The following is a 46,512-nucleotide window of genomic DNA, read 5'->3' as shown; positions in this document are numbered from 1 at the left end:
TTTTCATGGCTTACAGTTTAATATCATTTACGTAAGAACACAAGACGTCCTCTCGGACGCCGCGCTTGTATCCCCTCCCTTCGCGCTACGCGACTCAGGAAGAGGTATTACGCGCTTCTAGGTAATAATTCCTATCGGTATATTCAGGTGATGTGGTTTTTTTTAACTAAATAAAGTAACGGTATAAAAAACGACATCCATATCACTGTAGCCAGAAGTTGGGATGTAGTTCATAACACTTAGTGCTAAGTTTAAACATGCTGGGAAAATTAATTCCTATGCATGGTTTTTCCATCATACTTTCATGCAAGGCAATTTCATCAGGAAGCCCTGACTGTATGCAGCTTTCAAAAAATGCATCGAAGCCACCTTCGGGGTTGCTCAAGCCGAAAATTGCCGACAAGCCTTGTTTCGGTCTGATGGCAAGAACAGCTGTTCTCAGCACAGTCATGGCGGTGGTCATCTTCGCCGCTGTACTGCTGGCGCTAAGTGCTTTCGCACAATACCGTAATACGGTATCTCACCTTGCCAATCAGCAAACTCAGGGACTGATGACGGCAAGCCTGCTGTTGCAACAAAGCGAGAGCCTGGTTTCCAGTAGCGCCATGCTGCTGCTTGCCGATGATCACTTCAGCCGTCGTCAAGCCATGTTCGAGATAGCCGATCGCGAGGAGTGGATTGGTCGACTGGTAGCTGAACTTGCAGCATTGCGCACCGAGAGCGGTCAGTTCGAGGAAATCTACCGTACCCGAGACTCCTTGGTCGATAATCTGAAAACCCTGGATAACCTGATGCGCTGGCGCATCGACCTTCGGGCCCAGTTCTCCCCCAGCCCAGCGGGCATTGCCCTGCTCAAAAGCGTCGAGGCACAGCTGGCCGAAGTAATTCAAGATAATCGCAAGCTTTCACGCGATTTAGGGGTGGCTGTGGGTTATCACGTCGCTGCTATTCGCCAGGAAATCCAACAAAGTGTTAGCAACCTGGATTCGGATATCTCACAGCATGAGACCTTGCTCAAGGTACTGGTGCTAAGCGTGGTAATCGTGGTGGCCTTCACCCTGTTATTTATCCAACGCTCGGTAATTGGGCGTGTAAAGCGGCTTCAAAAGGCCATGAACAGCACGCGCCCCTCTCCTGAAGATATCGTGGTGCAAGGCAAGGATGAGATCGCCCGCATGGCCAATAGTATTCGCTCCTATGTGGAGAGAATAAATCTCAACGAACACCACATTCTCTCGATGAATCGTAAGCTGGACTTTCTTGCCCACCATGATGCCTTGACTCACCTGCATAATCGGCATTATTTCGAGCGTGCGTTGCATGAACAAAAGGCGTCATTAGAAGCGCACGGGTACTGCACTGCCATGGTGGATATCGATCACTTCAAAGAGGTCAACGACGCACATGGACATGATGTGGGAGATAAAGTGATCCAGCATATTGCGCGAATGATGCAGCAGCAGTTACCCAAAACTGCCTTGATGGCACGTTATGGTGGGGAGGAATTTGTGGTTATTTTTCCAAACATGGCGTTAGAAGAGGCGCGTTGTTGCCTGGAGGCATTTCGTCAATGCGTGGCCGATACGCCCGTAAAGGTCAATCACAGCAATATAAACGTCACGCTCAGCATCGGCCTTTCACCTCAACTCCCTGACGGCTCTATCGAAAAGACGATCAGAGTGGCCGATGAATTGCTCTACAAGGCGAAACGCTCAGGTCGCAATCGCCTGGAGATTCGCGATCTAAGACATCGTGACAAAATTTCCAGTGAGGGAGCCTCATGAGTTCTATGTCGTCTTCACTGACACTTTGGTTGCTGAGTGCCTTTTTAATGATGATGGGCACCACGGAGCTTGTGGTTGCAAATGACCAAGAAAAGGTGACCATCGACCGCCAGCTTAAACCACCCCACCTGGACCCGACCTTGACGGCTTCGGCGAGTACGGCGGAAGTTACCCATATGAATGTATTTCAAGGGCTGACACGGATCGACGAACAAGGCCGAGTCCAGCCGGCGTTGGCAAGGCTATGGGAAGTCAGTGCTGACGGACTGAAGATCATCTTTGAACTGCAACCAGGCGTCAGTTTTCATGATGGCCGCGTATTAGATGCTGAAACCGTGGTATATAGCTTGAAGCGATTGCTGGCCCCTGACTCGGGCAATCCTCAGCAACCGCTTTATCACGCCATCGAGAATGTCGAGTCCGTCAATAGCCATCAGGTGGCCCTCACACTCTCTCACCCGGATTCATTGCTGCCTTTTCGACTGGGTTTATCAGCGGCGGTTATCGTGCATCCCGCTTCAGCATCCTCCAACCGATTGCACCCAGTAGGAACAGGCCCTTATGCGTTTGGCAACTGGGAAAACGAACACCTCATATTGCAGCGCTTTGATAAGTACTGGGGCCCAATACCCGCTATCAAAAAAGCGGTGTTTACCTTTACCGCCAATCGCCTTGAACTCGAGAATAGCTTGAGCGAAGGGCGTGTTGACCTGCATTCCGATGCCAGCCCCTTGACCACCAACCTGCAGTTAACGCTTCGCGGCGACTACATCATGGAAGGCGGCCACAGTGAAGGTGAGGTTATTGTCGCCATCAACCATGCCCACGAAGCATTGGCCGATAAGCGTGTCAGACAGGCGCTGGCCCATGCTATCGACAGGCAGCGGCTGCTAACGATTTACCCGGACACTTCCCCACCTCTGATCGGTAGCCACTTTTCTCCCAATCACCCTGCCTATGTGGATCTTGCCGATTATTACCCGTATGACCCGGTTCAGGCGCGCGCCTTGCTAGAAAAGGCAGGCTATGGCGACGGCCTCGCCTTGACACTGAGTCTGCCACCACCCATCTATGCCGAGCGTGGCGGCCTGTATGTCGTGGATGATTTGGAAGCCGTAGGAATCGATATACAGATAGAGCGACTCGAGTGGGGTGAGTGGCTTTCCCGGGTTTTCACGGACAAGCAATATGACCTCACTCTAGTCTCGCACGTAGAACCCATGGATATAGGTATCTATGCCCGAGAAGATTACTACTTCAACTACGATAGCCCTGAGTTCAGCCAACTCTGGCAACGCATCAAGATGACCCAGAAAGATGAGAGGCGTCACGCTCTGCTCGGCGAAGCCCAGCGCCACCTGGCCGAGGATGCCGTGAATGTCTTCCTTTATATGAAACCTCAACACTCGATACGCCGTACGGGCCTGCAAGGTGTTTGGCTTGACGCCCCCATTCCGGCTGTGGTGCTGGAAGAGCTTTACTGGGAATAGGGTTATTCACGTTTCAGAGGCATGATTACAGAAGCTAGGCTTAGGTTGTTTTGCGTGAAACAAACGGCCCTGCCAAGTCTATCCGACAAAGTCATTTTCTTAAGCCTGTGAGGCGTCATAACGGCCTTCGACCGTAATTATAAAATCATGGTCATCCACATTTTCCGCAGGACGCACAGCCAGAACCGTCATGTTTTCACCAAGTATATCGATTGTGTCTCCGACTTCGAGATGTTCGTCGTACTCCAGGCTGCGCGGAAAGTCCAAATAAGATTTGCTGGAAACCACTAATGCTTTATACATAACCTGCTCTCTTTGTCACGTGAATAGAATAAGGCTGGCACAGGCTCAGCGATGTGTCAGGTGCCTTGTCAACGTCACTCCACCGCCTATAAGATTATTCTATTAATTCAGGCCTTTCATGATCATTCAGCAGTGTCTCACCTTCCCTTTCCAGCCAGCGTGCCCAGACAAGTCCGTAATGAGAAGCCCTTTTTTCCCGCAACCAGTCCGGCCACCAATTACGTCTAGGAAGAATGTCGACATTTTCGCTATCACATCTTAACCAATGTAACGCACATGCCAACGGATCTGCCCTGACACCAGCAAGCAATAACTGAGGATCACTTTCGCCAAGGGCAATCATGCTGCGCTGGTAGCGTGGTTTTTTGGAAAAGATCGAATCCTGAAAAACGTGGTAAAGGACGTCCGACCGAGCATTGGTGGGTGTCCCATCCGTATAGCCCTCCTCTCCCATCCAATAGAAAGAGACAGCGACGCCCGTGGCATGCCGAAAAGCGCCTGGTTCAGAGGTAGTAGGAGGACCAGCGAGATCTGTGCATTGAAACGCAAGCCAGTCGCCCTCCCCTTTCCACAGGTCAACCGCTGCCATTCTAGACAGGCCCATGCGCCTCATTCGGGCATAGCGCATCAATATTCGCGAAGCCTGAGATGGCGTGACGCGCAGAAAAATTTGAGTGTTGGTCATCATTTTGTCGCGTGCCCAAGCTTCCAGAATTTCGCTTGAAATACATTACCTAGGCGTTCTTCAGCCCAGCACCAATACCGCTCAGTTCGAGGCGACATGCTTTTGGAAGGTAGTCTTGCATGCAGGATTCGTCCATCAGGCTTTTTCATGACAACGAATGAGCCTGTGGTTAAGCCGTTCATTTTGGTGAAGAGTTTAGATTCAGTTGAGAGCCGCCGCAGGAATCCAGCTAATGATTCGGTTCATCTACCCTTTCGCTCTGCGCTTTGAGAAGATCAAACGAAGGATCCTGGTTGGAGGAAGCACAACCATGTTCAAGGAATTCAAGGAATTTGCCATTCGAGGCAATGTGGTAGGCATGGCGGTGGGAATCATCATTGGTGGCGCTTTTGGCACCATCGTACAGAGCCTGATGAAGGACATGTTGATGCCGCCTATCGGGCTCCTGCTCGGCGGGGTTGATTTCTCCGACCTTTTCCTGGTGTTAAAAGGCGATGAGCTCTATGCCACCGTGGCCGACGCCTCCGCCGATGGCGCAGTGACAATCAACTATGGCCTCTTCGCCAATAACGTCATTAGCTTTGTGGTTGTGGCTTTTGCTGTGTTCTTGTTGGTCAAAGCCATTAACCGCCTGCTTCGCCAACAGGCGGAAGCACCTACACCCCCCAGCGCGCCGCCGGAGGATACCTTGTTGCTACGCGAGATTCGTGATGCATTGGAAAAGGACAGGCGCTAGAGACCTACTACCATGGTCCCGACGATCTGTGCCTTGCGACCTATTGCCTGACCAAAAAAAGTAAAACCAGGAGCCTCACTATGAATGACGATATCCACTTTTATGAACCGGCAAACAGCCATGGTTTGGCCCACGACCCATTCAATGCACTCGTAGCACCACGACCCATTGGCTGGATTTCATCGCAGGACAACAACGGCGTCTTGAATCTCGCCCCCTATAGCTTCTTTAACGCCTTTAATTACCGGCCTCCTATCGTGGGTTTTTCCAGTATCGGGTATAAGGACTCCGTCAGAAACATTGAAGCTAACGGTGAATTCTGCTGGAGTTTGGTCACACGCCCCTTGGCCGAACGCATGAATGAAACCAGTGCGGCCGTGGGACCCGACGTTGATGAGTTTGCATACGCGGGACTAACTGCAAAACAGTCTCGAATAGTTGCTGTACCGCATGTTGCAGAAAGCCCGGTGTCGTTTGAGTGCAAAGTGACGAAAGTACTGCAACTCGCTGGTGCGGATGGTAAGGAGATTGAAACCTGGATGGTCCTCGGTGAGGTAGTCGGCGTTCATATTGACCGGCACCTGTTGCGGGACGGCATTTACGATACAGCAGCGGCCCATCCCGTCATGCGTGGCGGTGGAGCAGCCGACTATTTCACTGTCGACTCCAGACAACAATTTCGGATGTATCGCCCCAAATAGCTGTGTGCCCAGTCCCAAGCGATTAATTACCCGCCAAGCGCCGGCAGATCTCGCTGCTTGACGATGGCGGGCACGAAGGTGCCAAACAGGGGCTCATGACGGCTGCGGTCGTGGCAATCTTTGCCCACTTGAATCGCTTGGCATGACACGTACATTCACGGTCTTGGCATTAGCTGTCTAAAGGCCCCACCACATGTTTCACCTCCAGGTAAGCGCCTAACCCCCAAGGGCCAAGTTCGCGACCAATACCGCTACGCTTGAAGCCACCCCAGGCGGTTTCGGGTAGCACCAACTGCTCACTGTTGTACCAGATGCTACCGGCCTTGAGCTGGCGGCCAATACGGCGTGCCCGTTCGGGGTCGCCACTAATGACCGTTGCTGCCAGGCCATAGATACTATCGTTCGCCAGCCGTATCGCTTCTTCTTCGCTTGTCACGCTGCGCGCGCACAGCACTGGTCCAAAAATTTCCTCCTGCCATAAGCGGCTTTCCACCGGTACGTCGCGGTAGAGAATGGGCGCCAGGAAGTAGCCTTGGGAGGGCAGCGTGCGGTGTTTCCCATCGCGCACCGCTGTTAACCCTTCCTGTTCGGCAATGTCTAAATAGAGCTGTACCGCATCGCGCTGCTTGGCGCTGGTTAGTGGCCCTAAGTCGGTACCTTCCGCGAGCGGGTCACCCAGCGTTAAGGCATCCATACGCTCGGCAAGGGCGGCGTAGAGTGCCTCGGCTACGCTTTCGTGCACCAATAATCGTGAAGTTGCGGAACAAATTTGCCCGGCATTGAAGTAGATGCCGGCCATTACCCAGTCGGCGGCTTGGGCGGGGTCAGCATCTTCCATCACTAAAATCGGCGATTTCCCCCCTAGCTCTAGCGATACGCGGGCAGTACGGGCTGCGGCTGCCTGCATTACCGCTTCACCTATTCGGTTACTGCCCGTAAAAGAGATTTTATCCACGCCCGGGTGGTTGGTCAGTGGCGCACCGATGCCCTCACCGTCGCCGTTGAGCAGGTTCAGCACGCCAGCGGGTAGACCGATTTCAATGGCAATCTCCGCCAACACTTGCTCGGGCAGTGGTGTGACCTCCGAAGGTTTTAGCACTACCGTACAACCGGCCGCCAAAGCGGGCGCCAGCTTCCAAGCGCTGGTCACCAGCGGGAAATTCCAAGGTGTAATCAACCCTACCACACCGACGGGATCGTGATAGATACGCGCTTCAACGCCCTCCATTGCCACACTGACCAATTCGCCTTGGAGGGTATCCAGCGCCTTGGCCTGCCCGGCGTAGTAGCGGTAGCAGGCAATCGCGTCGTCGAGATCAATCCCGGCTTCCACCAATGGTTTACCGTTGTTGGTCGCCGAAAGTGTCATAAGGGCATCCCGGCGGGCTTCCAGCGCATCGGCAAACCCATCGAGATACGCTGCACGTGCGGTACCGCCCAGTACTTGCCAGGCGGGCTGCGCCTGCTTTGCAGCTTGCACGGCAGCCTCCACATCCTGCGCACCCCCCGCGGTGACTTGGGCAATACGCTCTTCGCGGTAGGGGTTCATCACATCGAGTTGGCGGGTGCCCGCCGAAGGCACCCACTGGTTGTTGATAAATTGGTGATCAACAACCGAAGGGTAATCTGCCTGGGAAGTCATGGACATTATCGTGGCTCCTTTAAAGGTTGTGTTGGCGAAGCCAATCATCGATAAGTTGGGTTAAATGCTGGCCGCTAAAGCTGGAAAAGTGTCCGCCATGCACAGTACGAACGGGCAGTTTACGCAGCCGGCGCATGCTGGCGGCGTAGTCGGTAAGATCGCTGTGCCAAAGATCTTCAATTAACGGGCCATCGTAAATCAGGTCGCCCGAGATCAGCGTCTGGGTTGCCGTTTCCCACAGGGCGATGCCGCCGGGGGAGTGCCCCGGGGTATGAATCACCTCCCACTGGCGATTACCCAAATCCAGTATTTCGCCATCCGCTAACGGGCACACCTGCTGCGGCGCCGTGATGCGGTAGCGTGCATGCGAGTACGGCTTGGCAGGGAGTGCCTCGAACATATCGTCGCTCAGGAACTGGTCTGCCAAAGTGCGCGTGTTGTCGGGAGAGGCAAGAATCTCTGCCTCGGCGGCATGCACATGACAGCAGCCAAACTCGTGGGCAGCGCCGATATGATCGAAGTGCGTGTGGCTGGCCACTGCCAGCAGGTCGCGCTCGCTAAGCAGCGCCACCTGCTGGCGTAGCGGCACCGCGCCCAGGCCAAAATCCACTATCATGCCCCGCTTGCTGCCCTGAACATGCCAGATATTGCAGCGATAGAATGGCTTAATCCATGGTTCATCGATCAGGGTGATACCGTCCGACTTGGCGGCAGTACGGTACCATTGCTGTTCGCCGATACGCTTAAGGCTCATACGGTTACCCGCTTCACGAACACGGCCTTACTGACCACAAAATAGAGCGCGCCGGTGATAACGAAAACCGGCAGCGACGCACCAAATTCCAACGGAGCAACCCAATTCCAGTAATAGGCTAAAAGCGCGCCTACCGCATAGCTGCCCAATGCGACCCAATTGAACGCAGGCAACAAATTGGCATCACGCATTAGCTGCGCTGATGTATAGCGGCTGCGATCCAAAAGGTAGTAATCCACTATCATTAACGAGAAGGCAGGAATAAATACACTGCCAATAATCAATAAGAAGGTTTGGAACTGGTCAAGAATACCTGGAATTAGCGCACCAATAACGGATACCACCCCAATGAGCAGTGCGGGCTTCCAGAAAGGTACCGTCGGCCGCACACTCATAAACGAAAGCGTCGCGCTGTAGACGCACATCACGTTGGTGGTCAGCACCGAAAAGAAAATCACCAAGGCCGCGGGTAGGCCGAAACCGAAACCACTGAGCAGAGCTGTCGGATCATAGGTAGGTTCCATACCCACGCTGATCGACAACGCCGACACCGTGGCACCCAAGCCCATAGCAACCAGCGTGGCAACCACGTAGCCGCCCCATGTACCTACAATGGCGGCTTTTAGGGAGCGGCAGTGGCGGTTGTAATCCGCGGCTAGAGGTATCCAGGAAAACGCGGTCGCCACGACGATGTCAAACACCACGCCGCCGCCCAAAACACCCTCGGGTTCCAACTGGGTAATACTGGGCAAATCGTAGTGGCGATTCAGCGCAAAAAGCACCACTGCCGACAATCCCAACATCAGTAACGCCGCAATTTTTTCAACTTTTTCAATACCTAAATGGCCGCGCAACGCAATAAGCACGACCAACGATTCACATAACACCGTGAATAACGCTACATTCGAATAACCGGTCAGGCTTTCAACTGCATAATCAAGGCTCATTCCCGCTAATAAAGCTTGAATCCAACTCCAAGCAACCAGTGCGAACAAATTAACGCAGGCGGGGAAATTAGCGCCTTTTCTACCGAAGGTGCCACGTGCTAGCACCATCGTAGTCATGCCAGTTTGCTGGCCCATTACCCCGATCAAAACCAGTGGAATGATCCCTACCGCCGAACCCAGAAAAATCAACAGCATCGCATGTTGAAAGGTTAAATCAGGCACCAAAAACATGCCGGTTAGAATGGTTGTGACGACGACATTAGCGCCTATCCACAAGGCGAACGTTCCGGGCAACCCAAGGCTGCGTTCGACGCCTTCTGCCGACAGCGTATCTTGACCTAAAACACGATTAGTTTTCATTATTGTTTCCCTGTTTGTATCAGGTTTTTTTGCCAGGCAGCGGCGTTTATTTCGATCAGCATCGGCCCGTCCAACGGTCGGCTGGCCAGTGCGTCGCTGAGACTTGCGGGGCTGTCGACGCAAGTTGCCAGACAGCCGAAGCCGCGGGCGAGCGTCAGGAAGTCGGGAGCCTTGAGATCCACGCCGAGGCGTTCGACACCGTGGGCGTCCATGAAGCGGCGTATCTCTTCATAGCCTGCGTTGTGCCACAGCAGAATGACCACCGGTAAGCGCTCTTCCACGGCGGTGGCAAGCTCCGACAGGGTGAACATCACGCCGCCGTCACCGACCAGCGCGACCACCGGCAGTGCCGGCTGGCCGAGCTGCGCGCCTAGCGCCGCTGGCAGGCCGTAGCCCAGGGTGCCGTAGCCCGTAGAGGCGTTGAAGTAACGACGTGGTGCCGGTTGCGAGACCAAATGGTTACCGGCATACACCGGAGCCGTCGAGTCGCCGACCAGGATGGCCTCCGGCAGTACTGCCTCGAGGACCGCATAGAGGGGAACAAAGGGCATGAAGGCCGGATCGTTGACCAGGTCCAGCGTGGCAAGGGCCAGCGCGGTGCGTCCCCGGCCTCCCTTGTGCATCGGGTGCGGCAGACGCTCGACCAGTAGCTCGAGGCTACGGCCGGCGTCGCCCACCAAGCCAAGCGCCGGTGGCTGGTTGCGCACGAGTTGCTGGGCATCCAGGTCGATACGGATCAACCGGCCGGTCAAGGCGAAGCCGTCGTCGAACACCACGTCGTAATCGGTCTCGCCCAGCTCGGTACCCACAGCCAGAATTACGTCGGCGTTAGCCGCCAGCTCGCGTACCGCAGGCAGCGCGGCGTTAGCGCCCAGGTCAAGCGGGTGGCGGCGGCCCAGCAGCCCCTTGGCATTGATCGTGGTCACCGTCGGCGCATCGAGGCGTTCGACCAGCTGTCGCGCCGCGCCGGGGGCATCCACGCAGCCGCCGCCGAGCAGCACCAGGGGGCGCTCGGCCGCCGTGAGCCAGTCGACTGCCTGGGCGAGACCTCGAGGGTCCGGCGCCGGGCGATACAGCATCGGCGGTTGCCACTGGCTCGGTATCGCGACCGGTGCATCGAACAGGTCGATGGGAATCTCGATATGTACGGGCCCGGGGCGCTCGCTGCGAAACACCGTGAAGGCCCGCGCCAGCACTTCAGGCAATTGGCAGGGATCGAGCAGAGTGTGGCTGAAGCACGAGACCCCGGCGATCAGCTGTTGCTGACTGGGCAGTTCATGCAGGCGTCCCTGACCCAGCCCCAAGGTATCACGGCGGTTGACGCTCGAGATCACCAGCATGGGAATGGAATCGGCAAGGGCCTGCCCCATTGCCGTGGCGATATTGGTCATCCCGGGCCCTGTGATGATAAAGCACACCCCGGGGTGCCCGGTGGCGCGTGCATAGCCGTCGGCCATGAAACCGGCGCCCTGCTCGTGGCGGGGGGTGACGTGGCGGATGCCAGCGGCCTCGCCCCCTTCCAGGCCACGATAGAGCTCGACGGTGTGCACCCCGGGGATGCCGAAGACGGTGTCCACCCCGTAGGTGTCCCGTAGCAGTCGAATGAGCAGTTCTGCACAGGTCATTTGGAGGTCCCTCATCCCACTAGCCAGTGGGCCATGACGACAATGATCGGCAAGGTGATGGCGGTGCGGATCAGAAAGATCGCCGCCAGCTCCCACAGCTTCAGCGGGATCTTGGACTTCAGCAGAAGAGCGCCGATTTCCGACATGTAGACCAGCTGGGTTAGCGACAGGCAGGCAATCACGAAGCGCGTCAGCTCGCTCTCGATGTTGCTACCCAGTACCGCCGGCAGGAACATGTCGGCGAAGCCCACCAGTGTAGCGGGGGCCGCAGCCTCGGCTTCGGGCACGCCCATCCACTCCAGCACCGGCACCATGGGCATCGACAGCCAGGTGAAAATCGGTGTGAACTCGGCCAGGATCAGCGCCACGGTGCCGATGGCGATGACCAGCGGCAGCAGGCCGAAGAAGATATCGGCGACGTTGAACAGAGCGATGCGCACCAGCTGCCGCGGACCGGGAGCCTTCTCCGCGCGGGCCACGGCCATGCCCAGACTATAGCGAAACAGCCCCTGGTCACCGGTACGCTCTTCCTGCAGGCGACAGCCCACCGGCTCATAGTAAGTATTCGGCTTGAGCGACAACGGTGGTAACCGCGGCACGATCACGGCCGCCACCAGGCCGGCGACCACCACCGTCAGGTAGAAGGGCACGAAGAGGTGGTTGATGCCGATGAAGGTGGTCACCAGGATCGCGAAGGCAATGGAAACGATGGAGAAGTTGGTGGCGATGGCCGCCGCCTCTCGACAATTATAGAAGCCTTTCTCGTACTGTTGGGTGGTGATCAGTACCCCTACGGTGCCCGACCCCATCCAGGAGGCCGTGGCATCGATCGCGCTTCGGCCCGGCAGCCCGAAGATCCACCGGAAGGGTTTGCGAAGCAGGCTACCGATGAACTCCATGAAGCCGAAGTCGACCAGGAAAGGCAGCAGTATGGCGGCGAAGAAGAAGAAGGTCAGGAGCACTGGTGCCAGGTCGTTAAGCATCACGCCACCCGTAAAGGGAGCAATGACGAACTCGGGACCCACCTGAAAGTAGGTCATCAAGGCGAAGAGCGCACCAAGGGCTCGCATGACGACCCACACAGGCGCCACGTCGAACAGATCCTTCAGCATACCCTCGCTCGCCCAGCCAGGATGGGTGGACTTGACCACCAGGGTCAGGACCACTGACAGGCAGAGGACGACCGTCGCGATAGCCGGCAGGGTATCGCCCAGCAGGGCCTTGAGCCCATCGGCGGCGAACCCCATGCCGATGTTGATGGTATCGCCCATCGAGAACGGCACCAGGAACAGCAGAACACCGAGTATCGATGGCACCAGGAACTTGATCAGTCCATGCCGAGAGAGCGGTGCGCCCTCAAGCGCTATGTCGTCGGATGTATCAAGGGAGGATGGCATAAGGCACCTCAGGTTGAATTATCGTTGTAGTGTCGGTCTGACCGCGAATCTTAATCGCGCTTGACGCCTGGCAGTACACAAAGCATTTCATACAGCAGCGTGGCGCCCATAAGCGCAGTGTTGCCGCTGGGGTCATAGGGCGGTGACACTTCCACCAGGTCTCCCCCCACGATGTTCAGGCCGGCAGCACCACGCACAATTTCCAATCCTTGAGTGGACGTCAGCCCGCCCATTTCCACCGTGCCGGTGCCGGGGGCAACCGAGGGATCCAAGCCATCGATATCGAAACTGATATACACCGGGATATCGCCCATCTGCTCGCGCACCTCCGCCATCAGCGGCGCTAGCGAGCGGTACCAGCATTCCTCGGCGGGCACGACGCGAAAGCCCTGCTCGCGACACCAATCGAAATCTTCAGCCGCGTAACCAGTCCCGCGCAGACCGATTTGCACCACCTTTCCATGGGCCAACAAGCCTTCTTCCTGTGCCCGGCGAAAAGGCGTGCCATGCGCAATCGGTTCGCCGAACATATGCTCGTTCACATCGGCATGGGCATCGATATGAATCAATCCCACCGGGCCATGCTTTTTAGCCATGGCCCGCAGAATCGGCAGCGTCAGAGTGTGTTCGCCGCCGAGTGTCAGCGGAATGCAGTCATGTTGGAGTACCTCGTCGTAAAACGCGGTGATGATGTCGACACTTTTCGGCAGATGAAAAGTATTGATCGGCACGTCACCGATGTCGGCCACCTGCAGGCTTTCAAAGGGTGCTGCGCGGGTCGCCATGTTATAGGGGCGTAGCATGCGTGACTCGTCGCGGATCTGGCGCGGCCCAAGACGGGTACCCGGACGATTGGAAGTACCAATATCCATCGGGACGCCGATGAAAGCGGCATCCAGCCCGGCAGCACTCTCTTGGGTGGGCAGTCGCATCATGGTGGCGGGGCCGGCAAAGCGCGGCATGCTATTACCACCCAGCGGCTGATTGAATTCCGACATACATATCTCCTTGGCCTTGTTTTGAAATGATCGAGTCGCTCTGCAAGCGCTTTTAAGCGCTTCCTGACTTTTTCAATGCACAGATCATGCCAAGTCGTCGGCACCACTAAATAGGTAGGATTACTCACCATTTGATGCAAAAATGCATCAAATTAACGGCTTATTAATTCAAAAACGCATCGACGATTCATAATTGAATCGCTTAAGGAGCGTGTTGCCATGAGTGAAATCGACAGATGCGTGTTGCAGACGATCGTGGCGACAGCCAACGATCACTTCTTCATTGTCAGTGGTGATGGACGGATATTGGATATTAGCCCTGGGGCCGAAGCGGTCTACGGGGTATCCCGAGAAGAGCTGCTTTCCAGCAGCGTTCAGCAGTTGCAAACCACGGGAGTGCTCAAGCCGTCAATTACCATGGAAGTGTTACGCACACGGAGGCCCGCTCAACTTATGCAAGTGACCGGGACTGGCCGCCGCGTCATCGCCGAAGCATACCCGGTGTTCGTGAATGATAAGCTTGAGCGCATCATCAGCCGTTCGCGGGATTTAACCGACTTGCAGCTACTACAGGACGAATACGCCCTGTTGCAGAAGCGCTTCAGCGAACATTTGAAGCGCAGCCACGCAACCCCCGATGCGGAAGAACAGGCACTGGACGACGCGCTCGACAACCTGCAGGTGAGAAGTCACGTCATGCGTGAAATTGCACTACTGCTTAAGCGGGTCGCGCCTTCGGATGCCAACGTGCTGATGCTCGGCGAATCCGGCGTCGGCAAGACTGCCTTTGCCAAGCAGCTACACCGCTGGAGTCAGCGTTGTGACGGCCCTTTTATTGAGGTCAACTGCGCAGCGATTCCCGAGAACCTATTCGAATCCGAGATGTTCGGCTATCAGCCAGGCGCTTTCAGTGGCGCGGCGCGACAGGGCAAAGCGGGGCTATTGGAGCAAGCCGAGGGCGGCACGCTATTTCTCGATGAGATAGGCGAGTTGCCACTACTGATGCAGACTAAACTCCTCAAAGTCATTCAGGATGGCAGTTTGACCCGCTTAGGCGATACGCGCCCACGTCGGGTCGATTTTCGCTTGGTGGTGGCCACCAATCAAAATCTAGGCAAGCAGGTAGAAGCCGGGCTGTTTCGTCTGGATCTTTACTACCGCCTCAACGTTATTCCCGTCACCCTGCCACCACTGCGCGACCGCCGCGAAGATATTCCCGATCTTGTCGAAGCCTGCCTGAAACGACTTAATCAGCGCTATGGACGTCAAAAAATTCTCGATACCCGCGTTTGGTCGACGCTAATGGGTAGCGACTGGCCCGGCAACGTGCGCGAACTTGAAAACTGGTTAGAGAGAGCCTGGCTTTCAAGCCCCACTGATCAAATTGAAGTGCCCGCCTTCCACCCCCAAGCGGAGAACCACTCGGCAAGCTTCCCGAGCGCCTCCCCCTTACCCAGCGCCGCCTCACTAGAAACCCACGAAACACTCAAAGAGTATCTCGCCCGCCTGGAGCGTGAAACCCTTGAGGAGCTCAGCAGAACCTTGCCGAGCACCTATGCCATCGCCGAACGGCTCGGCATCAGTCAATCCAGCGTGGTCCGTAGGCTGCAGCGCTACTGCCTAAAGGTCGCCAAATAAGAACCGACAGTTGGTGATGTGTAGGATACAGCCTAGGATTAGCTGAGGGCTTCCAGCGACTGCTCGATAATGCTCAAGCCTTCTTCCAGTACAGCGGAAGACACCGTGAGCGGTACCAGTATCCGAATGCTGTTGCCGTAGAAACCGCAGGAAAGCAGGATCAGGCCTTTCTCACGTGCTTTGGCACACACTTGCTGGGCCAGTTCTGGGGAAGGTTTGCCTTCGCTATCGAGCAATTCAAAGGCGGCCATGGCGCCTAGCTGGCGGCCGTGGGCCACGGCAGGGAAACGCTCTTCCCAAACCGAAAAACGCTCGGCCAGCATCTTGCCCATCTGCTCGCTACGCGCCAGGATATTCTCTTCTTCGATCACCTCGATCACTGCAAGCGCCGCCGCGCAGGAGAGCGGGTTGCCGCTATAGGTGCCGCCCAGGGAGTTGGGGCCGGAGGCATCCATGAGCTTTGCCGTCCCTACCACCGCCGACAGCGGCATGCCGTTGGCCAGGCTCTTGGCGGTGGTGAGAAGATCTGCCTCGATGCCGCTGTGCTCCAAGGCAAACAGCTTGCCGGTGCGGGCAAAACCCGACTGCACTTCATCGGCGATCAGCAGAATGCCATGCTCGTCACACAGCGCCCGCAGGGCTTTCAGGTAATCCGGTGAGGCAATGTAGAACCCGCCCTCGCCCTGTACCGGCTCGATCACAATGGCCGCCGTGCGGTGCGGGGCAATGTCGGTCTTGAACAGCGTACGAATGGCATTTAGCGACGCCTCTTCGCTGATGCCGTGCAAGGGGTTCGGGAACGGCGCGCGGAACACATCGCCCGGCATCGGGCCGAAATCGTTCTTGTAGGGCAGCACTTTGCCGGTCATCGCCAGGGTCATCATGGTGCGGCCATGGAAGGCACCGTCGAAGGTGATAATACCCGTGCGGCCGGTGGCGGCGCGGGCAATCTTCACGGCATTTTCCAGCGCCTCGGCACCGGTATTCACCAGCATCGCCTTGCGTTCAGGGCCACGCACCGGGGTTAGTTCGCAAAGCTTTTGGCAGAGCTGCACGTAAGGAGCGTAGGAAATCACCGCCGCGCTGGTGTGCATAACTTTCTTGAGCTGCGCTTCCACCGCCGCGACGATCTTCGGGTGGCGATGGCCCAGGTTCAACACGCCAATACCACCGGCGAAGTCGATCCAGCGGTTGCCGTCGGCGTCCCACAGTTCGGCGTTTTCGGCGTACTCGGCAAATTGGGTGGTCGGCGTCGCGGCACCGTTGGCCACGAAGCGGTTTTTCAGTTCGTTCAATTCTTGGTTTGTCATTTCTCGTTACCTTTTTATTTAAAGACCACCGACACAGACATACTTCAGTTCGGTAAATTCATCCAGGCCATGGTGGGAGCCTTCACGGCCCAGCCCTGACTCCTTCACGCCGCCAAACGGCGCCAGCTCGGTGGAGATCAGCCCTTCGTTGACACCGACCATGCCGTACTCCAACTGCTCCATGGTGTGCCAGATCCGGCGGTAGTCGGTGGCATAGAAGTAGGCCGCCAGGCCAAAGGGCGTATCGTTGGCCATCTGGATGGCTTCCTCATCGCGCTGGAAGCGGAACACCGGCGCTACCGGGCCGAAGGTCTCCTCATCGGCCACGGCCATCATGGTTGTCACGTCGGCCAGCACCGTGGGGGTAAAGAAGCGCTCGCCTGCGGCATGGGGCTTGCCACCGCAGAGCAGCCGAGCACCCTGGTTCACCGCGTCATCGATATGGCGCTGCACTTTGTCCACCGCGGCTTGGTTGATCAGCGGGCCGATAGTACTGCCTTCCGCTAGGCCGTCGCCGACCTTCAGCGCCTTCACGCGCTCGGTGAGTTTGCTGACGAATGCGTCGTAAATGCCGTCCTGTACCAAAAAGCGGTTGGTGCAGACGCAGGTTTGCCCGGCGTTACGGAATTTGGAGGCAATCGCACCGTCGACGGCGGCATCCAAATCGGCGTCGTCAAACACGATAAACGGCGCGTTGCCGCCCAGCTCCATGGCGGTTTTCTTGACCGTGCCGGCACACTGGGCCAGCAGATGCTTGCCCACCGGGGTCGAACCGGTAAACGAGACTTTGCGCACCCGTGAGTCGGTAGTGAGTACATCACCTACCGCTGCCGGTTTTGATGCGGTAATCACGTTGATCGTGCCGGCGGGCAGACCCGCTTCCAGTGCCAAATAGGCCGCTGCCAGGGCGGTCAACGGCGTGGCTTCAGCGGGTTTAATCACCACGGTGCAGCCCGCGGCCAGGGCCGGGGCGCACTTACGGGTAATCATCGCCAGCGGGAAGTTCCAGGGGGTAATGGCCGCGACCACGCCGATCGGCTCACGCAGCACCAACAAGCGCTTGTCCGCGCCGTGGCTGGGCAACGTTTCCCCGGCCATGCGCTTGGCTTCTTCGGCAAAGAACTCGATAAACGATGCGCCGTAGGTGACTTCGCCCCGTGCCTCGGCCAACGGTTTGCCTTGCTCTAAGGTCATCAAACGAGCAAGCTCATCGGCGTGCTGAGTAATCAACTCAAACCAGCGGCGCAGTAGCGCTGAACGCTGTTTCACCGGGGTGGCCCGCCAGGCCGGCCCTGCGGCATAAGCTGCAGCCACCGCATCACGGGCGTCATCGGCGTCCATATCGGCCACCCGTGCAATCGTCTCGCCGGTGGCGGGGTTATCCACGGGGAAGGTGTGCTTGCCGGTACGCCACTCATCGCCAACCAGGGCGGGTACCGCATCGTGAAGCCACTGTTCGATAAAGCTCATACTGCTCTCCTGAGTCGCGTTATGGTCTGGCAACGTAACAGTGAAAGGCGCAGCAACACATGCACCACTTTCAAGTTGGACCAGACCACTTTTATATTGGAAACTCAGGCAAAAAAGAGACGGTTAGGCGCTCGCTGGAGCGACCCTACGACAACGTTGAGAGTGAGAATAGCGCGGCATGGAACAAGAAAAGGTACTGCAACAGCTGGATAGTCTTTACAACCAACAGTCCTCAACATTGAGTAAGCAAGTACGCGTTGAGCAGGCATTAAGGCAGGCGATTACACAAAAATGGTCAAGTGCTACGCGCCTACCCGGACACAGGGCACTCGCCGAAACACTGAGTATCTCCAGGCATACACTCGCACGGGCAATTACCACATTAATCAAAGAGGAACTTCTAGTAACGCACCATGGCAAGGGCACTTGGTCGCGCTATCGCGCTTCTGATATCTCATCGGAAACACCGGTGCCCCGCCTTTCTTTACGGGCTCAGCGAGTTCTCCGAGACCCTGGGGCCGGCATGGTACAAAATGGTTCTTTCGTGCCTGGCATTCCTGATATAACCAAGTTTCCGATTCGTAAATGGCGACAGCTGTACGCTAGTGTGACAGTACCGCAGAATGCCCTGTTGCTCTCTTATTCCACCGGTGGTTATGGACCTCTCAAGAGGGCAATTCGTGATTTTTTACAGCGCTGGCGGCGCATTGATTGCGACATCGAACAAATCATCATCACTGACGGTACCCATAACGGAATTCAGCTTTGCGCTATGGCTCTCACCGATGCGGGGGATACGGTGGCAATGGAATCGCCCTGCTACTGGGGGGCGCGAAAAGTATTTACTTCCTCTAACCTTGAGCTCGAAATGATTCCGTGGGCACCTGGCAAGGGCCATGTCCTACCCGAATCACCCAAGCCAGTTCAGCTAGCCTACCTGATGGGGGGACATCATTATCCCCTTAGTGTACCCACTTGCATCGAGGACAAGCGCCATTTATGCCAAGCGTTGGACCCGACCTATATCATTGAAGATGACTACGAGTTCAGTCAGGACGATCACATCAACCTACTCTTTGACGCCCGATCCGACCGTCACATATTAGCGGGCTCTTTTTCTAAAATGATATTCCCTGGCTTACGTTTAGGCTATCTGGTGGTTCCAAAACACCTCGCCTCCCCTATCAACCGATTGCGCAGTGAGCTGTTTCGCGAAGGCCGCATGCTTGATCAGGCAGTGTTGGCACAATTTATGTTCAATGGTGACCTGGATGCTTGGTGCCAGCGCATTCAAAGGGAATACTTGGGACGCCAACAAGTCGTTCACGACCATCTAAAGACATTACCTAACGTGCGCTATATCTCGCCACCAAGCCATGCCATCAGTCTGTGTATTGAGTTTGAACCCCAGATTAACGATGTAGCCATTGCCAAGTCACTTCTTAAAGAACAGTTGGTGGTACGGCCGTTGAGCACCGTATGCGCCGATAAAGATCAGCGTTCAGGGCTCATCATGGGAGTTGGCATGCTCTCGGGAGACACGCTGAAACAAGAGGTTAAACGTTTAATAAATCATCTCGGCATACTTCTCAAATGACTATCAGATCGAAGCTCAGCGGCAATATTCTTGCCTACCTTGGTGTTGGGTTTCATTGGACTACTACACTGCCGACTATTGACACCCATCGCCTAAACCTGCCCTCCTCCAACCAGAAAAGCCAGCGCATTGCGCTGGCTTTTCTGGTTATGCCATGTTGCTCCGGCCCGCCTTGGGCCAAGCACTACCCCCTCCACTAGATATAGAAGTGTTTCAGCAAGTGGGCATCGTTTCGACGATAGGCGGATTCGATCATCCGCTCGAACAGGCGACAGGCAGCTTGGCTGATTCGCTTGATCAGGGAGGCCTCAGGAGCGGTGGCAGGCGTGCTGTGTGAGAGCGTCTGGGTGGTCATGGTATTGGACTCGGTATATCGTAAGTATGCCAACAGCATACCCGAACACAAGACTTTGGTCTAAATTAATTAGCCTTTAGTCGCATTCAACGTGCTCGAGCGCCTGACAACCAGTCGTCGCGCTGAAAGAAGCCTTGGTTTTCACGTATCAGTTTCGCGGAGTGCCTCGACCAGGTAATCGATTATCAACCTGCCTTGGCGAGAAGTCACAGCCTAAATAGTTATGCTCTGCAAGATCTGCTGCACACCGTGGTATCTCATCTGATCAGCGCCAGCCAGGGCACGCCAATCGCCAGCCAGGCAACCAGGAACACCAGACCGAAAATCGCACCGAGACGCCAATACAATGGGCCGGGTATATAACCACTGCCGTAGTAGACGGGGCTCGGCCCGGTGGCATACGGCGTGAGGATACCCATTATGCCCAGCGTCGGCAGCAGCATGAGCACAAACATGTGCATATCGATACCGGGTATACCGGACGCTGCCGCCAGCATGACCGGCAGCAGCGCAGTGGTATGGGCAGTGACGCTGGCGAAGAAGTAATGCAACAGATAGAAGATCACCGTCAGCGCGATCATCGCCATCGTCGGATCGAAGTGGCTAATGCGAGCGCCGACCAGGAGGCCGAACCACTCCACGAACCCGACCTGATTGAGCCCACCGGCCAGGGCCACCAGAGTGGCAAACCAGAAAAAGGTGTTCCATGCCGCCTTGTTGGCGAGAATGTCGTCCCACTTGAGGATATTCAGTATCAACATGGCACAGATTACCAGAAGCCCCACCAACGCCGAGGACACCACCGCGCTGGCAAAGATCCACAGCGCCAAGGCCGTGACCACCAGGCAGAGCAGAATGATTTCGTTACGAGTCAGGCCACCGAGTTGCTTGAGTTCCCCCGCCGCCCAGTCGGTTACAGCACTACCCGACTTGACTTCCGGCGGACACAACCAGTAAGCCAACAAGGGCGTCAGCAGCAACAGCAGGATACCCACCGGCGCCACCGCCATGAACCACTCCCCCCAGCCGATGCGGATGCCCGTCGCGGTTTCGGTCAAGGCAACGGCCAGCAGGTTGGGCGCCAGCGCAGTCAAGAAAAGCGAACTCGTCACGCAAGTCGAGGCTATCGCCGTCCACATCAGGAAGCTGCCGATGCGCTTGCTGCTCGCATCGTTCGGGTGGGAATCATAGAGTTCAGGGAGGTTGCGCACCACTGGGTAGATAGTGCCCCCGCTACGCGCGGTATTGGATGGCGTAAAGGGAGCCAGCACCGCATCGGCGAGCATCACTGCATATCCCAGTGTCAGGGTCCTTCGCCCCATGGTCTTGACCAGCCACAGCGCGATTCGCCGCCCCAGCCCGGTCTTCTCGTAGCCGAGAGCGAACATGAAAGCGCCAAAAATCAGCCATACTGTCGAGTTGGTGAAACCGGAAACCGCCCATGAGAAAGCGCTCCCGGACGAACTAAAGCCGGGATCAGTCAGTTGCTCAGGGGAGAACAGCACCCAGGGTGCCAATAACGCCGCCACGGCAACACCAATCAGACCAATCACCGCCCCCGGCAATGGCTCGAAAATTAGCCCGACGACGACGCCGAGAAAAATCGCAAAGAAATACCAGGCGTGGGGAGGCAACCCGGCGGGCACTGGCAATAGCGCCACGATGATGGTCACGATAAGCGGTGCAAGCAGCTTCATTCGAGATGTCATAGCGATATTTCCAGTTTGAGCCCTGGGGGAAATAGTGATAATAGGTCGGACAAAGGAAACGCTAGTTGATCCTGAACAAGACTGCCTACTCTTCTTCCAACTAATGTTCCAGATGAAGCCTTGTCCTTCTCAGGGCAGCCTACTATTCAGATGACAGGGGTTCAGTTAACCAAGCCTGGCCGGCAATCGATCATCGGGGAGAATCATGCGCGAACAGGACATCGACATCGTTATCGTGGGGGGTGGCGGCGCCGGTTTGCGTGCCGCGATCGCTGCGGCCGAAAGTGCCAGAAAAGAGCACCGTCAGCAGCGCATCATGCTGCTCTCGAAAGTCTATCCAATGCGCTCTCACACCGTCTCGGCGGAAGGGGGCGCTGCCGCCGTGACCAGCGAAGAAGACAGCCTGCAAGCGCACTTTGACGATACGGTTGCCGGTGGCGACTGGCTAGCCGAACAGGGTGTCGTCGACTATTTCATTCGCCACGCTCATCGGGAGCTGGTGCAGATGGAGCGCTGGGGCTGCCCCTGGAGTCGCAAGCCGGATGGTTCCGTGCAGGTACGGCGCTTCGGCGGCATGAAAACGGCGCGTACCTGGTTTGCCGCCGACAAGACCGGCTTCCACATGCTGCACACCCTGTTTCAGACCTCGTTGAAGTATCCGGAAATCGAACGCCTGGACGAGTATTTCGTGCTCGATATCGCGGTTGTCGCCGGCGCGGTGGCCGGGGTCATTGCGCTTGAGATCGCTACCGGTGAACTGATCCTGCTGCGCGCGAAGTCAGTGATCCTGGCGACAGGCGGAGCTGGACGCCTGTTTCGCTTCAATACCAATGCCGGCATCGTCACCGGCGATGGCATGGCCATGGCCTTTCGTCATGGCGTTGCCCTGCGGGACATGGAATTCGTTCAGTACCATCCGACCGGTCTCCCGGGTTCCGGCGTGTTGATTACCGAGGCCTGCCGTGGCGAAGGGGGCATCCTGGTGAACAAGGATGGCTACCGCTATCTGCAGGATTACGGGCTTGGCCCTGAAACTCTGTTGGGCCATCCGCAGAACAAATACATGGAGCTGGGTCCGCGCGACAAGTTATCCCAAGCCTTCTGGCAGGAACAGCAGTCAGGGCGGACTGGCAAGTTCGGCGACAGTGACGTGGTCTATCTGGACCTGCGCCACCTGGGCAAGGAGTATCTGCATGAACGCCTTCCGTTCATCTGCGAACTTGCCAATGTGTTCATCAATGTCGACCCGGTGAAGGAGCCCATCCCGATTCGCCCGGCGGTGCACTACACCATGGGCGGAATAGAAACCGACGCCCATTGCGAGACCCGCATCAAGGGGCTGTATGCCGCGGGCGAATGCGCCTCCGTGGGGCTTCACGGCGCCAACCGCCTGGGCTCGAATTCTCTCTCCGAACTGCTGGTCTTCGGGCGCCTGGCGGGGGAAGAGGCCAGCCAGCGGGCAGCAACGGTCACTTTTGCCGATAGCACTGCCCTGAAGGAACAGGCCCAAGCCCAAAAGATCCGGATAGCGAAGCTTTATGATGCCGAAGGCGAGGAAAACTGGGTAGAGCTCAAGCGTGAACTCGTGCTGACGATGGAGACTGGCTGCGGGATCTATCGGGAAGTCGCGGGGATGCAGACCACCTTGGACATGATTCGCGACCTGCAGACTCGTTATCGGAACATTCGACTGCAGGACAAAAGCCGTGCCTATAACACCGAGCTGATGCAGTGCCTTGAGCTGGGCTACGGCCTGGACATTGCCGAGGCGACTTGCCTGGGAGCGCTCGAGCGCAAGGAATCGCGCGGCGCCCACAAGCGGCTCGAGGAAGATCTTCAGCAACGTGACGATGTCAATTACCTGAAGCACAGTCAGGTTTTCTTCAACGCTGAAGGGCCAGCCCAGCTGCGCTGGCAGGACGTGGATACCCACCTGTCCGCCCCCGCTGAACGCGCCTATGGCGATGCCGGCAAAGGAATCAAACAATGACCACCAAACGGCTCAGTATCCAACGCTATCTTCCGGAGCAGGGAAATAATACTCCTTACTGGCAGGATTTCGACATACCCTTCGACGACAGCACCTCGGTTCTTGACGCCCTTAACTACGTCAAGGAAGAGCTGGACGGCAGCCTTAGCTACCGCTGGTCGTGCCGCATGGCGATCTGCGGCTCCTGCGGCGTGATGGTGAACAACACCCCCAAGCTGGGCTGCCAGAGCTTTCTGCGCGACTACGAAGGTCCGGTGAAGATTGCCCCGCTCGCGCACTTCCCTGTGGAGAAGGACCTGATCATCGATATGGGGTTGTTTCTCGATCACCTCGCTGCAGTGCAGCCTTATCTCATTAATGACAGCCGGCTCATCAATGACAGCGAAGAAGGCACGGAAACCTTCAAGCAGACTCCGGCGCAGATGGAAAAGTACAAGCAGTTTGCCGGCTGTATCAATTGTGGCCTGTGCTACTCGGCTTGCCCTCAGTTTGGCCTGAACCCTGAATTCCTGGGGCCAGCTGCCCTAACGCTTGCTCATCGTTATAACCTTGATAGCCGGGATCAGGGCAAGAAGCAGCGCATGCCGCAAATGAACCGCGAGGAAGGGGTCTGGAGCTGTACCTTCGTGGGCTTTTGTTCGGAAGTCTGCCCAAAAAATGTCGACCCAGCAGCCGCGGTGAACCAGGGCAAAGTCGAGTCGGCGAAAGACATGCTGATCGGCATATTCAAAGGATAGGGGGCGGCGTCATGGCAAAGCGAACAAGCTACTTTCCCGAACTTAAACGTAACTGGTGGTTGAAGCACCCTTACTTCAAGAAATACATGGCAAGGGAAGCCACTGTTCTACCGCTGGTGTTCTTTCTCCTCTGCCTGCTTGCAGGGTTGTATAGCCTGCTGCAGGGAGCTGAAAGCTGGCAAGGCTGGCTTACGTTCATGCAAAGTCCGCTGGTTATCGCGGTAAATGCGCTGGCTTTTATCGCCAGTCTGTTTCACGCCTGGACGTTTTTCCAACTGTTCCCACGCGTCATGCCATTACGTGCAGGTGGTCGCACCCTACCCCCGAACCTCATGGTCCTCGGACAATGGTTTGGCGTAGTAGTGGTGATGGTCCTGGCGGCCTGGATATTCATGAGGGGGCTGTGATGAATAAAGGTACGTCGTTGAATAATGATGCATCCGAGAACATGAGAAGAAGCGATGAGCCCATCTGGTGGGGCCTTTTCAGCGCCGGCGGTGTCTGCTTTGCGGTGTTTGTACCGGCAGCGATCCTGTTCATCGCCCTGCTCATCCCAGCCGGAATCGTTGGGCCTGATGCGCTACGTTTCGAGCGTGCTCACTCCATGGTATTCAGCCTGCCAGGGCTGATATTTATCGGTATGGTGATCTGCTTGCCGCTATTCCATGCGGCCCACCGTATCCGCCATGGCCTGCATGACCTTAAGCTGGGTACGGAACATCTGAACAAGGTAGCCACGTATGGTGGTGCCGCCCTGCTTAGCGTCCTGGCACTTGTCGGATTCGCTATCGGGATCCTGTAGCCATGCGCTAACCCGGCTGGTGCTGGTGCTGATCGAGGCCGGCTACTCGTCTATGCGTACCCGAATGCCTTCCGCCACCCGCTCGCCGGGATGAGTGATGACCACGTCCCCGGCCTCGAGGCCGTCGAGGAGTTGGGTCGTCAGCCCGCTGCGCCGGCCCGGGGTGACCTGAACCCGACGGGCACGGCCCTCTTCGATCGTGAAGACCACCCAGTCGCCGTCGGCGCGAAACAGGGCGCTGGTGGGCAGCTGCAGGATGTCGTCGGCCTCCCAGACCAGGAACTCGGCGTCGACCCGGAAGCCGCTGCCCAGCCCTTGGGCGGCAGGGTCAGCATCCTCCATGAAATCGATGATCACCGGCACGCGCTGTTCGTCGACGCCCAGCGCCGAGACCCGGGTGTATCCGACGGGCTCGATGCCGCGCACCTGGCCGGCCAGCGGCTCCCCGCCCCAGCCGGTGATGCGCACCGCCATACCGGGCCGCACCCGCACGGCATCCATTGAGAGCAGGTCCACCTGGATTTCCAGGTCCGCGAGGCTGCCGAGCTCGAGGATCGGCTCGCCGGCCGCCACGGTTCCCTCGCAGCAGCGGTAGCGGGTCAGCACCGTGCCACTGATGGGTGCGCGCACCTCCAGCGCAGGGTGCTCAATGTCGCCGCGCTGCCCACTGGCGACTTCTAGCACCGCCCGGGCGCTTTCCACTTCGAAGCGGGCGGCCTCTACGCTTGAGGCCGCGGCGCTCTCAATGGCGCGCTGGCGGTCGCGCTGGCTCTGGCGCTGCTCGAGATCGGCGGTGGAGACCTGGTTGCGCTGGTGCAGCTGGCGGTAGCGGTCATACTCGGCGTCGGCGAAACGCCGCTCGGCCCGGGCGGTCTCCAAGTTGGCATGGGCAGCCCGCAGCCTTGCTTGGGTGGCCTGCAGATTGTCCTCAGCCTGTTGTCGCGATCGCGGATCAAGGGCCGGGGCAGGGCTCGGCTCCAGGCGGAACAGCGCCTGCCCCTGCTCGACCTCGTCGCCGACTTCCAGCATCACCCGCTGCAAGTAGCCGGCGATGGGTACCGAGACGTTCCAGGTGTCGCGTAACCGGGTGCGCCCCTCCTCGGTGATCGAGTCGACGAAGGGCTCGGCGGTGATCCGGGCCACGCTGACTGGCACCGGGGCTGGGCGCAGCGCCCAGGCCAGCAGACCGACCAGCACGAGTCCGGCCAGGCCCCACAGCAAGCGGCGGATTAGGGGGCGGCGTGATGTCATGGGTTCATCTCCCTATGGTTCTTTGCAAAACGCGCCAGGCGTCCTTTGCCTCGCTCTGCAGGTCGACGCTCCTCGCTTCTACTCCACCGCCTTCAGGACTCTGATCATGTCCAGGCGGCCCAGGCGGCGCACCACCAACAGGTCGACCAGCAGCGAGGCGGCGATTACCCCGGCGGTGGCGATGGCCACGAAGACCAGCGCCACCAGCAGGATCGTCTCGTCAAGGTAGTCGCGGATGCCCCGCTCAGCCTCGGCGAGCAGCCCGATCGAGGCGACCCCGGGCATCTCCCACAGGGCTGCGTTGAGCGCGTCGGTACGGGCGGGGTCCACCAGCAGCCAGGCGCCGCTGATCGCCGGCCCCTCACGCATCAGCGCATTGAGCTGTTCACGCGTCATGTAGGCGCCCACGCCTAGGGGCTCGTCCACCAGGGCGACCAGCGGCAGGCTGACTCGGCGGCGCTGGCCCTCCATGATCGCCACCTCCAGGGTATCGCCGATCCGGGCGTCCAGCTCACCGGCCAGGTGGCGGGTTAGCATCACGCCGGATTCCGGCAGGCGCTGGGCACGGCGCTGGCCATCCAGCACCTGGCGCAGCTGCGGCTCGGGGACCATGCCGAGCAGGCTGGTACGGTACTCACGGTGTTCATGGATCAGCGTGACAGGCACACGACGCCAGGTCTCCACGGTCAGCACCCCGGGCTGGTGACGCAGCTCGCCGGCAGCCCGCGCCGGGGTCGCCTCGCTGAAGGTGAGCTCCACATCCATGAGCAACACCTGACGATACTGCTGGTCGATCATCCTCTCCACGGCATCGAGTTGGTAGGCCCCCATCATCAGCAGCCCGGCGGAGAGCGCGATCCCCGCCATCGAGAAGCTGGCCTTGGCCGGGTGGCGGGCCAGGTGACGCAGGATAATGCGCGCCTCGTGGCCCAGCAAGGTGCCGGGCAGAATGCGCTCCAGACAGGTACGGCGGAAGCGGATCGGAGCCGGCGGACGCATAGCCTCGGCCGGGGGTCGGCTGACGGCCCGCCAGACGGCTCGCCAAGTGCCGGTCAGCGCGGCCAGAACCACCACCAGAAGCGACAGCGCCAGGGCCCAGGGGGGCACCCGGAAGACCATCTCGGGAAAGCGGAAATAGTCGCGGTAGACCCCGGCCAGGCCGCTGGCCGCCCAAGCGCCCAGGGCCACCCCCAGCGCCCAGCCCAACAGCGCGATGGCCCCAGCCAGCAGGGCGTAATGGCGGGCCAGCTCACCATCGCGGTAGCCGAAGGCCTTGAGCACCGCGAGCGGCTCCCGCTGGGTCTGGATGATGCGCCCCATGACCACGCTGAGCAGGAAGGCCGAAACCGAGAGAAAGATCGCCGGCAGCACCGTGGCCTGGATGCGCTGCTGGGCCAGCTCCTCCTCGATGAAGCGGTGGGACTGCTGGTCGTGGCGGGTGGTGGCGCCGGTGCCACCGTAGCGAGCCAGGACCAGGTCCAGGGCGTCGATCACCCGTTTCTCGTCGGCCCCGGCCTGCAGGGTGAGCGAAAGGTGGTTGAAGGCGCCGCGCATGCCATAGGCGCTGGCCAGGGTATGCTCGTTCATCCACAGCACCGCGTAGCGCCGGTAGTCCGGCATCAGGTCAGTGGGCGCGGCCTGGTAGAGGAACTCCGGGCTCAGGGCGATGCCGGCCAGGCGTAGGGCGGTATGGCGGCCATCGATGATCGCCTCCAGGGCGTCGCCGGGTGCCAGGCCGTGGGCCTCGGCGAAGGCATCACTGACCACTACCTGGTCATCGCGCCCCGCCTCAGGCAGTGAGCCCGCCACCAGGTGCAGGCGGTTGAGGGTGGGCTGACGCCCATCGGGGATCGACAGCAGCGTGCCACGGATGGGGTCTTCGAAGTCGGGCACGGCCAGGCGCACCGCGGCGCGAACCCGGGGCTCGACCAGATTGACCCCTTCGATCGCCTGCAACTGGGTAACCAGCCCCCTAGGCGCCCGCTTGATGTCGACGAACACCTGGGCGAAGTGGTGGCTGGCGTAGAAGCGGTCCCTGGAGCCCGACAGCGCCTCCAAGGTGGTCACCGAAATTATCAGCGTCATGACCCCGCTGGCGATCACCACGGCGATGGCCAACGCCTGCCCCTTGAGTCGCCAGAGGTCGCGGACGAGCTTGCGGTTCAGGGTAAGCATGCGGCCGGTCTCATGGCATCACCAGCGCAGTTCATGGGCGGGACGCCGCTGGGCATTGGCGTGGATCTCGTCGACCCGGCCGTCGCGCAGGCGGACCACACGGTCGGCCATCTCGCCGATCACCTCGTTGTGGGTGATGATCGCCAGGGTGGTGCCGGTCTCCCGGTTGACCCGTTCGAGCACCTCCAACACCCGGATGCCGGTGCGGAAGTCCAGGGCGCCGGTAGGTTCGTCGCAGAGCAGCACGTCGGGCTGCTTGGCCACGGCCCGGGCGATGGCCACCCGCTGCTGCTCGCCGCCAGAGAGTTGGGAAGGGAAGTGGTCCAGGCGCTCCTCCAGGCCGACCAGGGCCAGTGCCGCCTCTGGGGTCATGGGATTGCGGCTGATCTCAGTGACGATGGCTACGTTCTCCCGTGCGGTCAGGCTCGAGATCAGGTTGTAGAACTGGAAAACGAAGCCTACGTGGTGGCGCCGGAAGCGGGTCAGCTCACGCTGGCTGGCCCGGCTCAGGTCATGCTCGCGGCCGGCGGCGTCGCGGTAGTGCACCTCGCCCTCGCTGGGACTGTCGAGCCCACCGAGGATGTTGAGCAGTGTCGACTTGCCGGAGCCCGAGGCACCGAGCATTACCAGCAACTCGCCGCGACGCAGGGCCAGGTCGACTCCCTGCAGCGCCTGGATGGTGACCTCGCCCATGCGGTAGAGGCGGGTCAACCCGCGCGTGGCGAAGACCACTTCCCTGTCATTGTCCATGCTCAGGCCTCCTGTTTTCACCGTTGCTCCCAGTCTAGCTGAAGCCAGAAAGTCCTCGTATATATTCCGGAAGCACGTCAGGCCTGAGGCAACTGTCCGGAAATTCCTAACTACTACAGTTGATCCTGCCCAGTAACAGTGGACATCTCAAGAATGCGCTGGCCGCCCAGTTCGACGCGAACAGAGCCATTTCAGGCGGGAGTCCAGGGAGATACGCTTTCATCCATAGCGGATGGTCATCTTGAATCATTTTATTGGCACAAAATATTGATTCTAAAAGATAAAACCATTCACTATCTTCGTTTTTAGGCATGATTCATGAATAAGGCGGAATAAAGCTTTGACATCCATCAATTCAAGATGCTGTTACTATTATGGTATAAGTAAAAATGGCAAATTGATGAGGACTCGCGGTGTCTATAGAAAATGTCAGAGCAAAACTTTTGAAAATTGCAGTAGAGCAATCTTATAATTCTGTTCTCGTCACCAACTCGGACATTTCTCCGGGTGGGCCTTTTATAGTATATTGCAATAAAGCATTTTGCCTGATGACGGGATATTCATCGAAAGAGCTGTTAGGTAAGTCACCGCGCATTCTTCAAGGGCCTGATACCGATTCTGCGGTCATTGATACAATGAGAGATGCGTTAAATAAAAAAATATTTTGGGAAGGAAGCACAGTTAATTATAGAAAAAGTGGTGAGATCTATATCGTTAACTGGAACATTTCTCCAGTTTTTGGAAATGGCGTAGAGGTCACTCATTTTGTTTCTGTGCAACAGGAGGTTACTCAGTTTCACATTGCTAAAGAAGAAAATAATGCACTGGCTAAATTGTTAAATAAGTCCCCGGACCCTGCACTTGTAGTTAATAGTAAATGGCGTATTGTATTTTCCAATACTGCATTTGAGTCTCTTTCGGGCTACCAATCAAACGAATTGATGGGTGAAATACCAACCTGTTTTATACCCGGCGAACAGGATTGCGAAGTCTACCAGAAGATGTTGAAAACTTTTGATGCTGGCCAGCCTTTCCAAGCGCATTTGGTCAATAAAAGCAAAGATGGCGAGCGTAAATTTATTCATCATACTATCGAACCGATTATAGATAATTCAGGCAAGAATACACACTTTATCGTCATATTGGATGAGATGCGAGGTGATTAGGGAGGCGACGCCTATATCCTCTTAAATTCAGTGAGCATCGCGAGAGCGGTTGACCCGCCTATTCATTAGGCGGGATCAAGTCACTTACGCTTTGACATTGGTAGGGCCTTGCTAGAATCAATAACAGGTGCTCATTTGCCGAACTCTATTGCGACTACCCATCAAGCACACGCATGCTAAAACGGTGGCCACGGCTGGTAAGATCCCGTCACTCAGATCTTCACCACACGATCTGCGCCGGACCTGTGGCACCGATCTGTTCAAGGCAGGCATGCGCCAGCTCCAGGTGATCCTCGGGCATGAGTCCATGAAGCACCACGGAGCGTCGATGACACCGAGGCCTACCGTAGTCAAGCGGCACGGCTTCAATCCGGGCGATTCGGGTATCAGGGGCGTAAAAAGAAGGCGCTGAAGGTGCCTTGAAGGGACATCGAGCCGGAAAGGGAAATGGCACGGTGGGTTTGGTGGCATTATTGAGCGAATGCCATGGCCCAATGCCTGTTAGTAATTAGATTCGTAATCTACCGACGAGCTTGGTTACAAGAACAATCCTTTTTTTGCTGTATTCTACATCCAATGGTTCGGACAGTTTTAAAGAAAGCCTGATGCTCAGATAATGGGGTCTCTCACAACATCACCACCCGAGCACAGGCTTTCATGGAAATAGTCAATACAGTCTTGCAGCAGATGTCCAGTCTCAAAAAGCCCCAACGGCGCTTTATTCGCGTCCTGTTGCCCCTGCTGATGTGTTTGCGAGGTCGTGTCAACTTTCGCAATCTCAGCCGTTACAGTGATTACCATGAGAAGACCTTTTCGCGTTGGTATCGGCGTGCGTTTGATTTCACCGAGTTCAATCGCCTGAGCTTTGGATCGTCCCGACGGTGAACAGTCGCGCGTGGACCGCTATCTTCACCATCTTCAGCAGGATCGTGCGTCACTCCCGCCACAGGTGCGTTATCTCGTGGCGGACGGCTATTACAGTAAAACCCGCTACCTCCAGGGTGTCGTGGCAACGGGGTTACATCAGGTCGGCAAGCTGCGTCATGACGCCAATCTGCGTTGGCTGTATCAGGGAGAACAGAAACCCCGAGGGCGCAAGCGTCTTTATGGTGGAAAAGTGAGCGTTGATGACGTGAGCCGATGGACGCCGGCAGGCCACATGGAGGCGACACAGGTGTATACCGCTATCGTGAACAGCGCGCATTTCAAACGCGACCTACGGGTGGTGTATCTGGTAAAGCGGGTTGGCGGCAAAGTGAAAACAGCCTTGTTATTTTCGACGGATACGTCCCTGGAGGCCATGACATTGGTGACGTACTACAAGGCGCGTTTTCAGATTGAGTTTCTGTTTCGCGATGCCAAGCAGTTTCTGGGTCTGAACGACTGTCAGGCGCGAAAGGAACAAGCGCTACATTTCCATTTCAACGCCTCAATGACGGCGCTGAACCTACTCAAACTTGAAGATCGGCAGCATCAACCAAGCGGTCAACGGGTGATTTCGATTGCCCGCTGGAGAACCCGCAAAGCCAACGCGCACCTGCTGGAACGCTTTTCTTCCTACTTGGGTCTGGACTTCAATGACATAAAATCCCGTCCCGACTTTGATGAGATGTGCCATTACGGCGCTATTGCGTCATGAAACTGTCCGAACCATTGTACATCGATAGCTGCTCAGAGAAGAACCTCCTCCACCGGGCGGCGCAAGGATCGTGGCATTTCAGGCCCACGACCGATTCTCACTATCAGATCCGGCCGTCGATTCCCGACACCGAGAAAACGGGCAAACTTCGCGCGTAAGGGTGCCACCTCAACCGGCTGGTTAATAAAGGCCGTCCTTAAGTCCAGCGCAGTTGCCTGCAGAGCGAGTCGCTCATAGCAACGGCCCGCCTCAATCCAATGGGGTTTGTCGTCGATATCGGAAACCAGTACGGCAATGGCAGACGAGCTCCGGATGTTCCGGCAGTCTTTCTGGTTCTGCTTTTTTGCAGAGAAACCGAAGCGCATCGCCAACAATCCAAGCCAACGAGGCACTGCAGGATTACCCATCGCTGGTCCATACAGACCATCACCGCTAGTTACTGCCTCTGGCCCGTTAAAGCGAATCCAGGATTTAAGCTCCCGGACCCATGCAGCGTCGCCAAATTGGGCGGTGTTACCTTCAGCCACGTAGCGGGCTATCTGCTCTTTTTGGTCAGTATCAGTGAACAGCTTGATGGAGACGCCCTCGCCCTGCCCGGCTTTCTCCATCTGCCGCAACTGCTCGGCAGAGAGTGGCGATCCATCGTATTCCACCCGGCTACACTGCCTTTTGGGAATGGCATCGAACAAAGGCGACCGAAAGGGGGAGGTTTTCTCAAAATCAATCTGTACACCCGAGGTCGACGGGTCGTAGGAGCAGAAACCCCTTAGCCCCGCCGCTTCCGCTGCCAGCAACAGATTCTCGGAGGCACAGCCCAGGCTCGCATAAAGGTGGTGGTCATCGGGATCTACAGCGGGACAACGCCGTGACAGATCTGGAAGAATCCAGATCCGGTTCTTTTCAAGTTTGAAGATCCAGGGCTGTGTGTTGTGGCTGGATGCAGCCAAGGTCGCGTACCGTACCAGCCCACTGTAATCCGGCATTACCGTTTCAGTCTCAGGGGGCTGCCAGATCTCCCTGACTTTTTCCGAGTAGTCCATCGTGACTTTCTCCTTTAAACAATGGGGTGAGAATGGCCTCGATGATCTCGGCTTCCACCCTTGGGACTGTTGGCGTTTCATGGCAGGGATAGGAGCCTGCCAAACTTCCCCTGTCAACAGGCCCTACTTCTACTGTGTCACAAAATGACTTTGCTGCACTATTGCGATAACATTCGCACTTGACATGGGCGTTTATGCAACATTATAGGCTACATGAACGCTTTGAGTCATACCTTGAGCCGATTGCGGATAGCGTTGCCCCTACTCATGTGAGTCATGTGAGGGCTCGTCACCAGGCACTTTCTGGGAGTATCGGGTTGCTGCCTAAGAAGCTGGAAGCTTTTCCGACATCACTCTCCATGCGTGTGCTATCACCAAAAATTCATGCTATGGCAATATTCGAGTAGAAACCGTGATAACGTTTTGTATAGTGGCTACGTGACTTCATCACGAGTCAACTTTTGATATACACCAAGACCGACTACCAACAAAATAGCTGCAATTAATAAGAAAGTGGGGTAGATCAACGTAGTAATGTCTTTTGACCCGGCGTCAAAAACGAACACTAGGGATTCCAGGCTTATAGCAATGGCAATTATGACGAGAAACTTTAATAAAGCCTGCCTCTGTTTTTCAGGCGACTTCGTAGCACTGCTGCTGAAAACTTCTTCCTCCAACAAGAATTTGGACACATCGAAAACAGCCATTCCAATCACAATCAAGCCGATGGCATTAAGAAGGGCTGCAATAAGCAAGGTCTTTTCGTGTAACGAGAGCCATATATCCCATAAGGCAACACCCATCATTGTGAGACTTATAATCCCCAAGCTCAAGCTGATGAGTCCGTAAACAGCACGCCCTATCCAATCAGAAATAGTTTTCGCTTTATTCATTTTTGCTCCGATCCGCCAATTGATTTGCTGGCATATGTTGTTGCTAAGTAGTTATGCAAAAGTTATCGAGCTATTTATTCCGTAACTGTCACACACGTTTTTTACCGCTTCACAGAGTTTATCGAACGAACTGTAGTCTGTCAGCAGTAGCCATCGGTATTTGATTTCACCCCAAAGAATTTCGATCAGGTCCAGCCCCGGCGAATAAGGCGACAGATATACCAGGTGAATGCGATATGCCATCTAATCGATTATTTTGCGCTGGGATGCTCCCCCTCTGTCAGCCTAGTTGTCCGGTTGGTGTTATCGCCTAAATCAAATCCAGAGGGAGCGGCATGGAGGACAGGCAATTGATGCGAATGTTCTTCAACAAGTTGCTGTAACACAGCAAGCGCGCTCTCGTTGAGAAGGTGAGGACGTCCTTCACGCGCCTTGTCCTGAAGGCCTTCAATACCCTCTGTTTCCCCATTGGGATAACCAAGTAGACACCGTATCGCGTTTAAATCCGAATCTGGTTAATCGTATGACCTTTGTGGCTAAGCAAGACGGCGTGAGCCCTACGACGTAACGCTCTCTTTTCACCGTGCTGATAGGCGTCATTCACGATATGTTGCTAGTCAGGTGTCAAAGAAACGAAGCGTAAGCGTCGAGACATGGTGCGTCTCCCTTGTTGAGCTTCGTTTTTTATACAGCGTAACTTATGCAGAGTCACTTACTAAAGCATGTATCATACTGATTATTAAACCATTACATTATGAAAAGCGCAGCGTCACACCTAGCTGTTTGTTGTATATCAAGAGATATTTTATTAAGGGAAGCAGAAAAAACGCATTGTGGCAGTGCAGCAATTAATAGTCTATCGTAATTATGCAACCCTCCCTAAGAGGAAGAGGAGTGGACATGACAACGACGAAACTTCAATGTCCTGAATTGGATCTATGCGGCTCCGGGCCGATGCGATAGTTGATCAAGATGTGTAATCAAAAAGCGTTATGAAATCCATCTTTTCCCCAGGGAGCCGAGTCAATAACCTGAATTTAATTAATAAATGCAGGCAGCCCATCTACCATCTAATAGGACCGGCCACATGGTACATAAACCCAAATCCATTAACCTCGCCCTTCAGGGCGGAGGTTCTCATGGTGCCTTCACTTGGGGAGCTCTGGATCGGATTCTTGAGGACGGTCGATTGCACATCGCCGGGGTCTCAGGCACCTCGGCGGGGGCTATGAACGCGGTGGCACTGGCCGATGGTTTCGCCCGCGATGGTTCCGAGGGCGCGCGCGCGGCCCTAGAAAACTTTTGGCGATGCATTGGCGACGACGCAAAGAACAGCCCGCTGAAACGCACGCCCTACGATGTTCTGACGGGCAACTGGGGGCTGGAGAATAACCCCATGTATTACGCTATGGACGCTCTCTCCCGTGTGGCTTCGCCCTATCAGTTTAATCCTCTCAATATCAATCCGTTGCGCGATCTGGTGGAGAAAGTCATCGATTTCGACAGGGTGCGTAGGTGCAATGCGTTCAAACTCTTTATTTCTGCTACTAATGTAGAGAGCGGCAATGTCAAGGTCTTTCCTCGCGAAGAGTTGACGGTGGACGTGTTGATGGCTTCGGCCTGTATACCGTATCTCTATCAGGCAGTCGAGATCGACGGCGTGCCATATTGGGATGGCGGCTACGTGGGAAATCCGACGCTGTTTCCCTTTCACGGTGTGACCGGTACAGACGACATCATGGTGATCCAGATCAACCCGATCGAGCGCAAGGGCACACCGAAGAATCCCCAAGAGATACAGAACCGGATGAACGAGATCAGTTTCAACAACAGCCTGCTCAAGGAACTGCGCGGGATCGACTTCGTCGACCGATTGATCCGTCAGGGCAAGCTTACGACCGATGAATACCGTCAGGTGCGAGTGCATGTCGTGGAAAACCAGGCCGAACTAAAACCGCTGAGCGCCTCATCGAAGATGAACGTCGAGTGGGAGTTTCTCACCAAACTTCGCGATCTCGGCCGTGACACCGTAACAGACTGGCTGGATGAGAACCTTGCAGCCATCGGAGAACGTTCAAGTATCGATCTTCGTCAGATATTCCAAGGCATTGGCGCCCAGCACCAAGGTTAGAACCATCTTCCTTAATCAGCAGCAAACAACCCATCAGCCCGGTGAATTAGTGCCCATCCAGAAACACGCATTTTCAGCCAATTCAGCTCGATCCTGGAAATGGAAGCGGCGCTGAGTGCCGTCAATAACGTGATACAGAGGGCCTTGACGCCGACCAGTCAACCTCCTCCGATCCTTCTATGGGCTAGCGTATATTTTTTGTGGCGGTCCGTTATCGTGCTATGCAGCAAGAGGCGGTATTAGAAGGCGTACATGGCCATGCCCTGGATGCGCAGCGCATCCCCATCACGGCCATCTGCCACTTTGCGGGTATGGTAGCCCGCTTCCACGCCGTAGCTAACGCGCTTCACCGGCGACCAGATATAGTTCAGGTGGACGGCCTCGAACTTCTCGTTCGCGCCTGCTGCACCGGGAAGGCCAGCCTTAACCGCATCGTCCATGTCCGCGTTGGACACGCCGTAGCCAAGGTTGACGACCCCCGGCCCTGTCTTTAACGACATACCGACATTCGCCCCCCAAGCCTCGATGGTCTCGATCTCACCGCCATCAAGGAACCCAGGCGCGGAGGGATTGTTCTGCATGTACTCACCGATGCCGTCGCCGTACGTCAATCCGCCGCGCACGATGAACGCTGGCGTCATCGGGTAGCTTGCGGCTGCATTAATCCCCCACCCCATGGCATCGTCATTCAGCTTCTCACCTTCCACGTTAAGCTGATGCGCGACGGCGGAAAGGGAGTAATGGAGATCACCGGCTTGCGTTTGGTAGCGCAGGGTGGCATCCGGCATGGCTGCGTGGTTATCCTGGCTTACGGCATAACCGCCACGGGCCGGATTGAAGCCAACCGCAACCGCGTTGTTGAAGTCGTGCGGCTCAGGATTTTCCAGCGCAACGTGAAAATCCCCCATCGTGTAGCGCAACTGCGCCTTGCGACCGCTTTTGCTTTGCCCCGGGCTTGGCGCAAAATCAATGATCGGCGTGCGGCTTAGCTGACTGCCGAAGTTTGTCCAGGTCTTCCCCGCCAGCACGTTGTTCCAACTGCCGTAGGCATGGCGTAACCGAAGTTCACCACCCTCCGGGACGTTATCGAACCAGTCCACCTCGACGTGCGTGACCAAGGGAGAACCGGCCGCGGGGGTGGCCGTCTTGAAGCCCAGCCGGCTCTGGTAGGCGTGCATGTCAAAGTTGCCATCCACACCCGTTTGCCCGTCAATCAGGATGCGCGGGCGCGCTGCAAGATTCCCAAGGTCGTTATCACGGTCGTAGATCGCATCCAACTTGGCAAACCCGTACACACTCGCCTTCGTCTCGCCCACTTCAAAACTGACGGCACTGCTCGTCATCGACATCACGCCGGCACCCACAACACTCAGTGCCAACAGCGTCGGCTTGAGCAAATTACGCTGGGAAATCGTCATTACATTCCTTCATCTATATTCATCAATGCGCCCGGAGAGCGCGGTACAAAGGGCCGAGCAACCACTCAGCGATGTTCGCCAAGGCGCAAAGCGGGTGCCGAACATCCAGAGCGGCTAATAATTATCTGGCCTTACGTTGAAACTAAATTAGAACATAAATAATAGCATATTCTAAATTAGATCGCATGGGCGCTAGCGGTCCCCCGCGACGTACTCCTGCTTACATGCCCGGCGGGTGCCTGAGTGCGAACCACCTCGCCCCCGGGGTGCGGGAGGAACGTCTGCTCGACGCTAACGGACGCCGGCTCAAACAGGTAGCGCGATTCTAGTACTGCAGTTGTAGATAAACGCTATACGTCGTTAGCCACGGCCAGTGAGTGAGGTGCCCGATGCTGAACGACATGGCCCTTAAAAACGTGCATAAGCAGACCCGTGATTGGGAATCAGCATTATTCTCATGGTTGATAGCGTGGGCGGTTACATCAAACACGCCGAGGCCTCGGTGCGTATCTGCGGGGCCTATTGGGCGACGTCGAGCGACGCAACAGTTGGCAACTGGCGGAACATCAGTGCGATGCGCACCCCTACGGTGGAATATCGAGCCCTGTTTCCAGGAAAGCAAATCACAACGGGGGCTGGATCAGTATGAGATGCGGACTTGGCGAGGCTGGTATCGCCATATCACGCTGGTAATGGCGGCCTACGCTCAGCTGGTCACGTTGCGCCGACATCAGCTAAAAAAAGCCTGTTGCTGAACCTGGGTGGGCAGCCCGTCGTTCTCTCCCTGGCCGAAATGCGGCGATGGCTGTGCCTTACCCCATTGCCCAACGACGAAGGCGGCTGGAAGATGCGCTGTACTGGGTAAGACGCCAGCGGATAAAGGGAAGTATCAACACCTTGTCTCTCAATGATTATTTACGACCGTAGTACTTAGAGATGTTTGGGCTATCCGTGCCAGATATACCTTGCCGGCAACCCTAAACAGGTAACGAGCGCCACTACAGCAACCTTTTCTTTTTTAGCGCTCCGGAGCACCTCTCATTGGATGGCCAAACCCACCCCCGTCACGACACCATCACCCGGTTACGGCCCTTGGTCTTGGCTTGATAAAGCGCTTGATCGGCACGCTGTTTCGCTGTTGGTGACAGCGAAGTGGGGCGCGTCACGCTCACGCTCTGCGTTGCCGAAGTGCTACCAGATGAATCGATTGAACAGCTATTTGGGTGCGCTGACGGCGTACTCTACCGTGCCAAAAGTAATGGTCGTGACATGACGATGCATGCCTCAGGCCAATAGCTATAAGGTCTTATGTGGTTGGCCACCCAGCACACAGTGTGAAGCTATGAGTGTATATGCAGAGTTACTAAAAGGCAGCTTTGGGTCATCTCCTGCCCTTCGCTGCATACGCCGGAAACTGCCGATACGCGAGATAATTATACTCGCTCTTCCGGCAGACGGATTTGGCGTACAATCCGTCCTTATTGATTCTCCCTGCAGCTTGCCACCAAAGCGTGCTGAGGGCTAGCCGGGCGGGTTGGCCAATATATGATGGCAAGTTAGGCGAACCGGAGCGGCTACCTCGGCTATGCTGCATGAGTCACAGAAAACTCGAGAGAGCGCGTCATGAGGGGATTTTCGTTGTATGTCGTGCATTATCTAAGTCTGGTGCTGCTATTGGCGCTTACCAACCAGGCGATGGCAAGCGAAGTCACCTGGCCGCGAATGGCCGACTCGGCGGATGGGGTGCCGATTGCCTACGAGGTGCGGGGGAGCGGCAAACCGACGCTCGTCTTCATTCATGGCTGGAGTTGCGACGGGCGATACTGGCGCGGGCAGCTGCCGCACTTCTCTCGTCAACATCGGGTGGTGGCCATCGATCTTGCCGGGCACGGTCATTCTGGCCAGAAGCGTGAGTCATTCACCGTGCCAGCCTTCGGGGAGGACGTGAAGGCGGTACTGGACGATCTGGAAGTGGAGCAGGCGATCCTCATCGGACACTCCATGGGTGGACCGGTCAGCGTGGAAGCGGCACGCCTGTTTCCGAAACGCGTCATCGGGATCATCGGCGTCGACACTTTCCACCACGTGAACTCAGAAATCACCCAGGCCCAGCTCGACGGAATGCTGGTACCACTCCAGCAAGACTTTGCACCGGCCGCACAACAGTTCGTGGCGTCGATGTTCATCGAGAGCACCGACCCCAATCTGCGCGACTGGGTCATGCGTGACATGGCGGCCTCGCCGTCGCAGGTGGCCATCAGCGCCATGGATGATATGCTGTCGCGCCATGCAGATGGTGAAGCGGCGCAACGATTCGAAGAACTGGCTGTGCCCGTATTCTCCATCAATGCTGACCTCTGGCCGACAGAAGTCGAAGCCAACCAGGAGCTCCTACCCGAGTTCGACGCCGTGATCATGGCAGACACCGACCACTTCCTGCACATGGCCAAGCCGGTGGCTTTCAACCGTGAGCTGGAACGGGTGATCGGCACCATGACGGCGGAGGTCGACAGGTAATGCCTTGCACTGGGAGCGCCTCCACTGGCAAAGAACTGTGAGAAGCTCCCCTGATGTAACGCTTGCAGCAGGGGCACGACGTCAGGAGCGTCCCTTGCCTGCAATTGTTAATTTGCACCCTGAATTCAACAATCATACGGCCGGATTCCCCGTATCAACGGGCGTGAGCCAGTGATGCGCGGGAGGAAGGCCGTAAAGTTGTAGAAGGGGTATCGAAATCCGAGTGAGCAGGTTCGCCAGGGTGACGTCTTCCCTGAACAGGGCGTCAACCCCGCTTGAATTTCAAGACTTCCCCCACATCCAGGTTGCCCACGTAGCGCACAAAGCGCTCCTCTTTTTCGATTGCCGCAAGCATCGCCATGCGGTCAGCCAGCTCATTGCCTTCGATGCCGGCATGGGCCTTCACATGGTTCAGCGTGATTTTGGAAGCGATCGCCAGGTACAGATCGTGGGCTGGCGCGATGATATCCGGATTTTTTACCGGGTCACCGTTGGGGCGTTTCCATCCCCGCTTTTTCCAGCCTGACGCCCATTGGCTGACACACTGGATCGCATAGCGGGAATCGGCACGAATACGCACGCTCTCCCCCGCCTCGACCGCTCCCTTGGCAAGTTTAAATGCCTCATGCAAGGCATGAAGCTCGGCAGTGTTGTTGGTGCCTCTCAAGGTGTAGTGGCCCAGATAGAGTGAATCGAGTATGCCTTGGCGGTAGACAGCCAAGCCCGATCCAGCCGGCCCCGGATTAGGGTCGCACGCGCCATCACAGAAGATCTCCACGTCGACGGCGACGGACGCATCGTGACGCATGTTATCTCCCGCGCCTTTGACGCCTTTCTCTGTAGGGTCAGCCTTGCCCCATCCACCCTCGCCCCAGCCTTGCTGGAAAGCACTATGGGCCTCGCCCTTGCTGAGGTAAGACTTGAACTTTGCCTTGGGAAACCCTTTGGTTTGCTTCTGGCAGTCCGCCCAGGTGGTGTATACCCCCGGCGTGCGCCCTTCCCAGACCACATACCACTTGGGCTTTTTCGCCGTTGCCATAATCGTGCCCTTCAAAGTTGAATGCTGCCTGGGGTTCGTCGCTGACTGAGCAGATGGAAGAACTGGAGCAACTCAACAACCGCCTTCTGGATCTTGATCAACAAGTGGAGCAAGTCAGTCGTGCGTTCGCCCCCTGCCGTCAACTGATGGCCATTGAAGGTATCGGCATAATATCAGCGACGCAACTTTACAGTGCGTTAGGTGACGGTCGAGCGTTCCAGAATGGCCGTCAGGCCTCTGCCTACATTGGCCTGACGCCAAAGCAATATAGTAGCGGCGGCTCGGCCACGATGCGAGGCATTGGGCGCACTGGGCAGGGCTATCGCAGTTGGCAGATGGGTGCTCGAATCTATTGTTCAGACTATTGCCAAGCACTTGATGTCTGGTATGAAGCCAAGACCTTAGAAAGCGATTATTTCTAACTGCGATAGCCCTGGCGCACTGGGCAACTATCCCTTAAATGCGCGCTTATACGAGGGGGGCACGCTGCCATTCGTGTCCTGGACGATAAACAAGATGCCAGAAGTCGGTGGTTACGTGATTTAGTCAGTCGTGTTGGCAAAAACAGGGCNAGAAGTCGGTGGTTACGTGATTTAGTCAGTCGTGTTGGCAAAAACAGGGCGGCCGTTGCGCTCGCCAACAAAAATGTCCGTATTGCCTGGGCAATACTTTGTCGGAAAACACCTTACCGTCACGATTTTCATGGAATCCAGGAGGCAGCGGTATAAATCCACACGATCACGGTTAGCCAAGCGGCCTGGATTGCCACCTTGTTGCCGAGCACCGAAAGATGAAAAACAGGTCAGACCGGCCTTCTCAAAACCTGTCGAAGGGTTGGGCTCTTGGAAGCCACCTCCCCTCTGAGGAGAGAAGGCGCGCGTCATTCATTAGGGTCAGGGGTTAGCTACCCCACTAACCCGAATATTGCAGCAAACATGAAAAAAAGCGGCTGAAAATCGCTTGTAATTCAAGCTCCTACACAAGAATCAGCCGGTTCAGCCGCCATGACAAAATGTACCACGCCGTCCGTCTCTTTTCCACGCTGCAAAGGCCGTCAAATCGTCGCCAACTTCGATGGCGGTGATGTCACCTCCGACGGAGGCATCCTGCTCCTTCGTCAGCTCGATCGTGAGATGGGCCTGACGCGCGCCGTAGCCCGCCGCCTGAGTGATGCGCGTGACCCTCAGCGCTGCCAGCACCGTACGGAAACCCTGGTCTGCCAGCGCATCTTCGGCCTCGCGCTGGGATACGAAGATCTCAATGATCACCAGGCGCTGCGCCATGACATCGCCCTGCAAACGGCCGTCGATACGGAGGGTGTGCTGGCCAGCCTGTCCACCCTGTGCCGCTTCGAGCAGCAGGCCGACCGGGACTGGGCGGTAGCCATTCACGAGGAGATCATCGAGCAGTTCATCCGCTCCTTCCGGAAGCCGCCGAAAAAACCGCTCTACCTCGACTTTGATGCCACCGATGATCGTGTGCACGGCGAGCAGCTCGGGCGGCACTTCTCCGGCTACTACGACCACTACATCTTCTTGCCCTTGTTCGTGTTCTGCGGGAATCAGCTGCTGGCCAGCTACCTGCGCCCCGCCTCGCGGGATGCCGCTCACCATGCCGGTGCCCTTCTGACGCTGCTGGTCCGACGGCTTCGTCAGGCATGGCCCGAGGTGACAATCGTGTTTCGCGGCGACAGCGGCTTCTGCCGCCCCCTGATCCTTAACTGGTGTGACCGCCATGGTGTCGATTACATCATTGGCATCGCCGGCAACAAGCGCCTGGCCAAGCTGGCACTGGACATCGACGCCGCCTCGGCCATCCGCTTCGAGAAGACCTGGGACGCCCTCGGCGATTACATCGCACTGGAAGGCGCGGGAAAAACCAATAACGCCTTTGAGGTTGGCAAGGTCACCAGCATTTTTCAGCATATCCTTGACGAAACTACGGTCGATTTTAAGGGTATCCACCGTCAAGTCACGAAGATGGCCAAGGGTCGAGTAGCCTGTGCCGAAATCGTCGAGAGACACCCGTATACCGAGCGACTTTGGCCATCGTGGAAAGCGTCATCTACCTCGCTCACCGGTTCAGCAAAAGGGTAGTGGCGGAAGGCGTGAAAAGTGACGCCCATATCCATCGCTTGCAAGGGATGGGCTGTGATCTACTGCAGGGCTTTGGTATTAGTAAACCCATGCCAGCCGAAACGCTGCGGTCTTGGTATGTTGAGCGTGAGTAACCGGCAATTCGGGCAGAGTTTCTCTCATGCCTGCGGCTATGTTGGTTGTCGAACAGACATATCCTGCCAACGACCTGAGAATCCATAAGAGGTAGCGCCAAACTGCGTTTCTCTCTCAGAGCCGGAAGGAGCGATCATGTCGACAATCACCACTATTAACCCCGCGACCGAAAAAGAAATTCAGACCTACGAAATCATGACCGAAAAGCAGGCGACGGACCGGCTTGAGGCCTGCCATGCGGCGTTCCTGGAATGGCGTGAACTGAGCCACCAGGAGCGGGCCCCCTATCTCAAAAAGATCGGCCAAAAATTGCGTGACAATGCCGATGAGCTGGCCGCCTTGATGACCAGCGAAACCGGTAAGCTCTTGAAAGACGGACATGTTGAGGTCGAACTCTGTGCGGCACTCTTTGATTACGCCGCCGAAAACGGACCCGACGCACTGGCCGACGAGGAGCGTGTGCAGGGTCTCAACGGCAAGCGCGGCGTCGTCAGCTATCAGCCCCTTGGCGTCATCTATTCTATCCAGCCCTGGAACTTCCCCATCTACCAGCCGGTGCGTGTGCTGGCGGCAAATCTGATGGCAGGCAACGGCTGTGTTCTCAAGCACGCCAGCATCTGCACCGGGTCTGGCCTGCGCCTGCGCGAATTATGCATTGAAGCGGGCCTGCCCGAGGATCTGTTTCAGGTCATCGTGATCGACCACGACACCAGCGATAATCTGATCGCCCACCCTAAAGTCCGTGGTGTCACGCTGACCGGCAGTGATGGTGCCGGGCGACACGTTGGTGCTGTGGCCGCCAGTGCGTTGAAGAAGACCGTGCTGGAACTGGGCTCGAACGACGCCTACCTGGTGCTGGAAGATGCCGACATCGACACGGCGGTGAAGTTTTCGGTCATCGGGCGGCTGTACAACAATGGACAGACCTGCGTTTCCGCCAAGCGCTTCATCGTGACTGACAAGGTCTATGACGCCTTTGTCGATGCGTTCGTGGCTCAAATGAACGACATCGTCATGGGCGATCCCACGGATAAGCATAGCCAGCTTGGCCCGCTGTCCAGCCAGGACCAGTTTGATACGGTCAAAGACCAGGTGGATGCCAGCGTCGCCAAGGGTGCAAAAATCCTCTGCGGCGGCGAAGTGCCTGACCGCACCGGTGCCTATTATCCCGCCACAGTGCTGGCAGACCTCGCGCCCGGAATGCCCGCCTACGACGATGAAATCTTTGGACCCGTCGCCTCAATTATCCGTGCCAAAGATGACGAGGACGCCATGCGACTGGCCAATGAAAGCCGCTACGGTCTGGGTGGCGGGATCTTTTCAAAAAACGAGGAACGTGCCCTCAAACTGGCCCGCGATCATTTCGACACCGGCATGATCCGCATCAATTCGTTCGGGGCGGCTGATCCGAACATGCCCTTTGGAGGGGTCAAGAATTCCGGATACGGGCGTGAACACGGCGGCTTTGGCATCAAGGAATTCGTTAACGTAAAGGCGATTTTCCTACCGTGACCACTCGCCACATTTTAACTATCTTTCACACAACACAGGAGAAGAACCCATGTCAGAAATCAATGGCAAGGTCGTCATCATTACCGGCGCCAGCAGTGGTCTCGGTAAAGCCACCGCCCACCGTCTGGCCAAGGGTGGCGCAAAGTTGGTGCTTGCTGCTCGCCGCGAGGATCGCCTTGTGGAGCTGCGCGACGCTATCAAGGAGCAGGGCGGTAATGCAATCTACCAGGTGACCGACGTTACTGACCGCGATCAGGTCGAGGCGCTCGCCACCGCGGCCAAGGAGACCTACGGCCGCATCGACGTGCTGGTCAACAATGCAGGCCTGATGCCGCTGTCACCGCTTGATCAGCTCAAGGTCGACGAATGGGAACAGATGATAGACGTCAACATCAAGGGTGTGCTCTATGGCATCGCTTCGGTGCTGCCGACTATGCGCGAGCAGCATGTTGGCCACATCATCAACCTCTCGTCGGTAGCCGGGCATAAGGTTTTTCCAGCGTCAGCCGTCTACTCCGCGACCAAGTATGCAGTTAAGGCGCTTTCTGAGGGTATACGCCAGGAAGGCGGCGGGGAAATCCGCTCCACCAACATCTCTCCCGGGGCCATTGCCACCGAGTTGACGTCCACCATCAGCGATCCAGAGACAGCCGAGGGCGTGGATGAAATGTACGAGATGGCTATCGATGCTGATGCCATCGCCCGTGCGGTCACCTACGCCATCGAGCAGCCGGCGGATGTCGACGTCAACGAGATTATTATCCGGCCGACTAAGCAGCCACTCTAACTAGTGCCCATCCAGAAACATGCATTTTCAGTCAATTCAGCTCGACCCTGGAAATGGAAGCGGCGCTGAGTGCCGTCAATAACGTGACGACGGCTGAATAACGCTCAGTCTGGCTGTCATTTGAGCAGTCAGCCCAACGTCAGGCCACGGGCATATCTTGCATGGCCACCCCATGCGTTCCTTTGATAGGTTTTCAGCCCGAACCTGGGAATTAATCCGGCCCGAGTCGCGCCAACCTTACCAGGTTGTAGCTCAGAGCCGAGGCCCAGACAAACGCCTTGAAGCCATCATGACCTTTCCACTTCGCCTTCGCAGCGCCGAAGGCTCTCTTCAGCTCCGAGATATTGCCTTCGACGCCGGCTCGAAAATGACGTAAGGCGTTAAAGGTCTTCGACTTGACGCCCATGGCGGTGAGCGATACGCCCACGGGCTTGTGAAACACAACGTGCTTAAGGCCCATGGCGCGCCCAGCCGCGACATTTGCCTGGCTGGCGTAGCCGCCATCAGCGACCACAGCGCGAGGCAGCTTGCCCAGAACGGATCGATGAAAATCCAGTATCGGCAGAAACAGCGTTTTATCGCCCGGATTCCCCTCTTCGATGGTCAACGCGGTGATAAAGCCGCTCACTTCACTGCTCAGATTGATTTTATGGCCGTACTGCACGTCGCGGAATCCCTTGACGATGATATCGGTATGCGGCTCAAACAGGCTGACGAGCTTGTCCGAGGAGGGCACCCGTTCGCCCTGGATGACACGACGTTGGGTCTGCTCGATCACGCGCGACATCAGCTCCCTGTAGTGCGCCAACGCGTCCAGCCATTTCTGTTGAGCCGCTGAGCCATCCCCGCCTTCGAGCACCTGCCGTTGCCCGCGATCCGCCTGCTTCAATACTAGCCGTGCGATCTTCAGCAGGTCGGGATAGAGCTCATCCT

Annotated in this window: 40 protein-coding genes and 4 pseudogenes; 21 read left to right on the top strand and 23 right to left on the bottom strand. The window is 56.8% G+C overall.

Annotated features, from left to right (window positions below):
• Nucleotides 1-338 precede the first annotated feature (338 nt).
• Together DU506_RS14365 and DU506_RS14360 are read left to right on the top strand one after the other, a co-directional pair.
• Complete coding sequence (locus DU506_RS14365) at nucleotides 339-1,784, top strand: GGDEF domain-containing protein (RefSeq protein ID WP_181870778.1); 1,446 nt, start codon at nucleotides 339-341, stop codon at nucleotides 1,782-1,784.
• Nucleotides 1,781-3,274: an ABC transporter substrate-binding protein gene (locus DU506_RS14360; RefSeq protein ID WP_220254399.1), complete on the top strand. Its 1,494-nt coding sequence runs from the start codon at nucleotides 1,781-1,783 to the stop codon at nucleotides 3,272-3,274. Before DU506_RS14365 ends, DU506_RS14360 begins: the two co-directional genes overlap by 4 nt.
• A 99-nt stretch (nucleotides 3,275-3,373) precedes the next feature.
• Here DU506_RS14360 and DU506_RS14355 read toward each other — a convergent pair whose 3' ends face one another.
• A complete protein-coding gene (locus DU506_RS14355; protein WP_114487592.1) occupies nucleotides 3,374-3,577 on the bottom strand; it encodes a hypothetical protein in 204 nt (67 codons plus the stop codon).
• A 94-nt stretch (nucleotides 3,578-3,671) separates the two neighbouring features.
• Nucleotides 3,672-4,265: a hypothetical protein gene (locus DU506_RS14350; protein ID WP_147273758.1), complete on the bottom strand. Its 594-nt coding sequence runs from the start codon at nucleotides 4,263-4,265 to the stop codon at nucleotides 3,672-3,674.
• Between the two features lie 307 nt (nucleotides 4,266-4,572).
• On the opposite strand from DU506_RS14350, the gene mscL reads away from it, so the two are divergent.
• Together mscL and DU506_RS14340 are read left to right on the top strand one after the other, a co-directional pair.
• On the top strand, nucleotides 4,573-4,998 hold the full coding sequence (mscL, locus tag DU506_RS14345; protein ID WP_114487596.1) for a large-conductance mechanosensitive channel protein MscL: 426 nt from the start codon (nucleotides 4,573-4,575) through the stop codon (nucleotides 4,996-4,998).
• An 80-nt stretch (nucleotides 4,999-5,078) separates the two neighbouring features.
• Entirely contained in the window at nucleotides 5,079-5,699 is a 621-nt protein-coding gene (locus DU506_RS14340) for a flavin reductase family protein (RefSeq protein ID WP_114487590.1), read from the top strand.
• 26 nt (nucleotides 5,700-5,725) lie between these two features.
• On the opposite strand, the gene DU506_RS22525 is transcribed toward DU506_RS14340, so the two are convergent.
• The 7 genes from DU506_RS22525 to speB are packed head-to-tail and all read right to left on the bottom strand — an operon-like array spanning nucleotide 5,726 to nucleotide 13,422.
• The gene (locus DU506_RS22525; RefSeq protein WP_268877329.1) at nucleotides 5,726-5,854 is read right to left on the bottom strand and encodes a hypothetical protein; all 129 of its coding nucleotides are present in this window, start codon (nucleotides 5,852-5,854) and stop codon (nucleotides 5,726-5,728) included.
• Nucleotides 5,855-5,868: 14 nt separating this feature from the next.
• A complete protein-coding gene (locus tag DU506_RS14335) occupies nucleotides 5,869-7,347 on the bottom strand; it encodes an aldehyde dehydrogenase family protein (RefSeq protein ID WP_114487589.1) in 1,479 nt (492 codons plus the stop codon).
• Between the two features lie 13 nt (nucleotides 7,348-7,360).
• Nucleotides 7,361-8,095, bottom strand: a complete 735-nt coding sequence (locus DU506_RS14330; protein ID WP_114487588.1) for an MBL fold metallo-hydrolase — start codon at nucleotides 8,093-8,095, stop codon at nucleotides 7,361-7,363.
• Nucleotides 8,092-9,402 (bottom strand): purine-cytosine permease family protein, encoded by a 1,311-nt coding sequence (locus tag DU506_RS14325; protein ID WP_114487587.1) that lies wholly within the window; start codon nucleotides 9,400-9,402, stop codon nucleotides 8,092-8,094. The genes DU506_RS14330 and DU506_RS14325 overlap by 4 nt, the downstream gene beginning before the upstream one ends.
• On the bottom strand, nucleotides 9,402-11,027 hold the full coding sequence (locus DU506_RS14320) for a 5-guanidino-2-oxopentanoate decarboxylase (protein ID WP_114487586.1): 1,626 nt from the start codon (nucleotides 11,025-11,027) through the stop codon (nucleotides 9,402-9,404). Before DU506_RS14320 ends, DU506_RS14325 begins: the two co-directional genes overlap by 1 nt.
• Nucleotides 11,028-11,038: 11 nt before the next feature.
• A complete protein-coding gene (locus tag DU506_RS14315) occupies nucleotides 11,039-12,424 on the bottom strand; it encodes a YjiH family protein (RefSeq protein WP_114487585.1) in 1,386 nt (461 codons plus the stop codon).
• A 50-nt stretch (nucleotides 12,425-12,474) separates the two neighbouring features.
• Nucleotides 12,475-13,422 (bottom strand): agmatinase, encoded by a 948-nt coding sequence (speB, locus tag DU506_RS14310; RefSeq protein WP_114487584.1) that lies wholly within the window; start codon nucleotides 13,420-13,422, stop codon nucleotides 12,475-12,477.
• Nucleotides 13,423-13,641: 219 nt separating this feature from the next.
• Between speB and DU506_RS14305 the strand changes: the two genes are divergently transcribed.
• Complete coding sequence (locus tag DU506_RS14305) at nucleotides 13,642-15,060, top strand: sigma-54 interaction domain-containing protein (RefSeq protein ID WP_114487583.1); 1,419 nt, start codon at nucleotides 13,642-13,644, stop codon at nucleotides 15,058-15,060.
• 38 nt (nucleotides 15,061-15,098) lie between these two features.
• Here the strand turns inward: DU506_RS14305 and gabT are convergent, their stop codons facing one another.
• Nucleotides 15,099-16,370, bottom strand: coding sequence for a 4-aminobutyrate--2-oxoglutarate transaminase (gene gabT / locus DU506_RS14300; RefSeq protein ID WP_114487582.1), 1,272 nt, complete (start codon nucleotides 16,368-16,370; stop codon nucleotides 15,099-15,101).
• A gap of 18 nt (nucleotides 16,371-16,388) precedes the next feature.
• Nucleotides 16,389-17,840 (bottom strand): NAD-dependent succinate-semialdehyde dehydrogenase, encoded by a 1,452-nt coding sequence (locus tag DU506_RS14295; protein ID WP_114487581.1) that lies wholly within the window; start codon nucleotides 17,838-17,840, stop codon nucleotides 16,389-16,391.
• Nucleotides 17,841-18,018: 178 nt separating this feature from the next.
• On the opposite strand from DU506_RS14295, the gene DU506_RS14290 reads away from it, so the two are divergent.
• Entirely contained in the window at nucleotides 18,019-19,437 is a 1,419-nt protein-coding gene (locus DU506_RS14290; protein WP_114487580.1) for an aminotransferase-like domain-containing protein, read from the top strand.
• Between the two features lie 196 nt (nucleotides 19,438-19,633).
• Here the strand turns inward: DU506_RS14290 and DU506_RS21720 are convergent, their stop codons facing one another.
• Nucleotides 19,634-19,792, bottom strand: a complete 159-nt coding sequence (locus tag DU506_RS21720; RefSeq protein WP_181870777.1) for a hypothetical protein — start codon at nucleotides 19,790-19,792, stop codon at nucleotides 19,634-19,636.
• A gap of 257 nt (nucleotides 19,793-20,049) precedes the next feature.
• A complete protein-coding gene (locus DU506_RS14280) occupies nucleotides 20,050-21,501 on the bottom strand; it encodes an anion permease (protein ID WP_114487578.1) in 1,452 nt (483 codons plus the stop codon).
• A 205-nt stretch (nucleotides 21,502-21,706) separates the two neighbouring features.
• Here DU506_RS14280 and frdA point away from each other — a divergent pair, with 205 nt between their 5' ends.
• Genes frdA through frdD form a run of 4 tightly spaced genes read left to right on the top strand, consistent with a single transcriptional unit; the run spans nucleotide 21,707 to nucleotide 25,030 of the window.
• Nucleotides 21,707-23,491, top strand: coding sequence for a fumarate reductase (quinol) flavoprotein subunit (frdA, locus tag DU506_RS14275; protein WP_114487577.1), 1,785 nt, complete (start codon nucleotides 21,707-21,709; stop codon nucleotides 23,489-23,491).
• Nucleotides 23,488-24,228 (top strand): succinate dehydrogenase/fumarate reductase iron-sulfur subunit, encoded by a 741-nt coding sequence (locus tag DU506_RS14270; protein ID WP_114487576.1) that lies wholly within the window; start codon nucleotides 23,488-23,490, stop codon nucleotides 24,226-24,228. Before frdA ends, DU506_RS14270 begins: the two co-directional genes overlap by 4 nt.
• Nucleotides 24,229-24,239: 11 nt before the next feature.
• Nucleotides 24,240-24,635: a fumarate reductase subunit C gene (locus DU506_RS14265; protein WP_114487575.1), complete on the top strand. Its 396-nt coding sequence runs from the start codon at nucleotides 24,240-24,242 to the stop codon at nucleotides 24,633-24,635.
• Nucleotides 24,635-25,030 (top strand): fumarate reductase subunit FrdD, encoded by a 396-nt coding sequence (gene frdD / locus DU506_RS14260; protein ID WP_114487574.1) that lies wholly within the window; start codon nucleotides 24,635-24,637, stop codon nucleotides 25,028-25,030. The genes DU506_RS14265 and frdD overlap by 1 nt, the downstream gene beginning before the upstream one ends.
• Nucleotides 25,031-25,072: 42 nt before the next feature.
• Here frdD and DU506_RS14255 read toward each other — a convergent pair whose 3' ends face one another.
• The 3 genes from DU506_RS14255 to DU506_RS14245 form a co-directional block, all read right to left on the bottom strand.
• Complete coding sequence (locus DU506_RS14255) at nucleotides 25,073-26,281, bottom strand: efflux RND transporter periplasmic adaptor subunit (RefSeq protein ID WP_114487573.1); 1,209 nt, start codon at nucleotides 26,279-26,281, stop codon at nucleotides 25,073-25,075.
• A 78-nt stretch (nucleotides 26,282-26,359) separates the two neighbouring features.
• Entirely contained in the window at nucleotides 26,360-28,456 is a 2,097-nt protein-coding gene (locus DU506_RS14250) for an ABC transporter permease (RefSeq protein ID WP_114487572.1), read from the bottom strand.
• 18 nt (nucleotides 28,457-28,474) lie between these two features.
• Complete coding sequence (locus DU506_RS14245) at nucleotides 28,475-29,206, bottom strand: ABC transporter ATP-binding protein (RefSeq protein ID WP_114487571.1); 732 nt, start codon at nucleotides 29,204-29,206, stop codon at nucleotides 28,475-28,477.
• Between the two features lie 413 nt (nucleotides 29,207-29,619).
• Here DU506_RS14245 and DU506_RS14240 point away from each other — a divergent pair, with 413 nt between their 5' ends.
• The 3 genes from DU506_RS14240 (at nucleotide 29,620) to DU506_RS14225 (ending at nucleotide 32,011) form a co-directional block, all read left to right on the top strand.
• A complete protein-coding gene (locus tag DU506_RS14240) occupies nucleotides 29,620-30,372 on the top strand; it encodes a PAS domain-containing protein (protein ID WP_114487570.1) in 753 nt (250 codons plus the stop codon).
• A gap of 127 nt (nucleotides 30,373-30,499) precedes the next feature.
• Nucleotides 30,500-30,784, top strand: a complete 285-nt coding sequence (locus DU506_RS22825) for a tyrosine-type recombinase/integrase (protein WP_114487569.1) — start codon at nucleotides 30,500-30,502, stop codon at nucleotides 30,782-30,784.
• 453 nt (nucleotides 30,785-31,237) lie between these two features.
• Nucleotides 31,238-32,011, top strand: a complete 774-nt coding sequence (locus tag DU506_RS14225; protein ID WP_114487567.1) for a transposase — start codon at nucleotides 31,238-31,240, stop codon at nucleotides 32,009-32,011.
• A gap of 32 nt (nucleotides 32,012-32,043) precedes the next feature.
• Here the strand turns inward: DU506_RS14225 and DU506_RS14220 are convergent, their stop codons facing one another.
• From DU506_RS14220 to DU506_RS14210, 3 genes and pseudogenes are all read right to left on the bottom strand, one after another.
• On the bottom strand, nucleotides 32,044-33,051 hold the full coding sequence (locus tag DU506_RS14220; protein WP_220254397.1) for an Acg family FMN-binding oxidoreductase: 1,008 nt from the start codon (nucleotides 33,049-33,051) through the stop codon (nucleotides 32,044-32,046).
• Between the two features lie 434 nt (nucleotides 33,052-33,485).
• Nucleotides 33,486-33,944, bottom strand: a complete 459-nt coding sequence (locus tag DU506_RS21710; RefSeq protein ID WP_181870774.1) for a general glycosylation pathway protein — start codon at nucleotides 33,942-33,944, stop codon at nucleotides 33,486-33,488.
• Between the two features lie 51 nt (nucleotides 33,945-33,995).
• Nucleotides 33,996-34,551, bottom strand: a pseudogene (locus tag DU506_RS14210) (helix-turn-helix domain-containing protein).
• A 480-nt stretch (nucleotides 34,552-35,031) separates the two neighbouring features.
• Between DU506_RS14210 and DU506_RS14205 the strand changes: the two are divergent.
• Nucleotides 35,032-36,075, top strand: coding sequence for a patatin-like phospholipase family protein (locus DU506_RS14205; RefSeq protein ID WP_114487566.1), 1,044 nt, complete (start codon nucleotides 35,032-35,034; stop codon nucleotides 36,073-36,075).
• A 239-nt stretch (nucleotides 36,076-36,314) separates the two neighbouring features.
• Here DU506_RS14205 and DU506_RS14200 read toward each other — a convergent pair whose 3' ends face one another.
• Nucleotides 36,315-37,493, bottom strand: a complete 1,179-nt coding sequence (locus tag DU506_RS14200; RefSeq protein WP_114487565.1) for a DcaP family trimeric outer membrane transporter — start codon at nucleotides 37,491-37,493, stop codon at nucleotides 36,315-36,317.
• 578 nt (nucleotides 37,494-38,071) lie between these two features.
• Between DU506_RS14200 and DU506_RS22235 the strand changes: the two are divergent.
• Nucleotides 38,072-38,248 (top strand): annotated as a pseudogene (locus DU506_RS22235) (IS701 family transposase); the annotation flags it as partial.
• A gap of 868 nt (nucleotides 38,249-39,116) precedes the next feature.
• Complete coding sequence (locus DU506_RS14195) at nucleotides 39,117-40,010, top strand: alpha/beta fold hydrolase (protein ID WP_114487564.1); 894 nt, start codon at nucleotides 39,117-39,119, stop codon at nucleotides 40,008-40,010.
• Nucleotides 40,011-40,275: 265 nt separating this feature from the next.
• On the opposite strand, the gene DU506_RS14190 is transcribed toward DU506_RS14195, so the two are convergent.
• Complete coding sequence (locus DU506_RS14190; protein ID WP_114487563.1) at nucleotides 40,276-41,049, bottom strand: ribonuclease H family protein; 774 nt, start codon at nucleotides 41,047-41,049, stop codon at nucleotides 40,276-40,278.
• A gap of 53 nt (nucleotides 41,050-41,102) precedes the next feature.
• Between DU506_RS14190 and DU506_RS14185 the strand changes: the two genes are divergently transcribed.
• Nucleotides 41,103-41,471, top strand: a complete 369-nt coding sequence (locus DU506_RS14185; protein ID WP_114487562.1) for a transposase — start codon at nucleotides 41,103-41,105, stop codon at nucleotides 41,469-41,471.
• Between the two features lie 582 nt (nucleotides 41,472-42,053).
• Nucleotides 42,054-42,809 (top strand): annotated as a pseudogene (locus DU506_RS14180) (IS1380 family transposase); the annotation flags it as partial.
• 135 nt (nucleotides 42,810-42,944) lie between these two features.
• Here DU506_RS14180 and DU506_RS22230 read toward each other — a convergent pair.
• A pseudogene (locus DU506_RS22230) lies at nucleotides 42,945-43,073 on the bottom strand (EAL domain-containing protein); the annotation flags it as partial.
• A gap of 26 nt (nucleotides 43,074-43,099) precedes the next feature.
• Here DU506_RS22230 and DU506_RS22225 point away from each other — a divergent pair.
• From DU506_RS22225 to DU506_RS14165, 3 genes are all read left to right on the top strand, one after another.
• Nucleotides 43,100-43,279: an EAL domain-containing protein gene (locus DU506_RS22225; protein WP_328587984.1), complete on the top strand. Its 180-nt coding sequence runs from the start codon at nucleotides 43,100-43,102 to the stop codon at nucleotides 43,277-43,279.
• A 136-nt stretch (nucleotides 43,280-43,415) separates the two neighbouring features.
• Nucleotides 43,416-44,792 (top strand): NAD-dependent succinate-semialdehyde dehydrogenase, encoded by a 1,377-nt coding sequence (locus DU506_RS14170; protein ID WP_114487559.1) that lies wholly within the window; start codon nucleotides 43,416-43,418, stop codon nucleotides 44,790-44,792.
• A gap of 49 nt (nucleotides 44,793-44,841) precedes the next feature.
• The gene (locus tag DU506_RS14165) at nucleotides 44,842-45,579 is read left to right on the top strand and encodes an SDR family oxidoreductase (protein WP_114487558.1); all 738 of its coding nucleotides are present in this window, start codon (nucleotides 44,842-44,844) and stop codon (nucleotides 45,577-45,579) included.
• A gap of 211 nt (nucleotides 45,580-45,790) precedes the next feature.
• Here the strand turns inward: DU506_RS14165 and DU506_RS14160 are convergent.
• On the bottom strand, nucleotides 45,791-46,512 hold a 722-nt coding region (locus tag DU506_RS14160; protein ID WP_147273757.1), incomplete at its 5' end, for a transposase.

Source organism: Vreelandella rituensis (assembly GCF_003336665.1).
Classification (GTDB): Bacteria; Pseudomonadota; Gammaproteobacteria; order Pseudomonadales; family Halomonadaceae; genus Vreelandella; species Vreelandella rituensis.
The sequence above is the reverse complement of the archived record's forward strand: the minus strand, read 5'-3'. Positions and strand labels throughout refer to the sequence as shown.

What these genes read in the sequence shown, in the direction of transcription:
- DU506_RS14365 (WP_181870778.1), top strand. Translation starts at nt 339, where the DNA reads ATGCAGCTTTCAAAAAATGCATCGAAGCCACCTTCGGGGTTGCTCAAG.
- DU506_RS14360 (WP_220254399.1), top strand. Translation starts at nt 1,781, where the DNA reads ATGAGTTCTATGTCGTCTTCACTGACACTTTGGTTGCTGAGTGCCTTT.
- DU506_RS14355 (WP_114487592.1), bottom strand. Translation starts at nt 3,577, where the DNA reads ATGTATAAAGCATTAGTGGTTTCCAGCAAATCTTATTTGGACTTTCCG.
- DU506_RS14350 (WP_147273758.1), bottom strand. Translation starts at nt 4,265, where the DNA reads ATGATGACCAACACTCAAATTTTTCTGCGCGTCACGCCATCTCAGGCT.
- mscL (WP_114487596.1), top strand. Translation starts at nt 4,573, where the DNA reads ATGTTCAAGGAATTCAAGGAATTTGCCATTCGAGGCAATGTGGTAGGC.
- DU506_RS14340 (WP_114487590.1), top strand. Translation starts at nt 5,079, where the DNA reads ATGAATGACGATATCCACTTTTATGAACCGGCAAACAGCCATGGTTTG.
- DU506_RS22525 (WP_268877329.1), bottom strand. Translation starts at nt 5,854, where the DNA reads ATGTACGTGTCATGCCAAGCGATTCAAGTGGGCAAAGATTGCCACGAC.
- DU506_RS14335 (WP_114487589.1), bottom strand. Translation starts at nt 7,347, where the DNA reads ATGTCCATGACTTCCCAGGCAGATTACCCTTCGGTTGTTGATCACCAA.
- DU506_RS14330 (WP_114487588.1), bottom strand. Translation starts at nt 8,095, where the DNA reads ATGAGCCTTAAGCGTATCGGCGAACAGCAATGGTACCGTACTGCCGCC.
- DU506_RS14325 (WP_114487587.1), bottom strand. Translation starts at nt 9,402, where the DNA reads ATGAAAACTAATCGTGTTTTAGGTCAAGATACGCTGTCGGCAGAAGGC.
- DU506_RS14320 (WP_114487586.1), bottom strand. Translation starts at nt 11,027, where the DNA reads ATGACCTGTGCAGAACTGCTCATTCGACTGCTACGGGACACCTACGGG.
- DU506_RS14315 (WP_114487585.1), bottom strand. Translation starts at nt 12,424, where the DNA reads ATGCCATCCTCCCTTGATACATCCGACGACATAGCGCTTGAGGGCGCA.
- speB (WP_114487584.1), bottom strand. Translation starts at nt 13,422, where the DNA reads ATGTCGGAATTCAATCAGCCGCTGGGTGGTAATAGCATGCCGCGCTTT.
- DU506_RS14305 (WP_114487583.1), top strand. Translation starts at nt 13,642, where the DNA reads ATGAGTGAAATCGACAGATGCGTGTTGCAGACGATCGTGGCGACAGCC.
- gabT (WP_114487582.1), bottom strand. Translation starts at nt 16,370, where the DNA reads ATGACAAACCAAGAATTGAACGAACTGAAAAACCGCTTCGTGGCCAAC.
- DU506_RS14295 (WP_114487581.1), bottom strand. Translation starts at nt 17,840, where the DNA reads ATGAGCTTTATCGAACAGTGGCTTCACGATGCGGTACCCGCCCTGGTT.
- DU506_RS14290 (WP_114487580.1), top strand. Translation starts at nt 18,019, where the DNA reads ATGGAACAAGAAAAGGTACTGCAACAGCTGGATAGTCTTTACAACCAA.
- DU506_RS21720 (WP_181870777.1), bottom strand. Translation starts at nt 19,792, where the DNA reads ATGACCACCCAGACGCTCTCACACAGCACGCCTGCCACCGCTCCTGAG.
- DU506_RS14280 (WP_114487578.1), bottom strand. Translation starts at nt 21,501, where the DNA reads ATGACATCTCGAATGAAGCTGCTTGCACCGCTTATCGTGACCATCATC.
- frdA (WP_114487577.1), top strand. Translation starts at nt 21,707, where the DNA reads ATGCGCGAACAGGACATCGACATCGTTATCGTGGGGGGTGGCGGCGCC.
- DU506_RS14270 (WP_114487576.1), top strand. Translation starts at nt 23,488, where the DNA reads ATGACCACCAAACGGCTCAGTATCCAACGCTATCTTCCGGAGCAGGGA.
- DU506_RS14265 (WP_114487575.1), top strand. Translation starts at nt 24,240, where the DNA reads ATGGCAAAGCGAACAAGCTACTTTCCCGAACTTAAACGTAACTGGTGG.
- frdD (WP_114487574.1), top strand. Translation starts at nt 24,635, where the DNA reads ATGAATAAAGGTACGTCGTTGAATAATGATGCATCCGAGAACATGAGA.
- DU506_RS14255 (WP_114487573.1), bottom strand. Translation starts at nt 26,281, where the DNA reads ATGACATCACGCCGCCCCCTAATCCGCCGCTTGCTGTGGGGCCTGGCC.
- DU506_RS14250 (WP_114487572.1), bottom strand. Translation starts at nt 28,456, where the DNA reads ATGCTTACCCTGAACCGCAAGCTCGTCCGCGACCTCTGGCGACTCAAG.
- DU506_RS14245 (WP_114487571.1), bottom strand. Translation starts at nt 29,206, where the DNA reads ATGGACAATGACAGGGAAGTGGTCTTCGCCACGCGCGGGTTGACCCGC.
- DU506_RS14220 (WP_220254397.1), bottom strand. Translation starts at nt 33,051, where the DNA reads ATGGACTACTCGGAAAAAGTCAGGGAGATCTGGCAGCCCCCTGAGACT.
- DU506_RS21710 (WP_181870774.1), bottom strand. Translation starts at nt 33,944, where the DNA reads ATGAATAAAGCGAAAACTATTTCTGATTGGATAGGGCGTGCTGTTTAC.
- DU506_RS14205 (WP_114487566.1), top strand. Translation starts at nt 35,032, where the DNA reads ATGGTACATAAACCCAAATCCATTAACCTCGCCCTTCAGGGCGGAGGT.
- DU506_RS14200 (WP_114487565.1), bottom strand. Translation starts at nt 37,493, where the DNA reads ATGACGATTTCCCAGCGTAATTTGCTCAAGCCGACGCTGTTGGCACTG.
- DU506_RS14195 (WP_114487564.1), top strand. Translation starts at nt 39,117, where the DNA reads ATGAGGGGATTTTCGTTGTATGTCGTGCATTATCTAAGTCTGGTGCTG.
- DU506_RS14190 (WP_114487563.1), bottom strand. Translation starts at nt 41,049, where the DNA reads ATGGCAACGGCGAAAAAGCCCAAGTGGTATGTGGTCTGGGAAGGGCGC.
- DU506_RS14185 (WP_114487562.1), top strand. Translation starts at nt 41,103, where the DNA reads ATGGAAGAACTGGAGCAACTCAACAACCGCCTTCTGGATCTTGATCAA.
- DU506_RS14170 (WP_114487559.1), top strand. Translation starts at nt 43,416, where the DNA reads ATGTCGACAATCACCACTATTAACCCCGCGACCGAAAAAGAAATTCAG.
- DU506_RS14165 (WP_114487558.1), top strand. Translation starts at nt 44,842, where the DNA reads ATGTCAGAAATCAATGGCAAGGTCGTCATCATTACCGGCGCCAGCAGT.